Origin of the sequence: Natroniella sulfidigena (assembly GCF_023223645.1) — a bacterium.
Taxonomy (GTDB): domain Bacteria; phylum Bacillota; class Halanaerobiia; order Halobacteroidales; family Halobacteroidaceae; genus Natroniella; species Natroniella sulfidigena.
In genome coordinates, this window is the sequence record NZ_JALKBY010000003.1 from 57,672 (window position 1) to 115,342 (window position 57,671).

General features: G+C 32.2%; 52 protein-coding genes (2 of these 52 cut by a window edge). 2 read left to right on the plus strand and 50 right to left on the minus strand.

Annotation, left to right across the window (positions count from 1 at the left end):
* From MWH28_RS02770 to MWH28_RS02780, 3 genes are all read right to left on the minus strand, one after another.
* Positions 1–116, minus strand: partial view of a hypothetical protein gene (locus MWH28_RS02770; RefSeq protein ID WP_248617746.1) — the start only. It extends 325 nt beyond the left edge of the window; 116 of the gene's 441 nt are visible here — the first part of the coding sequence; it begins with the start codon at positions 114–116; its stop codon lies beyond the left edge, outside the window.
* A 20-nt stretch (positions 117–136) separates the two neighbouring features.
* Positions 137–526, minus strand: a complete 390-nt coding sequence (locus MWH28_RS02775; protein WP_248617747.1) for a DUF6036 family nucleotidyltransferase — start codon at positions 524–526, stop codon at positions 137–139.
* A gap of 445 nt (positions 527–971) precedes the next feature.
* Entirely contained in the window at positions 972–2,534 is a 1,563-nt protein-coding gene (locus tag MWH28_RS02780; RefSeq protein ID WP_248617748.1) for an AAA-like domain-containing protein, read from the minus strand.
* Positions 2,535–2,774: 240 nt separating this feature from the next.
* Here MWH28_RS02780 and MWH28_RS02785 point away from each other — a divergent pair, with 240 nt between their 5' ends.
* Positions 2,775–3,023, plus strand: a complete 249-nt coding sequence (locus MWH28_RS02785) for a DUF6364 family protein (protein ID WP_248617749.1) — start codon at positions 2,775–2,777, stop codon at positions 3,021–3,023.
* An 84-nt stretch (positions 3,024–3,107) separates the two neighbouring features.
* Here MWH28_RS02785 and MWH28_RS02790 read toward each other — a convergent pair whose 3' ends face one another.
* From MWH28_RS02790 to MWH28_RS02920, 27 genes are all read right to left on the minus strand, one after another.
* On the minus strand, positions 3,108–4,373 hold the full coding sequence (locus tag MWH28_RS02790) for an RNA-guided endonuclease InsQ/TnpB family protein (RefSeq protein WP_248617750.1): 1,266 nt from the start codon (positions 4,371–4,373) through the stop codon (positions 3,108–3,110).
* Positions 4,374–4,770: 397 nt separating this feature from the next.
* Entirely contained in the window at positions 4,771–6,651 is a 1,881-nt protein-coding gene (locus MWH28_RS02795) for a polysaccharide biosynthesis protein (RefSeq protein WP_248617751.1), read from the minus strand.
* A gap of 550 nt (positions 6,652–7,201) precedes the next feature.
* Positions 7,202–7,573 (minus strand): GxxExxY protein, encoded by a 372-nt coding sequence (locus MWH28_RS02800; protein WP_248617752.1) that lies wholly within the window; start codon positions 7,571–7,573, stop codon positions 7,202–7,204.
* A gap of 519 nt (positions 7,574–8,092) precedes the next feature.
* Positions 8,093–9,028, minus strand: a complete 936-nt coding sequence (locus MWH28_RS02805) for an IS3 family transposase (RefSeq protein ID WP_248617753.1) — start codon at positions 9,026–9,028, stop codon at positions 8,093–8,095.
* Positions 9,016–9,315, minus strand: coding sequence for a transposase (locus MWH28_RS02810; protein ID WP_248617754.1), 300 nt, complete (start codon positions 9,313–9,315; stop codon positions 9,016–9,018). Before MWH28_RS02810 ends, MWH28_RS02805 begins: the two co-directional genes overlap by 13 nt.
* Before the next feature lie 30 nt (positions 9,316–9,345).
* Entirely contained in the window at positions 9,346–10,482 is a 1,137-nt protein-coding gene (locus tag MWH28_RS02815; protein WP_248617755.1) for a DegT/DnrJ/EryC1/StrS family aminotransferase, read from the minus strand.
* Between the two features lie 2 nt (positions 10,483–10,484).
* Positions 10,485–11,477, minus strand: coding sequence for an ATP-grasp domain-containing protein (locus MWH28_RS02820; protein WP_248617900.1), 993 nt, complete (start codon positions 11,475–11,477; stop codon positions 10,485–10,487).
* Positions 11,478–11,489: 12 nt separating this feature from the next.
* Positions 11,490–12,446, minus strand: a complete 957-nt coding sequence (locus tag MWH28_RS02825; RefSeq protein WP_248617756.1) for a 1-aminocyclopropane-1-carboxylate deaminase/D-cysteine desulfhydrase — start codon at positions 12,444–12,446, stop codon at positions 11,490–11,492.
* Between the two features lie 24 nt (positions 12,447–12,470).
* Positions 12,471–13,223: a formyl transferase gene (locus MWH28_RS02830; protein WP_248617757.1), complete on the minus strand. Its 753-nt coding sequence runs from the start codon at positions 13,221–13,223 to the stop codon at positions 12,471–12,473.
* 19 nt (positions 13,224–13,242) lie between these two features.
* On the minus strand, positions 13,243–13,893 hold the full coding sequence (locus MWH28_RS02835; protein ID WP_345894744.1) for a sugar transferase: 651 nt from the start codon (positions 13,891–13,893) through the stop codon (positions 13,243–13,245).
* A 12-nt stretch (positions 13,894–13,905) separates the two neighbouring features.
* Positions 13,906–15,048, minus strand: a complete 1,143-nt coding sequence (locus MWH28_RS02840) for a glycosyltransferase family 4 protein (protein WP_248617759.1) — start codon at positions 15,046–15,048, stop codon at positions 13,906–13,908.
* Positions 15,049–15,093: 45 nt separating this feature from the next.
* Complete coding sequence (locus MWH28_RS02845; protein WP_248617760.1) at positions 15,094–16,035, minus strand: NAD-dependent epimerase/dehydratase family protein; 942 nt, start codon at positions 16,033–16,035, stop codon at positions 15,094–15,096.
* Positions 16,036–16,071: 36 nt separating this feature from the next.
* A complete protein-coding gene (locus tag MWH28_RS02850; protein ID WP_248617761.1) occupies positions 16,072–16,773 on the minus strand; it encodes an AAA family ATPase in 702 nt (233 codons plus the stop codon).
* Positions 16,763–18,256 carry a hypothetical protein gene (locus MWH28_RS02855; protein WP_248617763.1) on the minus strand — a complete coding sequence of 498 codons (1,494 nt, stop codon included), beginning with the start codon at positions 18,254–18,256 and terminating at the stop codon, positions 16,763–16,765. The genes MWH28_RS02850 and MWH28_RS02855 overlap by 11 nt, the downstream gene beginning before the upstream one ends.
* A gap of 16 nt (positions 18,257–18,272) precedes the next feature.
* On the minus strand, positions 18,273–19,391 hold the full coding sequence (locus MWH28_RS02860) for a glycosyltransferase family 4 protein (RefSeq protein ID WP_248617764.1): 1,119 nt from the start codon (positions 19,389–19,391) through the stop codon (positions 18,273–18,275).
* A gap of 31 nt (positions 19,392–19,422) precedes the next feature.
* A complete protein-coding gene (locus MWH28_RS02865; RefSeq protein WP_248617766.1) occupies positions 19,423–20,736 on the minus strand; it encodes a hypothetical protein in 1,314 nt (437 codons plus the stop codon).
* Positions 20,737–20,772: 36 nt separating this feature from the next.
* A complete protein-coding gene (locus MWH28_RS02870) occupies positions 20,773–21,888 on the minus strand; it encodes a glycosyltransferase (protein ID WP_248617767.1) in 1,116 nt (371 codons plus the stop codon).
* Positions 21,888–23,102: a polysaccharide pyruvyl transferase family protein gene (locus MWH28_RS02875; protein WP_248617769.1), complete on the minus strand. Its 1,215-nt coding sequence runs from the start codon at positions 23,100–23,102 to the stop codon at positions 21,888–21,890. The genes MWH28_RS02870 and MWH28_RS02875 overlap by 1 nt, the downstream gene beginning before the upstream one ends.
* Before the next feature lie 15 nt (positions 23,103–23,117).
* The gene (locus MWH28_RS02880; protein WP_248617771.1) at positions 23,118–24,089 is read right to left on the minus strand and encodes a hypothetical protein; all 972 of its coding nucleotides are present in this window, start codon (positions 24,087–24,089) and stop codon (positions 23,118–23,120) included.
* Between the two features lie 41 nt (positions 24,090–24,130).
* On the minus strand, positions 24,131–25,666 hold the full coding sequence (locus MWH28_RS02885) for a lipopolysaccharide biosynthesis protein (protein WP_248617772.1): 1,536 nt from the start codon (positions 25,664–25,666) through the stop codon (positions 24,131–24,133).
* An 850-nt stretch (positions 25,667–26,516) separates the two neighbouring features.
* A complete protein-coding gene (locus MWH28_RS02890; RefSeq protein ID WP_248617773.1) occupies positions 26,517–26,879 on the minus strand; it encodes a four helix bundle protein in 363 nt (120 codons plus the stop codon).
* Positions 26,880–27,012: 133 nt separating this feature from the next.
* Entirely contained in the window at positions 27,013–27,909 is an 897-nt protein-coding gene (locus tag MWH28_RS02895) for a YveK family protein (protein WP_248617774.1), read from the minus strand.
* Between the two features lie 364 nt (positions 27,910–28,273).
* Positions 28,274–29,125, minus strand: a complete 852-nt coding sequence (locus MWH28_RS02900; protein ID WP_248617775.1) for an Rpn family recombination-promoting nuclease/putative transposase — start codon at positions 29,123–29,125, stop codon at positions 28,274–28,276.
* Positions 29,126–29,621: 496 nt separating this feature from the next.
* On the minus strand, positions 29,622–30,029 hold the full coding sequence (hepT, locus tag MWH28_RS02905; RefSeq protein ID WP_248617776.1) for a type VII toxin-antitoxin system HepT family RNase toxin: 408 nt from the start codon (positions 30,027–30,029) through the stop codon (positions 29,622–29,624).
* The gene (gene mntA, locus MWH28_RS02910) at positions 30,001–30,432 is read right to left on the minus strand and encodes a type VII toxin-antitoxin system MntA family adenylyltransferase antitoxin (protein ID WP_248617777.1); all 432 of its coding nucleotides are present in this window, start codon (positions 30,430–30,432) and stop codon (positions 30,001–30,003) included. The genes hepT and mntA overlap by 29 nt, the downstream gene beginning before the upstream one ends.
* A 223-nt stretch (positions 30,433–30,655) precedes the next feature.
* Positions 30,656–31,666 (minus strand): glycosyltransferase family 9 protein, encoded by a 1,011-nt coding sequence (locus MWH28_RS02915; protein WP_248617778.1) that lies wholly within the window; start codon positions 31,664–31,666, stop codon positions 30,656–30,658.
* 70 nt (positions 31,667–31,736) lie between these two features.
* Positions 31,737–32,513 (minus strand): PIG-L deacetylase family protein, encoded by a 777-nt coding sequence (locus tag MWH28_RS02920; RefSeq protein WP_248617779.1) that lies wholly within the window; start codon positions 32,511–32,513, stop codon positions 31,737–31,739.
* Between the two features lie 154 nt (positions 32,514–32,667).
* On the opposite strand from MWH28_RS02920, the gene MWH28_RS02925 reads away from it, so the two are divergent.
* Entirely contained in the window at positions 32,668–33,885 is a 1,218-nt protein-coding gene (locus tag MWH28_RS02925) for an O-antigen ligase family protein (protein WP_248617780.1), read from the plus strand.
* A 43-nt stretch (positions 33,886–33,928) separates the two neighbouring features.
* Here MWH28_RS02925 and MWH28_RS02930 read toward each other — a convergent pair whose 3' ends face one another.
* The 20 genes from MWH28_RS02930 to MWH28_RS03025 form a co-directional block, all read right to left on the minus strand.
* Complete coding sequence (locus MWH28_RS02930) at positions 33,929–34,762, minus strand: lipopolysaccharide kinase InaA family protein (RefSeq protein WP_248617781.1); 834 nt, start codon at positions 34,760–34,762, stop codon at positions 33,929–33,931.
* Positions 34,763–34,788: 26 nt separating this feature from the next.
* Positions 34,789–35,709 carry a lipopolysaccharide kinase InaA family protein gene (locus tag MWH28_RS02935; protein ID WP_248617782.1) on the minus strand — a complete coding sequence of 307 codons (921 nt, stop codon included), beginning with the start codon at positions 35,707–35,709 and terminating at the stop codon, positions 34,789–34,791.
* A 24-nt stretch (positions 35,710–35,733) separates the two neighbouring features.
* A complete protein-coding gene (locus MWH28_RS02940; protein ID WP_248617784.1) occupies positions 35,734–36,837 on the minus strand; it encodes a glycosyltransferase family 4 protein in 1,104 nt (367 codons plus the stop codon).
* 28 nt (positions 36,838–36,865) lie between these two features.
* The gene (locus MWH28_RS02945; RefSeq protein WP_248617785.1) at positions 36,866–37,957 is read right to left on the minus strand and encodes a mitochondrial fission ELM1 family protein; all 1,092 of its coding nucleotides are present in this window, start codon (positions 37,955–37,957) and stop codon (positions 36,866–36,868) included.
* A 41-nt stretch (positions 37,958–37,998) separates the two neighbouring features.
* Positions 37,999–38,838, minus strand: coding sequence for a lipopolysaccharide kinase InaA family protein (locus MWH28_RS02950; protein WP_248617786.1), 840 nt, complete (start codon positions 38,836–38,838; stop codon positions 37,999–38,001).
* Complete coding sequence (locus MWH28_RS02955; RefSeq protein WP_248617787.1) at positions 38,813–40,162, minus strand: 3-deoxy-D-manno-octulosonic acid transferase; 1,350 nt, start codon at positions 40,160–40,162, stop codon at positions 38,813–38,815. The genes MWH28_RS02950 and MWH28_RS02955 overlap by 26 nt, the downstream gene beginning before the upstream one ends.
* Before the next feature lie 77 nt (positions 40,163–40,239).
* Positions 40,240–40,605 (minus strand): HEPN domain-containing protein, encoded by a 366-nt coding sequence (locus tag MWH28_RS02960; protein WP_248617788.1) that lies wholly within the window; start codon positions 40,603–40,605, stop codon positions 40,240–40,242.
* The gene (locus tag MWH28_RS02965) at positions 40,595–40,939 is read right to left on the minus strand and encodes a nucleotidyltransferase domain-containing protein (protein WP_248617789.1); all 345 of its coding nucleotides are present in this window, start codon (positions 40,937–40,939) and stop codon (positions 40,595–40,597) included. Before MWH28_RS02965 ends, MWH28_RS02960 begins: the two co-directional genes overlap by 11 nt.
* A gap of 429 nt (positions 40,940–41,368) precedes the next feature.
* Positions 41,369–43,264, minus strand: a complete 1,896-nt coding sequence (locus tag MWH28_RS02970) for an LPS-assembly protein LptD (RefSeq protein WP_248617790.1) — start codon at positions 43,262–43,264, stop codon at positions 41,369–41,371.
* Positions 43,265–43,589: 325 nt separating this feature from the next.
* On the minus strand, positions 43,590–43,928 hold the full coding sequence (locus MWH28_RS02975; RefSeq protein ID WP_248617791.1) for a hypothetical protein: 339 nt from the start codon (positions 43,926–43,928) through the stop codon (positions 43,590–43,592).
* Positions 43,929–44,031: 103 nt separating this feature from the next.
* Entirely contained in the window at positions 44,032–45,441 is a 1,410-nt protein-coding gene (locus tag MWH28_RS02980; protein ID WP_248617792.1) for a hypothetical protein, read from the minus strand.
* Positions 45,442–45,459: 18 nt separating this feature from the next.
* Entirely contained in the window at positions 45,460–46,047 is a 588-nt protein-coding gene (locus MWH28_RS02985; protein WP_248617793.1) for a hypothetical protein, read from the minus strand.
* Between the two features lie 16 nt (positions 46,048–46,063).
* The gene (locus tag MWH28_RS02990; protein ID WP_248617794.1) at positions 46,064–49,105 is read right to left on the minus strand and encodes a hypothetical protein; all 3,042 of its coding nucleotides are present in this window, start codon (positions 49,103–49,105) and stop codon (positions 46,064–46,066) included.
* Positions 49,106–49,906: 801 nt separating this feature from the next.
* Positions 49,907–50,479: a TetR/AcrR family transcriptional regulator gene (locus MWH28_RS02995; protein ID WP_248617795.1), complete on the minus strand. Its 573-nt coding sequence runs from the start codon at positions 50,477–50,479 to the stop codon at positions 49,907–49,909.
* A 206-nt stretch (positions 50,480–50,685) separates the two neighbouring features.
* Positions 50,686–52,020 carry a GntP family permease gene (locus tag MWH28_RS03000; protein WP_248617796.1) on the minus strand — a complete coding sequence of 445 codons (1,335 nt, stop codon included), beginning with the start codon at positions 52,018–52,020 and terminating at the stop codon, positions 50,686–50,688.
* 1 nt (position 52,021) lies between these two features.
* The gene (locus tag MWH28_RS03005; protein ID WP_248617901.1) at positions 52,022–53,170 is read right to left on the minus strand and encodes a glycerate kinase; all 1,149 of its coding nucleotides are present in this window, start codon (positions 53,168–53,170) and stop codon (positions 52,022–52,024) included.
* Positions 53,171–53,310: 140 nt separating this feature from the next.
* Entirely contained in the window at positions 53,311–54,501 is a 1,191-nt protein-coding gene (locus tag MWH28_RS03010) for a CdaR family transcriptional regulator (RefSeq protein ID WP_248617797.1), read from the minus strand.
* Between the two features lie 111 nt (positions 54,502–54,612).
* On the minus strand, positions 54,613–54,882 hold the full coding sequence (locus tag MWH28_RS03015; RefSeq protein ID WP_248617798.1) for a hypothetical protein: 270 nt from the start codon (positions 54,880–54,882) through the stop codon (positions 54,613–54,615).
* Between the two features lie 48 nt (positions 54,883–54,930).
* Positions 54,931–55,476 carry a transposase gene (locus tag MWH28_RS03020; RefSeq protein ID WP_248617799.1) on the minus strand — a complete coding sequence of 182 codons (546 nt, stop codon included), beginning with the start codon at positions 55,474–55,476 and terminating at the stop codon, positions 54,931–54,933.
* 505 nt (positions 55,477–55,981) lie between these two features.
* Positions 55,982–57,671: the 3' portion of an S-layer homology domain-containing protein gene (locus MWH28_RS03025; RefSeq protein ID WP_248617800.1), read on the minus strand. Its footprint extends 35 nt past the window's final position; only the last 1,690 of its 1,725 coding nucleotides appear in the window; its start codon lies beyond the right edge, outside the window; the stop codon is at positions 55,982–55,984.

Genomic DNA, 57,671 nt, shown 5'->3' on the forward strand with positions numbered 1-57,671 from the left:
ATAGCAAGCTTTTTTACTCTATAATTTTCCTTGCTTTCTTCCAATAAATTATCAGTTTCAACTAATTTCCTTTTGTAATCATCAAGAAATTTCACAAATTCTTGTTGGTTAAACATTATATTTCAGCCTCCTTTCTCTAAAAATATTGATTTTTAAAGGCTTCCCACTGACTTTGTATTCTTCCTTGACCTATTTGAAAACTTATAGTTTCCCTCATTAGTTTATCCAATTTATTTTTATTTATACTCTCCAATATCCCTGATTGTGCAACATCTTCAAAATCCCTTGAACGACCTCTTCCTATCTTGGTTATAATTAGATCATAATCTCCTAAAATAAAAATATCAAGAAATTTAAAATCATAATCTATAACAAGTTTTTCCAACCTCTCTTCATAATCAGGATGCAACATTATTACGCCATTACAATCATCATTTATCCCAAACAAATCAAATTTAAAATTACTTAAATAATTTCTTAATTCCCTATCCATTTTTAAGGTGTCAATATCTTGTGTCACGTTCATGTCGCAAGGATGCCACCCGATTTATCTGAATGTGAACTTTTTCCTGAATCTCTTGAATTTTGATTCCAGTTTTTTATCTAAAACTACTAATCTTTCTATAATTTTTATTTTATCAGCAAATAAATCTTCTACAAAATACACTCCTTATCTTAATGTGCTTTGATTATATCATATTTTACATAAAATTGAAATATTAAAATCAAAACAACTATTACGGAAAGACTAATAAGCCTTCTTCCGTATTACTTTTTCCTTATATCCCTTGTTTCTCTTCTAGCAAACTTCAAAAGCAATTTCGAGCGGGCCAAAGACCAGCCCTTTCTCGACTAACCTTTTTTTAATTGTAAATTGTACATTCCGTCAATTGTTCATTAGCTTAATTTCTCCCACCACTCTCTATGCTCTAAGTACCAATCTATAGTCTCCTCTACATAGCTAATCAACTTTAAACCCAAACTGCAAATATATCTTTCCCATTCTTTGTTATCTCTTCTTCTTTGTACTCCTTATTTTGATTAAAATTAAAACTGACTAGATAACCTTGCTCTAGACTCTGTTGGTCAAGATAATCTGCTAGTTGTTCCAAACCTTTCTGGTGATACTTCTCACCTCGCCAGATCTTCAACTCTACAACATATTTTTCATCTAAATAAGTAATCACTACATCCAGCCGCTTCTCCTGAGATATCTGAACCTCTTTAAAATCAAATCCTTGTCCGTTGATGATCGGTTTAATAAAAGCCAAAAATATAAGTCGCCCGTTTCTTTCTAGGAACTCTTGATCCTTGTCACTATACTGCTCCTTAATGAACAACTGAAACTTCCTTAATATCTTCTTAAAATCTAGGTAGCCATCTGTTTTAATAAAGTTTTCTCTAAAGTTATAACCTTTCATATCTAAAGTTGTTTCTAACTTAGAACTCATATAATTATAGATTCTTTGCTCATAAACCCTGTTATGAACCTTTAATCTTCCGTTCTTCTTAGCAAATACCCCATATAACTCTCCTAAATTAATAATTGGATTATCTGGATTATAACTTAAATTCTGACCTTCCATTATTAGTTCATAGACAAGTTGATATAACTCCTGATTATTCTCTAAATTCTTGATCAAGCTTTCAAAATTAACGCTACCCTTGTTTAATATTATCTTTACTGCTTCTTCTATATCTTTTAAATCCCAGCTTTTATTCTCTTTTTGAGGAAGTATCTTTTCATCTATCACCTTAGCTAATTTACTAACCAAATAAGGATGACCAGATGTATAGTAATGAATCTTTTTAGCTACCTCCATTACATCTACTTCAACTTCTCTTTCTTCTTTATATTCTTTTAACATTGTAGCTATCTCATTAGGATTAAAGCTTAAATCTACATCAAAATCTACCGCTATATTCCAAGGGCTATTATACTTTCTTTCATCATTTGGTCTTAGCTTTAATTTAAGATTCTTGACATCATGTACCCCTACTAAAATTACACTATGAAATGTCTTATCCTCTTCTCTTTGAGCCAGTAAATATTTACTTCTTAACATTCCTAAAAAATCTAAAAATAATTGATTATTACTACTTTTATCTACTTCATCTATAATCAATACTAGTTCTTTGTTACTTGTTAATATTAAATCAGTTAGTAAATAGCCAAGTTCATCTATATTCTCTATTTCAGCATCTTCTAATACCTTTATCAAGTCAGTCTCATTTCTCAACTTTAAATTTCTTTTAATCTCTCTCAAAAAGCTTTTTATAAAACTCTCTTCGGCACTAAAGACCTTGCTACTCATACCTTCAAAACTTATACTGATTACTAGATAATCCTTCCTTTTAGCTAATCTTTTGCTAAGTAAAAAGATTGTTGTAGTCTTTCCATACTGTCGTGGTCTATTAATCGTAAAATACTTTCCTTTTTCTACTAGGCTCTCTATCTGATCTAATTTATTCTTTATATCAACCATGTAATGCCTCTCTGGAATACAGGTTCCTGTTACATTAAACTCTTTCATTCTTTCACCCCTTTCGTTATTATTATATCCTAATTTTAGGAAGGATAAAAGAGGGAAGTGGTTTTTACTCAGCCTCAACCTTAGACTTGGACTTAGTCCTTTTTACTTCGTTCAGACAAAATTTCTTCGAATAAGAAACCTTTAAAAATAAAAAAATAGAGTAACAATAAAATACTTAGTAGCAAGATATTGAAAATTAATACGTATTCCGGTATAATTATATACGTAAGGAGGGATAGAATGAAGGATAAATTAACTTTAAGTATTGAAAAGGATGTAATTGAATTTGCTCATAAGCTTTCTGAGGAGACAGGTCAATCTATCTCCAGCATAGTGGAAAAGCATTTAATGGATTTAAAGGAAACACGAGAAGAAGATTATCAGGTTAGCAGCAAAGTAAAGAATCTTACTGGTTTTTTTGCAAGAGAAGATTTTCCAGAAGATAAGCAGGAAATGAGGAAGATATTCCATGAAAAAAGTAGTGATTGATATCAATTTGACATACTCCCCGCCCATTCTCTTCAGTCATGAGCGAGGATTCTTGATAGTTCAAGACCATCTTCCAAACTGACATTACGCTGAAACTCCCTGACTACTAAAAGGTCTAGAGTTCCATTCAGTTTGGCAACTAATGGAGTTTGAATCATATCTCACTCCAAAGGGCGATGTCAATTCGCCTTCTAACCTAGAGGACTTATCTAAATTGCCTCTAGTATACTTTTTAACGGATTGTTTCTTTGAAACAAGTAGGTACTTTCTATAAATATTAATAGCACCAATGCTATCTCTATGATATGAAAATCCACATTGACAATTATAATTTCTATTATTAGGTTTATGTCTTTTGTTACACTTAGGACAAGTTTGACTAGTATAAGATTCTTCTTGATAGTCAACTTTGATACCTACTGATTGTGCTTTATACTCTATCATATCTGTTAATTTCTTATATACCCATTGATGCAACTTTTGATTAGTCTTAGTACCAAAATAAATATTCTCTCTAATCCCTTTAATATCACCAATCGCAATAATAGAAACTCTATTCTTAATACAGTAGCTAATAAGATGGCTTGTGTATTTTTGCAACACATCCATAACCTTATTTCTACTTTTAAAAAGTAGTTTCTTCTTACCACGATTGAGTTTGTTCCAGCGATTAGAGTATTTTTGACATTTAGACATTTTGTTTTGCAGTTTAGCTAATTCTTTATTTCTAAATCTAATAAAAGAGTTGAGTTTTCCACCATTATAAATTAAACTCTGTTCTCCATCAAAAGTTACCATAGGGTGTATTTGACCTAAATCAACAGCTAGAGTTTTATTATTATCATAATCAATCTTTTTGTTTTCAATATCTACTACAACATGAAGTTTATATCTATCTTCTTTAGAATGATAAATGATTTCAGCATATTTAGGTCTTTGATTTAAACTAGATGTTTTTACTTTTAATGGAGTAGCACCACGACCATTGGATAACCTTAATATATTATTATCTTTCAGCTTAATGGCAGACTTCTTATAGATTACTTTATTATATTTTCTGGTTCTATAAGGTGGCTTAGGGTTATCTGCTTTATCCATTGACTTAAAGAAAGATTTAAGGTTAGTATAATATTGTTGCACTGCACCTTGTTTAGTTTGAGAGTGCATACCAAATTCTTTAGCATATAGTTTTATCAATTTTTCCATATTATTTTTAGATAGCCAAACATCTTTAGATTCTTTTAGTTTAAAGATAGTAGATACAGTTTTAGAGTATATGCGACCACTTAATCTAGCTAATTTATAAGCTAACTCTTGTTGTTCAATAGGTAGTATATAAGTCTTATTCATTATTTCACCTCCTTAACTACCATTATTAGTATAACCTAATATTGTATCCAATATAAGCAAAAATATTAATAGCCAATTCATCCCCGCCCTAATTCAAGGGCGAGGCTTTCTTGGCTACAATTCGATAAGATACCTGCTGATTACTGAATCATTACTTCATTATTAAATTTTACAAAATAATCAGGATTTTACTGCTTTTTTGCTTCGTTCAGACAGAATTTCTTCGAATTAAGGGCTTAAAAAATCTTGAAATAGAATAAGATCAGGCATGGAGACCTGACCTTATTCAGTGTACAGTTTACGGTTTACAGTTTACAGTTAAAGACCTTAAATCCTTTCGTGATGAAAAAATCTGCTCTTAGATTTTTTCTATCAACTATCAACCGTCAACCGTCAACTATTCTTTTCCCGCTGCTATCTCATCCTTCGCCTGAGAGATCTCTTCAATATTATCCCGGTTCGGCTTATAAGTCCCTACTAGCTCTACTAAACATCTAATAATTGCTGGCGAGCTATTTAAATTAATCAATCGCTCTAGCTTATCAATACTCTGATATAAAAACTCCCGCTCGATTGCTTCTAACTTTGCAATATAGATCCTCTCATGTTCCGTCGCTAGATTATCCTCTTTCTCGGTCAATAGCTCCTCGTACATCTTCTCACCTGGTCGCAAGCCCGTAATCTCAATCTCGATATCCTCTCCAACTATCAAACCAGAAAGTTCAATCAAATCCTTTGCTAAGTCAATGATCTTGACTGGCTCTTCCATATCGAGAATAAAGACCTCTCCACCATCTCCTAATGCCCCTGCCTGAATTACCAATTGAGCTGCTTCAGGAATCGTCATAAAGTACCGTTCTATCTTTTCATGGGTTACAGTTATTGGCCCGCCATTTTTGATCTGCTTTTTAAAAAGTGGAATCACACTACCATGACTACCTAAGACATTACCGAATCTAACTGCCATGAACTTGGTAGCACTCTCTTCATTGATCGCTTGAACTACCATCTCTGCAGTCCGTTTGGTAGCCCCCATCACATTGGTCGGATTGACTGCTTTATCGGTCGAGATCAAGACAAAGCGTTCTACATTGAATTGATCGGCTACTTCAGCGACCTTCTTAGTTCCCAAGATATTATTCTTGACTGCTTCTTCAGGGTTGGCCTCCATCAGTGGAACGTGCTTGTGGGCTGCTGCATGGAAGACGACATCTGGTTGATAGCGAGCAAAGATGGTCTGAAGCTTGTCTCGGTCACGAATACTGGCAATCAAAGGAATGATATTTAAATCATCATACTTCTCCCTCAATTCCAATTCTAAAAAGTAAGTATTATTCTCATAGATATCGAGAATCAATAACTGCTCAGGAGCAAAGCGAGCTATCTGACGACAAAGCTCAGAACCGATCGAGCCACCTCCACCGGTGACTAAGACGGTCTTACCTTCTACATAAGAACAGATCTCATCAAGATTGAGATCGACCTGCTCTCGTCCTAATAAGTCCTCAACTCTGACCTCACGAATCTGACTCAAGCTGACATTTTCAGTCAAGATCTCATCTAAGGCAGGTAGGATATTGACCTTGACCCCCTCTTGATTGCTTAAGTCATAGATCTCTTTGATTGCATCACCTCGGACAGATGGAATTGCAATGATCACTTCTTGAACATTATACTTTTCGATCACCTCTGGAATAACATAGCGGTCTCCTAAGACCTTGCGTTCATGAATCTCTAAGCCTTGTTTGTAAGGAGCATCATCGATCAAGCCGATGATCTCTTTGTTGATTGGATACTTATCGACTTCTCTGATCAATGCTTCGGCAGCATCACCTGCTCCAACGAGCAAGATATTGGTATTATTCTGATCAGAGCTGATATAATCTATGTAGTAGTCCTTGATGATCCGAAATGTAAAGCGAATTCCTCCTAGAAAGCCGACCTGTAAGAAGCCATTAATAATGATGACACTCCGAGAAAACTCCAGCCCTCTAAAGAAGAGTGCTGTGGAAAAGAGGAGATTGATCAGTACTGAAGCTTTGATGATACATTTTAGCTCTGAGATACTGACATATCTCCAGATCTTGTTGTAAACTTTTAAGAAAAAAAGAACAGCAATCCCAATCGCTGATATAAGTCCTAAGTATGTATAGTCAAAATATGTTGTCCAATCACTATCAAAGCGTAAGATAAAGCTAGCTATGAGTGCTAAGTTGATCAAGGATAAGTCGGTTAGGATTAGAATTGGTTTTTTGTAGGTTCTAAGGAAATTTTTCATTAGATTATCACCTCCGTTTTCAAAAATCTTTTAGCTACAGATCAAAAGCATTCTTTGCCACAGATTATCACCGATTTAACACGGATTAAATCAAAATCATTAATCAAATTAACAACTATAATAAATAATATATTATTTTCAGTCATTACATCTTACTATTATAATTCTTTCTTTTTACTATATCTATACTACTCACTAATTAATGAAAATTAAACATTACTTCAACTAGATAAAAGACTTCTTCAACACTTCTTAAATCAAAAGTATTAATTGGATTAACAATTAATTAATAATCAATCTGAAATCCCTCTTCATTAAATTAAATTCTGTCTAATACTCTAGTTTTCCTTCTAAAAATTAAATTTTGGATAATAAGACTACATAAATACAATCAACGCTTTACTATTTTTTATGCTTTAATCCATGTTATTATTTAGTTTCCAGTTTATTAAGAAGCAATTTTAATCAACTAGATTATATATCACAATAATTTATTTTTAATCGAATGATTTTATCTGTGCCTATCTGTGTATATCCGTGGCCACTTGTTTTATAATATAAATCTTTCGTACTCCAATTTCTCTTCAGCAAAGTTAAGGATTATTCCTACTCTCACATTAGTTGCCTTTAAGTAATTTAAGATCTGGCTTTTATGAGCATTACTTATCTGCTTTACAGATTTTAATTCTAAGATAACTTTATCTTCAACAATTATATCTGCTATGTAATTACCTACTGTTTTTCCTTTAAATTCCACTTCTATCGAATGCTGTTGTTCAGCTTTTAAGTCATTCTCTTCAAGTAAGAGCATTAGTGCATTTTCATACACCTTTTCTAAAAATCCATAACCTAGCTCGTTATATACTTCCATAGCTAATCCGATGATTTTATATGTTAGATCTGAGTATAGTAGTTGGCCCATCTTACCCCTCCTAATATAACTTGTTTTACCAATGAATTGTATTTTTATGAGGGGCTTTTTAAAAACTTTTTTGCAACGAATTAAATCAAAATCATTTTCAGCCACAGATTAACACCGATTGGACACTGATTAAGTTCAAAAGCATTAATTAAATTACTCAAATAAAAAATTAACTTGAAATTACTGTTCCTTAAATTAAATTCTATCTAATACTCCAATTCTACTTTTCCAGTTTTCCAGCTTAAATTATAAGTAATAAATATACACATTTAATTTAATTTGATCTAATCTATTTTACATTCAATTTATAGTTTACCGAAAGCAATTTAAGTCAATTAGATCAGATACTATAATTTATAAATAGTTATTTTAATTTAAAGATTTTATCTGTGCTCATCCGTGTCCATCCGTGGCTAACTGTCTTTATTTAGCTAAAGCTTTGACCTTGCCCCTAATATTTTGGACAAGAAAAGACTATGCTTTTCTAACAAAAAATTGCTCTAATTTACTCATTGATTCTTATGCTATCACTTTAACACCATCGATTAAGTCATTAACCAATTGCTTTTGATAATAAGCTGGTGGAACACTTGCTATACTTGAATGTGGACGATTATGGTTGTATTCATTAATAAATTCTTTTATAGAACCTTTACAATGTAAAATATTATGATAGTGCTTTTGATAGACTTCTTCTCGTTTTAAGGTACCATGAAAGCTTTCAATATGAGAGTTTTCCTCAGGGGTATTAACAGCAATTCTTTCATGATCAATACCTAGCTCTGTAATGTATTTTTGAAATTCTCTACTCCTAAACTGGGTACCATTATCAGTTCTTAAAGTTAAGTTAACAATATCGCGTGAATTTACTGCTTCTTTTAAAGCTTTAAGTGCTTCCTTAGTACGACATCTAAGACTTACATGATGACCTACTATTTCTCTAGTATAAACATCGATAATGTCAAACATATAAACCCAGCGTCCACTCTCATCTATATACATCTGAACCATATCCATCTCCCATAATTGGTTTGGTCCAGTTAATTCATGCTTTTGCTTTAATCTATAATTATTTGGTTTAGGAGTAATTCTATCTTGCAGCAAATCAAGAACATCCATTATGCGATAAATACGCTTATAGTTAACCTTTAGACCCTCGCTAAACCTTAAGCGATCTGTTATCATTCTGTATCCTGCAAAAGAATATTTATCACAGTATTCTTTTACAAGTTCAACAACTTCTTTTTCAGGTACTTTATTACCATCTTTATCATAAGCTGGATAGCCTGAATAAAGTGATTTATTTCGAAACCTTTTATCTTCAATTTTATTATTTTGTCTGTAATAATAAGTGCTCCTAGATAAATTAAAAGTCTTACAAAGTTCTGTGATTTTATATTCACTTTTTAAGTAATTAACGAGCTTTATTTTATCTGTAATATTTAATCCTGCCAAGGCTTTTTTTTGAGAATTTCTAGTTGAACTTTTTGTTCACCAATAATCTTTTTCATCTCATCAATTTGTTGCTCTTTTTCTTGGAGTTCAACATCTTTTTGAGATTCAATTTGCTTTTTATTACCAAGGTTTTTAAGTCCACCATCAAGAAATTGATTTTTCCAAGCATAAATTGAATTACGACTTACACCATATTTTTCAGCAACATCAGAAGGTTTATTACCTTTTAGCACTTCAAGTACTACTTCCATTTTGAATTCATTATCATAAGTAGAACCTTTAGGCATAATTATCTCCCCCTATAATTATTATAAGTGTTAACTAACTTCTTGTCCAAAAGCTCTAGGGGGCGTAACAGCTTCTTTAAGAACTTGAACTACCGTCTCAATCTCTTCCTTAGTTAAATCATTATAAAAAGGTAGAGCAATTGTCGAATCAGTTACCTGCTCTGTAATCGGATAATCTCCACGTTGGTAATCAAATTGTTCTTTATAAAAAGGCTGTAAATGAATCGGTGTGAAATAAGGCTTACAGCTGACTCCATTGTCCCTTAGATAATTCATCACACTATCACGATCAATCTTCTCTGCTACTTGGATAACATAAACAAACCAGCTCATCTTGGTTGTACTCTCTTCAATAGTCAAGGTCTTGACTTCATCAACATCTGCTAATAAACGATTGTACTCCTCAGCAACCTCTGCTCGCTTAGCTAAGATCTCTTCAATCCGTTCTAACTGAGCAATCCCAACGGCAGCACTCATCTCATCTAGACGATAATTATAACCTAACCTAACATGGTCAAGCCATAGGTCACTCTGTCCACGACCTTGATTTCTCATACTCCGACATAACTTCGCTACTTCATCATTATCAGTGATAATCATCCCACCTTCGCCGGTCGTCATCTGCTTGTTAGGATAAAAAGCAAAGACGCTGGCATCGGCAAAGGTTCCTACCTTTCGGCCTTTATGCTCTGCTCCGATTGCTTCACAAGAATCCTCGATCACTTTCAAATCATACTCTTCAGCAATCTTCATAATCTCAGTCATATTAGCAGGTTGTCCGAAGACATCGACTGGTAAGATTGCTTTTGTCTTATCAGTAATTGCATCTTTTATCTTAGCTGGATCGATACATAAAGTTTCTGGATCTATATCTACAAAAACAGGTTTAGCTTTTTCAAAAAGAATACAGTTACTGGAAGCAATAAAACTGAAAGGAGTAGTAATTACTTCATCCCCTTCTTCAATTCCTAATGCTCTAATCAATAAATGTAAGCCACTTGTCCCACTATTGACTGCGATAGCGTGTTTTGTTCCTATGTACTCTGCAAAATCTGCTTCAAAACGGTCTATCATCTTACCCATACTTAGCCAACCTGAGTCTAAGACCTCGTTGACTAAATCTTTTTCTCGTTGGCCGATATCTGGCCCGGATAATGAAATTGACATTATTAATTCTCTCCTTTACAATCAATTAATTCTGATTTATGCTTCATTGTTACAACATCATGCCTAATCATATACATATTTTCTTCATAACTTCCTATATTAGGCTTGTTTTCAATACCTTTAAGATTATTAATTATATATTGTGGTGAGTTTTCTCCACATTCATAAGCTATTAAACAACCTCCACCAAAACGTGGGTTGACTTCAGAAATATAAAATTCTCCATCTACTACAAAGACATCTATATCTGCCTGTCCGACAACACCTAACTTTTCAATAAACTCTTTAATTAAATTAAATAATTTTTTATTTTTGATAGAAACTGCTTTATCAGTTTCTCCTGCTCTCATTCTAATTTTTTTCTTAAGGAAAATGGATATTATTTCTTGAGAGATAATATCTACATAAACATCTACACCATACTCTTGACCATCCATATATTCTTGAATTAATAACTCTTCATTATGTTTAAGCAAAAGCTTTAGCTCATCTATATTACTTACTTTATTAATACCTAAGCTAGCACTACCATTTCTAGGTTTAACAAAGACAGGAAAATCAATTTCATTATCTTTTAAATCTTTTTCAAAATTAGCTATATCGATATAGGTTTTAGGCGTCTTAAAATTATGAGCTTTAAGAAAGTTAAACATTTTATATTTATCAAAACAGGTTTCTATAACATTACTTTCTGAAATAATTACTTCTACACCTATTTCTTTAAATTCTTCTTTTTTTGTTGCTAATAAACTCAACTCAGGATCTAACAACGAAATAATAGCCTTAACATTTTCATCTTTACAGATATCTTTTAATTTATCAAGATAATTAGGATCATCTATCCTAGGAACTATATAACTTTTATCTGCTATATAAAGAGCTGGTGCTGTTTGATTACAATCAACTGCTACTATATTTCCTTTTTCTCTTAACTCTTGTTGAAAATATTTGATTAGTTGAGTTCTACGACCTGCACTAGTCATTAATATATTCATATCTTCCACTATTTACTCCTCCCTAAACTTTTCAGCATTAGAAAATAATATTGGAGTGCCCCCTGTATGTATAAACAAAATATTCTTATTACTGATATTATTTTTAGCCAAATAATCCATCATTCCATAAAATGCTTTTCCTGTATAAACAGGGTCTAGTAATATTCCTTCTCGTTTAGCTACTTCGCTTACTGTATCTAAGACCTCAGCATAACTATCCCCATATCCTTGACCTACATATTCATCAGTAAAATTAATTTTCAGCTTAATATTGTTAATTTTAACTTCATTTTCTTGACAATAATTTTTGATATTCTGCTCTATAACCTCGCTACCTCTTTCTTCATTCCTAGCAATGCTGATCCCTATAATTTCTTCATCACCATTATAAATCTCTTTACCGGTAATTAATCCAGCTTGAGTAGTTCCCGTTCCAGAGGCAAAGAATATATAATCAAAATTAACTCCTAATTCCTCTCTTTGAGCTTTAATTTCTTTATAAGCTTCAACATACGCATGAGTTCCTAAATTACCATGACCACCACCATAAATGAAGTATGGATTAATGCCATCTTTTTTCAATTCATCTAGCTCTTGATCAATGGTTTCACTAACTTTATTAGTCGAAGTATATTTTATTTCTGCGTTAAAAAGATCATATAAAAAGAAATTACCTTTATATTTGGGTTCTTCATCAGGTTCAGCTAAGATCAATAAACATGGAAGATCTAGTTTTGAAGCTGCTGCTGCTGTCATTCGACAGTGATTAGAATGAGTTGAACCATAAGTAACTATATAATCTGCACCTTTATTTAAAGCATCCTGCATAAAATATTCTAGTTTTCTTGCTTTATTTCCTCCTAAAGCTAAATCAGTCATATCATCTCTTTTTATATAAAAATTATTTTTCCAATTAATATTTAATCTTTGAAGCGAAGTAGGTAAACAACAGAATTCTATTTTTTTCATTATATCTTCTCCTTTTTTATTCACTTAAAACTTAGTTCTTAAATAAATTTTTTCCCCATTAATATAAGTAAAAGCAGGTTCATGATAAGGAGAATCAAAAGCTTTAATTATTTTTAAAGTTCTAGAAGTATCTAAATTTTGTATTGAAATTTCTTTAAGGTTACTAATATCTTTAGATTTATATAATCCATCCTTACAATTGTTTATCTTAATAAATTCTTCTTGAGTTATTGAATTAATTTCACCTTTTAATAATTCATCTAAGTTTTCTTTTAAAATTTGATAACATAGCTTTTCACTTCTAAGATATAAATCAAATCCAGTATCTTTAGAATTAATTTCACTCTTCTTTATATCTATAATATCCCCTGTATCTATTCCTTCATCTATATAATGTAAAGTTACTCCATATTCATCTTCTTCATTTATTATAGCATGTATATTGGTATAAGTTCCTCGATATTGAGGTAAAATCCCTCCATGAGTATTTACAATACCTTCTTTAAATTTATTTCTAACTTCACTACTAATAATTCTGTGGTATCTTACAGAAATCCCCAAGTCAGGATCCAAATCTAAGATTTCACTATGAGTTAGTATTCTAATTTTATTTTTTTGGCAATATTGATAAACTGGAATATTATCTTGCTTTTTTCTCCAATTAGAATTTAAACTAGTACAACATACTCCTAATAGATCTGCTTCTTTATTTTGAATTAATAATCTTAGACATTTAGTAGCTATAGGAATAGAACCAAAAAATACAATTTTCTTCATCTTTCTCTCTCCTTTTTAATCAACCTTGCAATTTTTTATTTTCTTCCTTTGCTTCCTTAGTTAAATAAATATCATTATTACCACAAAAAACCTTTTTAAATGTAAATAAAATAATTCTTATATCTAAAAAAATAGAATAATTCCGTACATACCATATATCCTTTTCTATTCTACTATCCCAGCTTAAATGATTTCTACCTTTTATTTGAGCATAACCTGTAATTCCAGGTAAAACACAAAATCTCAATTTCTGTTCTTCAGAATACTCATTATATTCATAAGGATGATAAGGAACTGGAGGCCTTGGACCTACTAAACTCATCTCTCCTTTAATCACATTAATAAGCTGAGGTAACTCATCTAAGCTTGTCTTTCTAAGAAACTTTCCTACTTTAGTTATTCGAGGATCACCTTTACTAGTAAAGAGTCCACTACCTTTATCTTCTGCATTTTGAACCATAGTTCTAAATTTATATATTTTGAATACTTGACCGTCTTTTCCTAGTCTATCTTGTTTGAAAAAGATTGGCCCTTTTGAATCTAGCTTAATTGCTACTCCAATCAATATAAATAAAGGAAATAATATAATTAATCCAAACAAACTACCAATAAAATCAACTACTCGTTTAATAATCATCCAACTCCTCCTTACTTTAAACTCCAGCATCATCCAGATTATAATTTAATTTTTATCATCCAATAGTTCTTTGTACAGCTTATCTATTCTTTCAACGACAATCTGTTCTGTAAATTCTTCTTCAATTACTTCCCTAGCTCTTTGACCAAAATCTTTTCTTTTCTCCACATTATTTAATAGATCATTCAAAGCCTCAGCTAAAGAGTCTCTAGCCCCTAACTGAACTAAATAGCCACTTTGATTATCGCTGACCACATCTCTAGTCCCTAATACATCAGTAGCGACAATCGGTTTAGAAAAAGCCATCGATTCCATTATTATTCTAGGAACTCCCTCTTTTTTAGAAGTCAAAGTAACAATATCAGCTAATTTAATATAGGAAAAAATATTAGTCTGATAACCGATGATTTTAACCTGTCCTTCTAAATTATACTCTTTAATCTGAGATTCGATTTCTTCTTTTAAATATCCTTTACCAGCCAAAAGACAGATAAAATCAATATCATAATTAGCTACTAGCTGTTTTAATCCTGCTAACAGAAACTGATGGTTTTTAACCGATTCAAAGCGAGCCGCCATCAAAATAACCTTCTTATCCTCGCTAATATTCCACTTATCTTTTATCTGTTTTAAATCCTGTCCTGAGATACTTGCTAACTTCTGATCTAAAGCAGGCAAATCAACTCCATTTCCTTCATAATATACTTTCTGTCTCGGGGAATAATCTTTAATTTTGGCTAAATCATCTTTATTCTGTGAGCCGATTGCATCACAAAACCACGATCCTACTTTCTCAAATAAGCGATACAAATGATATCTAAAATTAGACTGTCCTTCAAAAAAAGGAAGTCCGTGGGCTGTATGAATTATAATAGGAACATCTGCCAACCAAGCGGCTACCCGACCGATAACCCCGGCTTTAGCCGTATGTGTATGAACAATATCATAATTCTTTCGCTTTAGCAATTTATACATCTTGAATATAGAGATTAAATCAGCAACTGGACTAATGCTTCGACTCATCTCAATAAATTCTTTATTAAAGTCATATTTCTCAAATTCGTCTCTATAGCTACTTTTCGATGATATAGTTTCGATCTCATAGCCTTTTTCTTGTAGTAATTGTAATTTATCTCCTAATATTTTATAACTACCACCAACAGTAAATATATGAGCTACTTTCTTCATCCCTAACCACACCTTTTTATATTTCTTCTATGATTTAATATCACTTTAATAGATTTTCTGTAACCAATCCACTTCTCGTTCTACTCCCTCTCTTAATCCTACTTGAGGCTCATAACCTAACATTTCTCTGATCTTGCTTTCATCAGCTTCGGTATGTCGGACATCGCCTTTGGCTACTGCTTGATGTTCTTTAGCTACCTTCTTACCGATAATATCTTCCATCATCTGAATAGTAGTGTTCAACTTGACTCGCTCACCGCCACCGCCGACATTAAAGACTTCACCTTCGAGATCGCTTTCAGCAGCCAAGACATTGGCTTGGACAACATCACCAACATAAGTGAAGTTGCGAGACTGCTTGCCATCGCCAAAGATAGTAATCTTCCCGTCAGTTAAGATCTCCTTAATGAAGATATGAAAAGCCATATCCGGTCGCTGGCGGGGGCCAAAGACAGTAAAATAACGTAGAGAAATCGTCGGCACACCGAAATTCTTCCAGTATAAATAACATAAGTGCTCTGCTGCTAGTTTGGAGACACCATAAGGTGAGACGGGCTGTAAACGGTTTGTTTCTTTCATTGGTAGATTATCTGTATCTCCATAAACTGATGATGAAGAAGCATAGATAAACTTCTTAATATCACTCTCTTTTGCTACTTCTAATAAACGCTGAGTTGCACGAATATTACAATCAGTATAAATATCAAAGTCCTTACCCCAGCTGGCTCTAACTCCTGCTTGAGCTGCTTGGTGAAAGATATAATCTATATCTGATAATAATTCTTTCAGATCCAGATTAATTATATCTGCTTCAATAAATTTAAAGTTTTTATGGTCTCTAAAAAAGCTTAAGTTTTTCTCTTTTAAATCTCGTGAATAATAATCAGTAAAGCAATCAACACCGATTACTTGATAGCCTTCTTCTAATAATTTTTCTGCTAAGTTAGAACCGATAAATCCTGCTACTCCTGTGACTAATGCTTTCATTTTAAGCTCCTTCCTATCAATTCTTTCATCATATACTTATGCTAATAATTGATCAATTTCATTCTTGATCAAACATTTACTATTCAGTAACTGTTCTTCTGTATTATTTTTAACTTTAATTATACTAACCTGATTTTTTTCTGCTAGACCATTTAATAAATTAAATAGTTTTTCGCTTGCTTTAAAATCACGATTTTCACTAGTTATTTGTCCTAATCTACTTTGATTACTACTTCTTTTTTCAAGTCTATTATTTAATATTTGATGATCAACCTCAACTTTAATTATTAAATCAGGAATAATAAATTCAAATAATTCATATTTAGATAACTCGCCAAAAGTTAGCCTTGAACTTAAAAATACTGACCATAAAGCTTGTAATATTCCTTGATCCAAAATTGTAATACTATTATTATTTTCGCTTTTCCTCATTAGATAAGAAATATAAAATAAATTCAAAGTTACCTTTGAAAAATCTTTAAAGCTTTTTTGTTTAGTAAAAAATATAAATCTCATATAATTAAGTGCAGCTAGTGGATGAAACAATAACTCTAATCCAAAATAAATTAACTTAATCATAACTCTTATTAGACGATTTTTAGAAGCAATATCAGCGGTAGGATTTTCTACATCAAATTCATTCTGTTCTAATGTTTCTTTCACCTTATTATTTAAAGTAGATTTTCCACTTCCAGGCATGCCAATGAATTCAACAATTAAACCGCTACTATTCTTCATATTGATTACCCCAAATAATATTCTTAATTTCCAAAACAGTTTCTTCAATTGATCTACTTGAATCCACATCACAAACTTTAGTCTTTTGATTAAATTTCAAGTTTTCAATGACATTTATTTTCTCTTTTATTCTGTACAATGGTGTATCCTTTTTCCTTTCAATTGCAATTTCTGCAGGAATTTTTAATTTTATAGCAATATCAGGTGTGAATTCTTCTGATAATTTATAAATACTATACTCCCAATCTGAAATTTTTCTCTTTAAAGCTATTTTGCTATCTGCCCAATCTCTTAATAGTGGACCATCGTTAAACCCATAAAATTGAGCTTGAGGATATCTATCACATAGTACTACCATCCCTCTAGTTCTAGCCCTCCACATTTTCTTAATTTTTTTCTTCTTTTCTAAAGCCAAAGTTAAAGCCCATAAAATCTTCATAAACCTAATAAGTAGAGATTTTTTCTTTTCTTTATCTTCTTTCTTACTTCGATTAACACTATTACCCTTAATGTTACTCCTTAGTTTTGCTATCAGTTTTAAAGGCAGTCTTAATAATGAACTTCTTCCATCTCCACTACCGAAATAAATCTGTTGACTATCAAATTTCCAAGAGATCCAATTCTTTATTTTACTAAGCATTGTTGATTTTCCTGCTCCATCAACACCAAAGAAAGCAACCACTACCCCCCCTTCTTTCAGCCCTCTCTTATAAGGAATGGGATGTCTTAAAAATTTAGACCTTATATAATTAACTCCAATTTTAAATTTTCTAATATGATATGTTAAATACCTATTTAAACTTGAGTATAAACTATATTTATCAAATCCTTTTTTTACTTTTTTGGAAATTTTATTAAATTTACTTCCTGAATCTATAAAATCTATAAGTAAAGAACTAAATTCTTTATTTATAATTTCTTCAGCTATTTGAGCTACCTTATCTAAATTAACTCTTTCTAATAACCATAAAAATTCTTTTTTCTCTCCTTTTGGAAAAACACCTTGCCAAAATTTAATTCTATCAAAAAAACTACACTTTAATGCTCGCCTGATTATCAACAAAACAATTTCATAATTCGGCGAGATAATATACACATTATTTTTTTTATCGAGAATTCGTGTATCCAAAATTTCTTTTTCTAAGGGAAGATGATATCCTTTTATAAATTTCTTTCCTATTACTAATTCATAATGTAAATGTATATGAACTAGTTTACCTGTTTTTTGATCAAAGCCTACGAAATCTTCTACTGAATAATAATCCAGATAATCAAGGGTTTTACACCTTTTATAACCTAATTCCAATAATATTTGATTAACTTCAGCAAAACTTTCTCTAGCAATAAGTATATCTAAATCAGTTTTACCATTTAATCCTGGTTCTAAATGTTCATTGCTCTTCCAATGGCAGTATAATATATTATTTTTATTAAACTTAATAAATAACGCTTTAACTATATATAAAATATCAATCCCCTCCAAAAATTCTAATAAAAAATTACTCTAATAATTTATAATATAATTCTTCATATCTTTGAGCAGTTTTTTCTATTGTATAATTTTTTTTTACTGTTTTTTTAGCATTTTTAGCATAATTTAATGCTACTTTGGGATTATTAATAATTTCTTCCATTGTTTCTGCTAAAATTTCTGAATTTTTAATTGGTACAATCCTCCCTGAATACCCATCATTTATTGCTTCTCTAAAAGATGGAATATCTGTTAATATAAGAGGGTTATTAGTTGCCATAGCCTGTAATACTACTGCACTAAACCCCTCCCATAATGAAGTCATTACAAATAAATCCAAAGAATATAAAATTTTGTAGACTTTTTTTCGTTCAATATAACCGGTAAATATAATATCTTCTAAGACTCCTAACTCGGTAGCAAACTGTTTTAAATCTTCTTCTAATCTGCCTTTACCAATAATCACTAGTTTGACTCCAGAATTGCTCTTTTTTACTCGAGCAAAGGCCTCAATAAGAGTTTTCTGGTTCTTTTGGGGTATCAACCTTCCTATACTTCCTATTAGAAATTCATCAGCTTTATTTCTTAGTTTTTTCTTTTCTAATTGCTTATCAACTTTTGTATGCTCAATTTTTTCTATATCTACACCGTTATATACTATATAGGATTTATCTTTTATTAAAAATTCTTCTAACTTATTAAAGGATTTTCTAACTCCTCTAGAAACAGAAATCATCCCGTCTTCAAGCCAAAATGTTAAATTATGAGCTAAACGTGCCAACACAGAAAAACTATCATATCTATTTCCAAAACTGTGAATTTTTATTGAAGACGAACTAAAAAAGTTTAAAACTCTTGCTATCAAACCTGTCAAATGATGATGAGTATGTATAATGTCAAAGCTCTCTTTTTTAATTAGTCTTTTGAGTTTTAACCAAGTTTTTATATCAATTTTTTTCTTAGCGTCTAAAGAAATTATTTTTTTCTTAGTATCTTTAAGTAAAAAATTAATATCATCTTCAATACTGTAATATGAACAAATAGTAACATCAAATTTATCAGAATTTATTGCTAAAGCTCTTTCTCCTGGTCCAGAACTCAAATTAAAAGTATTCAAAACATGTAAAACTTTAGGCTTTTGATTCATTTATTTCACCCCTAAATATAAAATCAATTAACTATAAATTATAACCCAAATCATTTTTTAAACTGTATAAAAAAGCATTACAAGTAATTAACATTGTAAATATTCCTCTTCCTATAAGCCCACTCATAAAATTTTGATTTATAGAGTGTATAATAATTATAAATAAACAAATAATACCTAATATATGAATACTATAAAAATTATTCTTATACTTAATTAATAAATAAAATGAATATAATAAAGTTAATATAAAAATAGGAATTAATAAAATTCCTCCTTGAGAAAGCAAAGTGATATAATACGAATCAATAGTAGATGAATCAAGAACCCAAGAAGGATTAGCTAAAGTACCAAATACAGAAGAATATTCAGTAAATGCTTCTTCAATTGCATTTAGCCATCTTCCAGTCCTACCTGAAGCTTCTTGAAAAGTAATTTGACCAATTAAAGAATAATACATTTGTACATAACGTTCAGAAGAAGAACCTAATCTTCCTAAATTAAAATTTCTTATATTAATAATAAATAATATAATAATAGTTCCAAAAATCTTAATAATATTGCTTAAAACATATCTATTGATCATATTATCTTTAAAAACTTTGCTTTGAATAATTAAAATAATAATAATAATAGCTATTATAGATGTTCTAGTACCGGAGGCAAATAAAAGTATAATTGAAATTATTAAATATAAATAATCCGATCTTTTATTTACTTTTCTTTTGTTCAAAATTTCATAAAAATAAAATCCAGTAGATAATGTAGAAATAATTCCTAATCCAGAAGGACCATTAAATGCACCACTAAACCTACCAATATGATATCCATAACTATACCATCCTGTTGTCTGTCTACGGAACCAAAAGTCTAATATAGCTGAATTAGATATTATACCAGAATAATGAGCAAATTGAAAAATAAAAATAAATAAGTTTAGTAAAATTGAAACTTTTAATGCTTTATCAACATCTTCAAAAAAAAGTTTCTTTTTACTATCGCTATTATAAATTACTAATGAAGTAAAAAATAATATAATAAATTGAAACCATCTAATAGATTCATAAATATAATAAATTGGATAATTATATACTATCACTCCTAACAATGGTAGCAATATCAATAATATTATATATATTAAACTAAGTAAAATTGAGTTTAATGATATTTTCGATATAATAATTTTAGGATTAAACATAATTTTTATAATTAATAGAAAAATTAATACTACTGATATTAAATCAAAAACATTTATTCCTAAATTTCTAACTCCTTGTAAAGATTTTCCACCTATAAAAATAATAATTAAAGCTAATATATATGCATACCTTAATATTTTATTCATAAATTATCATCACCTAACATTACTAGGGAATTTTATTTAAATTATTTCATCAAAAAGATTTTTATATTTATTTGTAATCTTTCTTACTTTAAAATCTTTTGCTCTTTTTAATCCGTTCATACGAATATTTATTCTTAAATCTTCATTTGTTAGTAATAATATTATTTTCTCTGCTATTTCTTTTTCATTTCCAACAGAAGTTAATATACCATTCTCACCATTATCAATTATTTCATTAGGCCCATAAGGACAGTCAGTTGATATAACCGGACAACCACAAGCCATTGCTTCAACAATTACATTTCCAAATCCTTCCCACTGTGAAGAAAGAACAAAAAGATCTGCTTTCGACATATATGCAAAAGGATTATCTACAAAACCTATTAGCTCAATATCATCATTTAATTCTAACTCACTAATTAATTTCTCTAACTCTTTTCTTTTTTTTCCTTCTCCCAAAACAATTAATTTTAAATTATTAACTTTTTTCTTTGCAATTGAAAAAGATTTAATTAAAGTAGGATAATCCTTTGCTTCTCTTAGATTGCCTACTGCTATTATTACTTTAATATCAGGGTTATTTATCCAACTATGTTTTACTTCATTATTTTTCTTTTCAAATAATTCCGTAGTTACAATTGGATTATATATGGTTTTAAAATCATATTTTTCCCCTTCAAATCCTGCTAGTTTTAAACTCTTTGCTACTCCATCAGAAACAGTTACTATTTTATCTGTAAGTTTATAAGTCATCTTTAATAAAAAATCAAAAAATTTTTTTCTAATTTTATTTTTTTTCTTTCCAGCTAAATAATTGCTATGTTCAGTTACGATAATTTTAGACTTAACTCTAGCCAATTTAGCTGCCATAACTGCTATTATATTGGCATAATTCAAATGAGAAAATATTATATCTGGATTCTGTTCTTTAAAAATTTTAGCTAATTCAAATACTGAAGTCAAAACCCTGTCCTTTTCAAGTTCAATAAATTGTACTTCTTCTGAAATTTGAAATGAAAATAGACCTTCTTTATCTACTACTATTAAAGTTAAATCAAATTCTAACTTATCAAAACCTTTTAATAAATTAATTACAACTCTTTGTGCTCCACCACATATTAAATATGGAATAAAAATTATTATCTTTTTCATTATTTTGTCACCTTATCAATATTATTCTGATCATCTAACAAATAAGTTTTCATTTTCTTTACTGAATTAGTAGCATTATTCCTTGAATCAATCAATTCATTTTCCATTTTATTGCATATAGTATCTTTAAAATTAATTGCCTTTAAAATTTTTTTAGTCGCTTTTGAAATAGAATTTTCAACTTCACTAAAATATAAAATCCACTCTTCTAAATCAATACTTTTCATATAAGCTTCTGTTTTAGGATGATACGCTAAATTTATAGTTGGAATTCCTAAATTAGTAGATATGATACATGCATGCATCCTAGATCCAATAAATAGATCTAAAGGAGGGATTTTTTTTAATTCCTTATATGGATCTGAACTTTTTAATAATAAAGAACCTACACAATAATTTTCATTTTTTTCTTTTATTTTTTTGTGTATTTTATCATCAGATTTAGTCGTTGCAATAAAAAATATTTTTTTACCTGTTTTTCTTGAAATCTCACTTAAAAAATTACTCATTAAATTAATATACTTATTTCCAATTATCAAATTACCAACCTTATTATTATATTTGTTTCCAGTTTTAGCTAAATTGACTCCAATATAGTTACTTTTCTTGTTATTCTGTTTTAATTTATTATTTTTAAAAAAACTATGTGCTATATCACAAATTTGATCCGAAACAGTATTTATACTAAGTTGCTTAGATACATTTAATGAATATTTATCTCGCAAAGCTAAATAATCATGCTCATTTAAAATTTTTTTCAAAACTTTAGAACCTAAAAAACCATTAGGAGCAGTTACTCCTACCCCTAAACCAAACACCTTTTTTCCTAGCATTTGTGCTAGCATTAATACAGGTGTTAGTGATAATATAAAATTATATCTAGGATCAAATAATTTATAATCAAAAAAAATACCTGCAGTCGTTATTATGGCATCTACATTCTTTATTTCAGACAAAACTTTTGAACCAAAAAATCTATATGTTAAATTACATTTCATATTTATATCAATATATTTAATATTAGTATCAAAAGAAGATAAAATTTTTGAACATTCATTTGGCCTGCTTGATGGAACAACAAAGGAAACTTTAGCATCAAACTCATTTTTAACTGCATTAATCATAGAATATAAAACTAGACTATCACCAAAATTACTTCCTGAAAAAGATCCAATAATCATAAATTTATATTCTTTCTTTTTCTCAACATTCATCATCTCACCTCAATTTTATTTACTAACTGATTCATATATTTCTTTCTTAAACCAGTTATTATATTTCCTCTCATTTAATAAGATATTATTTAAAAAATCAGTTGCTATTTTTATTTGTTCAGGATCTTGTTTTTTAGAGGCTATTATTTGAATAATTCTCCTTAAAAGTGCTATTCTAATTTGACATTTTAATTGTAATGGAACATTTATAATTTTGTTTTTCTTTAATTCAAATAAATATTTAGCTATTAAATCTGCATTAATTTTTATTTTCTCTTCTATATCTAAAGCTAAATCAATTATATCTATCAAAAACCACTTTTTTTCCTTAACAATACTTTCAAAATCACAATAATAAATTTTATCTTTACACTCGAACATATTATTAGAAAAAAAATTAGAACCAAATAAGTCATTATGAATTAATAAATAATCTTTATTTTTATCTTGAAGCAAATTACACATTAATACTACATAAATCATCTTCAAAATGGTAAATAAGTTAAATTGTGACTCAGTCTTAAACAAACCAAATTGGATAATCTTCCAACTTGGTTTTCTTGTTAAATTAACCATCTTATTTTCCAAAAAAGAATAATTTAATTGTAAATCAAAAGTTTGAAACTCTAATAAGGATAAAATCAAATTATCTGATGATATATCACTTATATCAGATATATAAGAACTATTAGAAATATATTGAGTTAAAATATAGCTTTCAGGATCTGTCTCTAATAAAGATGGGTAATTAAAATATTTAAATTTATTTTTAATTAATTCTTTATAAGTCATAACCTCAGATTTAAAAGATAAACTATTTCCTATAAAAAAACGTGAAATAGTTTGCAATATACCTTTTTTAGGTGCTACATATTTTAACAAAAACTTCTCTTCTTTAGTTTCTAGTATATAACTAGCCTTACTAACTTTAGTTTTATTAATCACCTCTAGATCTAATTTCTCTAAAATATCATCTAGTTTATACATAAATTGATAAGTCCTTTCTTAAGTAAATTATACTTTAAATTCTAAGTAATACTTTTTAAAACCTTATTAGCTATAATAAACTTATCAGGCAAATAATCACCTAATGTTTTTATTAACCATAATCCATCTTCACCTAAAATATAATTAGAAGTAAATTTAATCAATAATAATATACTTAACATAACTACAATACCAACAGACAAAATAACACCCAAATCAAAAGACAATATACTTCTAAATAATAAAACTAAAAACCATGACTCTACCCCCACAAATATAGCTAACTTAACTCCAGGAAAATGAATTCTAAAAAAAGTATTCCAATCTATATCAACTAACTTTAAGCTTAGCTGAGCCATATACATAAAGTTTATAAATAAAGCTATTACTACTCCAAAAGCTACTCCATTAATCCCCCAATAATGACCAATAAAAGTCCCCACAACTATTAAAATGCCATAAACAGCCTGTCTAAAGGCTTTACCATAAACTGCACCAGCTGCTTGAGCAAGAGAGTAGCTTAATCTATAACTTGTCCTAAATAACATTCCAATTGAAAAAAACCTAAATGGAATAATGGCTCCACTCCAGTTTTCTCCTAAAACAACTCTGATTATTTCTGGAGCTAAAACAAACATAACTAAGCTTATTGGTAATACAAATAATGATACTAAAGCAACTGTACGTCTATATACTAATAATAATCGTTTAGGATCATCTTTCAATTTAGACATTGTAGGGAATAAAATTCTATTCAATACCTGTGCAAAAGCTTCCGCACCAGAAGCCATTAATTGATAAGCACGTTCATATAATCCTAAAGCTCCTGAACCAAGCAAACGACCAATTACAAAATAGTCACCTTTAAGAGCAAAATATTCAAAAACTCGTCCTAATGTAAAACCTGTCCCAAAATATAATAAATCTTTAAGGGCTTTAAAATTAAACTTAGGTATTAAAGAATATGGAACTGACATGAAAAGTAATAAAACTTTTAGACTTGTTTTAGCAAGATCTGCACCTACTAAAGCCCATACTCCAAAATCTAATAATCCAAGGACTACTCCAACTAAGCAATAACCAATAGCATAAGCAATAGCATCTATCTGAGCAAGTCTATCAAATTTTAGCCTTCTATTTAAAAGTGATGAAGATACTACCGAAAAACTACGAATAATAAAAGAAATAGATAAAATTCTTAAAATAGAAATAAGCCTTTCTTCCTGAAAGAATTGAGCTATCAACGGAGCAGATATTACTATAATACCACTTATTAATAAAGATAATATAAATGAAAAAATAAATCCAGTTCTTAAATGTTTTTCAGTGACTTCAGAACGTTGAACTAAAGCTGGTCCAATTCCTATTTGATAAAATATTTTAGAAAAACCTATTACTACACCTGCAATCCCAACCAATCCAAAATCTTCTGGAGTTAATAATCTAGCTAATACAACTGTCACTAAAAATTTAAATATCTTTTTTACTCCTGCACCAGATACCATCCATAACAATCCATCTAGAGTACTATGAGTTAAACTTTTCTTATCACTTTGACTATTCTTATTATTATTCATACAAGTATCTCCTTGAAATATAATTTTTCTTTCAAATGTAATTGTCCTCAACTAAATTACTATTCAAATCTTGACCTCAGCATCTATGTAAGTTATCAGGATCGATAATCGTAACTCCTCTATCCAGATTATAATTACAGATTCTCTTTCTTAAGGTCTTTTCTGCCTTAGCCAAATGCCTTCTACTATTTAACCCCAATCGTCTCTTGCTGATCAGGTGTCAATAAAGCACTGACTCGCTCTCCCTTTTCAACCAAAATACCGACCAAATCGGTCAAATAATACTCCCCTTGAGCATTATCAGCTTCAAGTTCAGTCAGATTTTCAAGTAATACTGACTATCAAAAGCACAAATTCCAGTATTGATCTCATTTATCTTAGCCTCTTGAGAGCTTGTATCCTTCTCTTCAACTATCCTTGCAAGCTAACCATTATCATCCCTAACTATCCTACCATAACCTGTCGGATCAGCAACCTCCGTCGTTAAGACTGTCATTGCAGAATTGCTGCTATATTATGTACAAGCTCCAAAGCAGAAACTGTATCAACCATATGCTGTACCATACCCTTACTTCTCACAAACTTCCATAAGTCTTAAAATAGCTAAAAAAGATACTTATCATTGCTCAAGCAAACTCTCTTAAAAGCTTGGCCAAAGATAAACATCCTTTCCCCCAAAAAAACATCTATCAGCCATCCACCTTCGATTATAACTTCTCTCAAGTTAAATTTATGTAATCGCCATCACCCTTTTCGTTAGTTGACAGTTGACCGTTTACGGTTGACGGTTAAAAACATAAAATCATTACAAACCATTCCTTTTCTTTGAAATTTCAACTATAAACTATCATCACTTTATTGATTCCTTAGTAGTCTTTAATATATTATTGAGCATCTTAATTAATATTTCTACATCAGTTAACATCGAATCAGTAAATTTCTCTTCTAAAATCTCAGTAGCATTAAATAATTCTAACCAATACTCTGTTTCAGCTGCTTCTTTTAAAGAAATAGATAGTTTAGCAATAAAATCTTTCCTGCTCTGCCCTTCAATCCCTTCTCTAATATTTGCAGCAATACTGGTTCCAGAACGTAATATCTGCTTAGCTAAATCATACTCCCTCTTTTCATCACATAAATACTTATATAATTTCACTATCCTAACTGAAAAGTCAAAAGCTCTATTATAGACAATGCTATTCTCTTTAGCCACTAAACTCACTCCTTAGAAATTTATTTATTGTTTATTATTTCTAAAAAGTGTTGAATTATACATTTAAGACTTTGATCTTAAGGACTTGATCTTTAACTGTCAACTGTAAACTGTCAACCGTCAACTACTAATATTAAATGCTGTCATCCCAAAACTCCTTCGCAAACGCCACAAAAACCCCAAGCATCAACCCTAACACTCCCGCAATCGCTAGATTGAGCTTCTTATTTGGCGCTACAGGATCGTCCGGAACAAACGGTTGATTAAGCACTCGCATCTCTTCCATATCACCTAACTCTTCTTGAATTTCATACTTTTGTTCAAACAAAGAGAGCTTCACTTCCTCTAAATCTCTCATCCGGCCACTAAAATCATTACTCAAAATAACCTTTTCAGTCGTAGAAAGATCCTCAGCCTCCAACAACATCCCTATTCTCTCTTCTCGTTCCTGGATCTCTCTTTCTAACTCAGCAATTCTTCCCTCAACCTCTTGTAAATTGCTCTCTATCCTATCTTGATTCTCTTCAAAACGCTGCTTACTCTCCATCTCAAATAACTCAATTAAGCCATCGAAAATCGACTTAGCCTGCTGTGGTTCCTTACTCTGCAAACTAAGATCTAAAATTCCTCCTCTAAACATATATAATGACAGATTATCTCCTTCTAACTTCTGAGCATTATTTAAACCTACCTCAGTTATATCTATCTCTAGATTATTTCTCAAACTATTAAGCTGATTTTGAGTCAGTCCTAATTCAAACTTCCTATTTATTCTATCAAAATATTCCAAACTTCTCAACATTTGTCGAGCATTATCCGACTCTGAATAACTCCCTGCTTGATTACTCAAACTGATCGTCGCCTCTGTCTGATAGATTGGCTCTAGCATAAAAAAACTAATAACCGCACTGATCAGCACTGCTACTAGAAAAACCCCTAAAATCATTTTCTTCCTCTGTAACAAAACTTCAATATACTCCCGTAAATCAATCTCTACCATATCAGCTTCATACTCATGTCTACTATCCATCCTCTTTTCCCTCCAACTCGACTATTTTATTGAAAAAAGTACCATTTATTCCTTGAAATTTGATTATCTTCACTATAACTAATTCAAGTTTATAATTCAAAATCCTCCCTCTAATTCATCTTTTTGATTTTTAAAATATCAACATTAAAGGTTGAATAATCCTTCTCATCTTTAAGTCGATATATATATGCTTAAAAAAGGGCCAACACAAAGTTGACCGCTACAATGATTACCTTACTATTTTTGATCTTAAGCTCTTGCTCTTTTAGTTATTAACTATTTTTAAGGTTTTGACTCTAATTATTCAATATTAAATATTCAGTATTCAATGCTCTTCCCACTATTCAATATTCAGTATTCAATATTAAATGTTTTTTAACTCCTCCACTTCCTCCCTAGCTAAATCAGTATATCTAACTATCTTCTCTATACTTTCATTATCCTTTAACATCTCCCTTGCTACCTTAATTGCTTTCTTTCTTTCTCCTTCTTTCAGACTTCTTTCCTGTGCCGTTCTGATCTCCTCTTTCTTATCCATAACCCACTTTCTCTCCGCCTCATAGACTTCCTGTTCCTTCTCATCAAAATACATTCTCTCTAAACGCTTAATTGCTTCCTCAATCTCCCTTTCCTCTCTTAACTCCGCAGGGATATTATTCTCATCATACTCATAAGCCTTATTCAAAAAAGTAATCCAGCGATCCAACACAGTCCTTGCTTCCTTTAAATCCTTATCGAACTTACTCATCTCTATAAAAAATAACTCCTGATAATCAAGCTCTTGATAGCATTGATCAGTCTCATTATCTTTTAAAGTCACCTGTCTGATATACCTCTCATCAGCAAAATAATCAAAATCTAACAGATGAATCCCAATCGTCTTTCGTAACTCCCGATAATCTTCAGCCCTTTGAATTTGATTACTATAGACCTTACTCCAATAATATAACGCCCTCTTACCATAAGCACCCTGCTCAGCAAGCTGCATCTCTATATCATACCAGACCCCTTTCTCATCAACAGCCTTAATATCGAGAATACTCATCTTACCCTTTAAATAATCTGCTATATTATAGGGATTTTTAAGCTCTAAATCTTTAATCCTAGGTTCTCGATCAAGCACAGCATTAATAAATGATAACAGTAAGTCTTTATTATCCTCACTGCCAAACAACTTCCTAAAGACCAGATCTGTCTTAGGATTATACTTACACATTCAATCCCCCCCTTAAAAGCAGTTAATATTTAACAACTAATAATTAATAGTTTAAAACCAAAACCATATAGCATTCCTGCTAGCTTCTTTATTAGTATCAATTGCTCTTGATCTCTTAACTGTAAACTACTATTTAAGCTCTCCTCCGTGATAAAAAAATCAGCTCTTAGATTTTTTCTATCCACTATCAATTGTTTGTATGCTCTTGCTCTTTAATTGTATATTGTAAATTGTCAGTGATTAACTATCTTTAAGCTCTTGATCTGAACTATTCACTATTCACTATTCATTATTAACTATTAATTGCTTTTTGATTAGTGTCAATTAGTGGTTCCATGGCTTTAATCTTTTGAATTTGATCTTTAACTGTAAACTGTCAACCGTTAACCGTCAACTAATTTTAAATATTCTCTATTCACTACCTCCGAGTTTTTATAAACCAAAAAACTCTCCGTGAGCCACTGATAAATCATCGCTTTAAAATTGCAATTTCCTACTAGTGGCTCTTCAAAAACTCTATAATCTCCCTATTATAATCCAAAAAATCATCCAGATTATTCTCAATAATACTCCGCAAAATATCTAAATCCAACTCCTGATACTCATGGATCGCTATATTTCTAAAACCAACCATTCGCTGTAATCTATCAGCTACCTCTTCAGAGATTATCCCTTCCTCTTCTAATAATTCAAAAGCCTCTCTACTCTTTTTAGGAACACCCAGCCCTAACTTCGATACCAGATACATCCCTAGATCTATAGCCTGCTGGCAAGCTCGTTGTAGATTCAAAACAATCGCATCTTGGTACAGATAATCATCCAAACTACCTTCAGAATAAACTTCTTCTATCCTATTAATACACCGCTCAATCGACTCAATCTTGTTTAAGATTACTCTTTCCATAAACAGAACCCCTTTTATAAATCTCTTCTATTACAATCCTTCTATCTTCCTCTAAAGTCAGATACTTAGCTAAAATCTTCATCTCATAATCCTCTTTAACCTCTTGGGCTACAGCATAGATGTTTTGACCACTTGCTATAATCTCAGTAGCAAAATTGACATCTACCTCTGTTAGATTAACCAGATCAACCTTCCTATCTACAAGCCCCTCCAAATCAGACATCATATCTATTCTTTGTTCAAAACCAAGCCCTTCTACAAAGATCGCAATGTCTATATCACTCTCATCAGTGAAATTAGAAGTCAAGATAGATCCAAATAGATAAATCAACTTAACATCATAATTCTCCAGCAAATACGATTTTATTTTATCGGTTATCTTTTCTAAATCATCTCCAAACATACTTAACACCCATTTTCTTTCTAGATAATAAATTAATCATCTCAAGGTGAACACACGAGTTCACCTCTACTTGTTAGCCAGCATTTTTTGATCTTTATTTCTAAGCTTTTGATTTTTAACTATTCCTATTAATTATTCATTGCTTTTATTATTCCCTGTTGGCCGCTTTTCATTATTCAATGCTTTTCTCATTATTCAATATTCAGTATTCAATATTCATTATTCAATGCTTTTCAAGTAGGTTCATCTCCACAAACCCCGTAATCGTCTCCACCTCAATATCTTCTAAATCATCACTAGAGCTTTTAAGTACCAAATTATTCCCTCGATACGGGCCAACCCTCCCAGGCTCTCCCGAGCCAAATAAAGATATAACAGCACTCTCTTGCACTACAGCCAAATGGCTTAAGATTCCATTAGGAGTGATCAAGAGATCAAGCTCTTGTAGTAATGCCCCCAGCTCCAAAATAGTCAGATTGCCGACTAGATTAAGAGCTTGTTCTTTCATCTTATTGACAACCTTAGTCACCTGTTCTCGTTGCTCCTTAGTCCCCAATAATAAGACCCGCTCATACCTCTCAGCTAACCAATCCCCTAGCTGAACTGCTTGTAATGTCTTTAACTGCCCCTCTTGATCAGCTAAATTGATCGCTACTAGACTCTCTTGCTCACCAATCCGATACCGCTCCAACAACCGCTCGATATACTCCTCTTCCTTAGCAGTAATCGGCACCCTAAACTCTGTCTGATACTTAGCTAGCTCAATTCCTAGCTCACTCAAAAGCTGTAAGTACTGGTCTACCAAAAACTGATTGGGATCAGCAGCTAATTTATTATTATAACAGATGCTAGGCAAACCACTAGTTAACCCAACCTTCCTTCCTCCTGCTACCACTGCTGTTAACGCAGTAGATAACTTCCCAGTAAAGTCGATTACAAGATCAAATTTCCTTCCCTTTAATTCTTTGAGCAATCCTTTAAAGGAGTTAACAATCGTAGTCTTACCTTGTTTATGTACTTCTAAGACTTCTTCTTGATCTTTGATGATTACTTCATCAAGATCAGAGTTGGTACCGATTATTTCTTGAGCTTCACTCTCAGCTACAAAGACTAACTGGCTATCACTAGCAATCTGTCTTAAGATCCTAAGAGCAGGGGTTGTTAATAAAACTTCACTAGCTGAGCCTAAGTTAATCAATAAAATTCGGGACATCTTTTCTGTATTATAAATCATTCATCACTCACTCCTAACAACCATTTATTTCTAGCCATTATTTCAATATTTAATTAAACAATTTTTTAATTTAGCTAAAACTTGATTCTTCTACTACATTGATAAAAGCTTCCTTATCTAACTTCAAAAAACCTTCGCAAAACTTTACCTCTTTATCTAATTTTATCGAACGATAAGCATTTAAACCAACAATTTTTTCTACATAATCTACAAGTTCTAATTGTGATTCATGAAAAGATATCGCTCTCTTTTTCTGCTCAATACTATCAGTTATATCTATTAATGAATTTGGAATAGTCGGTGACCAAACTTCATAATTCCAAATTTTTATATTTTCTATCTTTAACCCCTGTAATACTTGATACAGAGCTAGAGTAGTAAATTGATGATCCTTATGACCATCTTCAATAAAAGGAGTGAAAATATGTTTATAATTTGGCAAGATCGATTCCAATCTCCTCTTGATCTCAATTATATTTTTATAGACTTTACCATCTTTGATATCAAAAAACTCAAAGTCATTAACCCCTAAACTATTCAAAGCTGCTTCTGCCTCAGACTTTCTTTTAGTAATCAACCTTTCAACCGAATCAGCTTCTCCTGCTTTTCTACCATCAGTTATATAAATAACTTTGAGATTCAAATCTTGATTCAAGTTGATATACTTAGCCATTGTCCCTCCACATCCAATCACTCCATCATCAGGGTGTGGAGCTAAAACCAATATATCATCTATTTCATCAGTAACTACTTTAGGAGAATGATTAGTCCCTATATATTTTCTGATAAAATTGTATTTCTTCCACTTCAACTTCCACTTTAAATTCTTCCTTATTTCTTTCAGCATCTATCTTCCCTCCTTTTACAAGTTACAAGTTAAAATAATTATTTCTATATAAAAAAATAATTCCCTTCTAAAAAAGAGCAGGAAATTAATCAACTATCTAGAATTAATAAGAGATAGTTACATTTAATTAAAGTAAATGGAGGGAATAAACTTAATGAATTTATTAACAATTACAAAAAAAAATCTAACTCACAAAAAAGATTCTAAAGCGAAATTAACAGTAAAAATAGGATTACTATTAGCATTAATCTTTTACCCTGCTTTTAATGGACTGCATTATCTAGGACTCTTTATTTCCCTAATTGGTTGGTCTATAGAACTAAAAAGGAAAGAAGATAAGCTTAATTACCTGCTCAATATCCCTTTTATTAAACAATTAAGTGCTATATTAATTTTTAGTACTTTTTCCTTACTCTATGCTACACACTTTGATTATGGGATTAGATATTGGAGCATGATCTTTCAAGCATTAATATCATATATTATGTTATATGAAATATTGGATACAAAAAAAACTCTGATGCTCTTTCATAAAATAACTCTATTTGCATCTTTTATAATTTCAGCAATTGCACTTTATGAATATATAGCTGGAATAACAACCAGAAGAGCGTTATCAGTCTTTTCTAATCCAAATCATTTAGCAACTTATCTTTTACTCTTAGCTCCACTAGCTTTAGGTTTAGCTACTGACAAGAAATTATCTAACTTTGCTAGAAGCTTCTTCTTGCTTGCTTCTATTACAGGATTTATTACACTTATTTTAACCATGACCAGAGGTGCTTGGGTCGGTATAGCAGCGGGCTCAATTATCTTTGCCTTTTTAAAAGACAAACGTTCTTTACTCTTGATATTAATTGTCGTTATAGCTATTACTTCTTTTGCTTCTGAAGATATTATTACCAGAGCAACATCAATAATCAGTCTAGAATCAAATACAAACCGACTGGAAATTTGGCAAGGAACATTCGATATAGGCCGTGAACAACCAATTTTAGGACAAGGCATTGGCAGCTTCAGACCATTATATCCCGATTATGCACCAAAGGGAGCTACAGAGTTTAGACACCACAGTCATAATTTATTATTACAGACCTTTGCTGAATTAGGTTTAATAGGCTTATCCTTAATCTTTTGGTTTGGTTTTTCCTTACTACAAGGAATTTTTCGGCTAATAAAAAAGGATGTTTTTAAGAATAATGGCCTATTATTAGGTAGTATTTTCTCTCTTACTGCATTAAGCTTACATCTCCAATTTGACTTAACAATTCACCACCGCGGTATAGCCCTAACAACGACATTTTTATTAGCAACAATAGGTTTCTTTGTCTCTAAGATTAGGGGAACAGAAGTAGATATATCTTCTAACTAAAACTTAATTCCTTTATCAATAAAAAAGTAGAAGGTGTTGCTGCTTAAACTACAATACCCTCTACTTTTAATTTTCGATGAATTGAATAATTTAAGAGTTTCTCTTCCAAAAAATTAACTGATAAATTATTTATTACTTTATTCCTATAATAATTTAATTCATCTTTAGCCAATTTATTATTTAGAGAAGAAGAGTTCACAAGCATATTAATCCAATTTGCAATAAACTTCCCCCAACCTTTTATCTTAAGCAGTTTTGATTGGCAATTAATTTTGGCTCGTTCCTTATCGATTAAGACCAGCTTAAATTGTTCAGCTTCTAATTCAACAAATAATAAATTTCTGAATTTATAATCGCTATCAACAATATCAAAACTATGCAACCTAAATAAATAATCACAAGCCTGCTCCATGATTTTTCTTTTGAAATCGAAATCATATTCTTCAGAAGCAATAACCTCTCTAGCTTCAATCCCAGGACAACCTAAAGTAACTATTATACTCTCCTTAACTAAAGGTATGACTTCCCTTTCTACTACTATTAATGGTTTTACAACCGGTAATTGTAGCTCTTCTAACCGTAATAAGATTTCAAACTCCTTCAGTGCTGTACTCTTAAATAAGGTTATATTCTTTAACTTATCACCAAAATTATCTGTATGGGTTGGAGAATAACTCTTGATATAAACTTCTTCATCCTGTAATTCTGTTTTAATTACCTTTCTATGCCGCCTTTGAGTGTGAAATTGGCTACCCTGAAGAAATTCTAACCTAGCAAATAATTCATCCCTTATCTCCTGAAACTGATAATTAGCATTTTGATTGATAAAAATATTGGTCTTCGAATCATACTTGATCTTATCATATTTCTCTTCCATAAAAACCTCCAAAACAAATCATTAGATTATAAATTACTCTTAAACTGATCAATGAAATCTCGATAAAATAAAGCTAGATCTTCCTGTTTTTCATCATTAATGATTTTTTTAGTTGCGCCTTTAAAAATATACCTTAATTCCTTGGAGCTAAAATCCATCTTTTCAACTAGAAAATCAGATACAAAAATGGAAAACTGCTCAAACACCTCTTCCTTTTGTTGAAAAGAAAATTTAGGGTGCATTAAATTTCTAAATAAATATCGGTTTAACTTTGAAAAATCCTTTAATAATATCAACTGACTTCTACAATTAACTACTGCCCGATCCAGATCGATTAAAAATAGTTGCTCCTGCTCTGTATCAAAAATAAAATTTCTGGGATAAAAATCACCATGAAAAATTCTATGTTGATATAATTTATTACCCATATTATATATCATATTTATAATCTTTTCCTTATCAGAATAATCATAATCAGGAGCAGTTAAGATCTGTTCTGTATTCTCTCCTTTGATTTCTGGAATAACTAAAATACTATCTTTACTTAAAAGTCCTCTGTGATAATTAATTGCTAAAATAGGATTGCACGTTGAAAGATCTATTTTATCTAAAATTAACATCACCTTAAAATTCTTAACTGCTTTAGTTGCCAAACTTAAAGACAATGGATTAAACAGATCACGTGACTTAATGTTTTTAAAAGCAATAAATTTCTTAAAATAAAATCTTTTCCCATCAACCTTTACAAAAAAAACAGCTCTACCTTCTTCTTGCCGTACAACATTGGGATAATCATCAATATGTATAAACTTGATAGCCAACTCCATTAATCTCTTTACTGAATAAACTTCATTATCCGTATGGTACAAGGTTAGATCATTATATTCTTCTCTGTGATATGAAATTGATATCTCTTTCTGCCCAACCCTAAAATCATCTGTAACCACAACCAACCCTCACTTAATTTTATATTATTTGTTAATCAAACTTTGATAAAGATCACAAGTTTGATTAACCATCCTATTAATTGAGAATTCTCTAGTTACAAATCTATTTCCTTCATCTGCTATCTTTTTTCTTAATTTTTTTTGCTGATAGAGTTGATATATTTTTTCAGCTAAATCTGTTTCATCCTTTATTTCTGCTAATAATGCTTCTTTACCATCAGTTATCTCTTCTGCTAAGCCACCACTTTTAGTCATAACTACTGGCTTATGAGCAGCCATTGCTTCCAGAACAGACAAGCCCAACCCTTCAGAAATAGAACTCAGTACAAACAAATCCATAGCTGATAAAACTTTAGAAACATCCTCGCTCGCTCCAGTAAAGATAACATTTTCTTCAACACCTAATTCTCTAACAAGTTCCTCAAGTTCTTCTCTTTTGGAGCCATCCCCTACAATTAATAAGCAAACTTTTGAGACCAACTCAGCTTCTAACTTATCAAGTAGAATAGCTAGTGCTTTAAGTAAATACTGATGCCCTTTAACTTCAGTCAATCGAGCAACATTACCTATAACCAATTCATCTTCACTGATATCCAATTCGTTTCTGATTTCTGCTCTATAACTATCTGCTTTTTTAAACATCTTAATATCTATTCCTGGGGAAATTTGTACTATCCTTTCAGATGATAAATCAAAGCCTTCTTGCAAATGTTGAGCCACACCATCACTGACTACAATCACCTTCTCACCTTTAGCCATAATGCTACTACCAAGGTGAATACTATACTGACTATGTGCTGTTGTAATGAAAGGAACATCTATTTTTTTAGTTGCAAAATAACTTATCCAAGCAGGAACCCGAGAATGGGCATGAACAACTTGGATACCTTCCTCTCTGATAATTTCTTTCAGCTTCCAAATAGCAGGAATAGCTGTCAGCAATGATTTACGCTTGACTTCTCTTTGATAGTGAACAACTCCTGCCTCCTGCAACTTAGCAACCTTTTCTCCACCAGCAGAAACAACAACCACATGGTGACCTGCCTTCTTTAAAGCTCGAGATAAATCAAAAATATGGCTTTCTACCCCACCACTGTTCAATGCAGGAAGTGTCAATAAGATTCTCATCTAATTACTCCTTCTTTGATAGTTTTATTTAATAAAATCTCTTCTCTATTTCTCTTGCTGCTACATAAGTATCCTGTAATAATCTCTCTTCTCCATCGCTCAAATAAACTTGTTTCATTAATTCAGTCAACTGACCAGCTCTTAAATTCGCTAACTCACAATATTTAATATAATTTTGTTCTTCTAAAGACTGAAGTGTCTGATGTGAGCGAGGTAGATTATTCTTTTTCTTATTAAGTCCGGCAACAAGTACTCGACTATTACCACTAACCGCCTCCGAAACCATAGAAACACTATCTTCAGTCACAACAACTAAATCACTAACCCCTAACATCATCGGCACTGGATTTATTCCCCATTCATCAGCAATAATTAATAATCGACATCTATTATGATTTGCTAATCGTTCTTTTAGTACTTGCTCAACTGCTTTAGGTGTCCTGCGAGAAGTAGTTAGAATGATTTCTCCATTTTTTGTAGCGATAAAGTCCATTATCTGATCTAATAATAAAGAAATCGTCTCTACTGTAATATCAAAATAGGAATTGCTCCCTCCTACCATTAAACCAATCAATGGTGATTTAAGCTCTGTTAAATTAACTTTTTTTATTTCATTCCATCTTCTTACTTCTTGGTTAATAAAATCAGATGTAATACGATTAGGAGCGCCATAAGTTTGAATAATATTCTTCCTTTTAGGAGGTTGGTCATGCTTAGGCACAATAGCTAAATCAAAAGATCTTGTTCCAATTAAGCTTGGTGTCATGCAAACAATTGCCTTTGCTTGTTTTACTTTGCTTAATATTAGATTAAGAGCAGCTACTGAAGAACCTGCTGAAAGAATTAAATCAGCCTCTACAGCAATAATTTCCTTATACTTTTGCTCTGGTAAAGCTAACTTTAATATTTGCTCAGCCAGCTTAACATTAAATCTTAAGAAATTATTAATAACTCCACTTAACCGTGTTAACAAATCGACCCATTTTGCTTTATATTCTATTTCAATTACTTCCACTTCTGTATTCTTAAGCTGTTCTGCTATACCAAGTGATTGATTAAGATGACCTGGTTTACCATCACTTAAAACTACAGCTTTTTTTAAATCTCTATCCGCCTTCATTATTTTGATTCCTCCTAAAGTATACAGAAAAATTATGTACTTTAAACTTCTATGTAATTAACTAGATCTTCTCTATTCCATTTTATTAATTTTTTTATAGTTCCTTGATTGATTCTACTCAATATAGTTTTATAATCCGACTTAAACTCATAACCCTCAATTAATTCTGTTAAAAATAATACTCTCTCTTTTCTACTTAAGAACCTACTATTAGTTTTATCAAAGTAAATACAACTTTCTGCATTAAATCTAACTAATGCATCAATAATCAAGCTTTCAAATAAAACTGGCAAATGATACAGATGGTCTATATCTACTAAACTTAACCTTAAATCCTTATTAATTAAAAAATTTTCTAATGTAGGGTCACGATGTAAGAAATTATTGTTCAAAAGCTTGGCCCATAACTTTGCCATTCTTTTAATTAAAATCTTTCTATTTTTATAATTATAATTATAATTCTTAAGATAATTATACAGATCAATTCCCTTAGATTCTTTAGTAACAAAAATATTATCAGTAGTAAATAAATTTCGTTTAAACGTTACAGTTAACACAGGATTAATAGTTGAAATATCAAAGTCTAATAACTTATTAGCCGTCTTAAAATGTCTAATTGCTTCAACCTCTCTAAACAAGTTCTTTACCCTTTTAATTGTCTTTCTATAAAAATATTTTTTTAAATAATAAGTTTCTCCCTTAAAATCTAATTTAAAAACTTCAGTTCCTTTTCTATCATTTTTAATTAATGTAAACTCTTCACCTCTATCCTCTTCTCCATAAAACAGATAGTTAATTATCTTCTCTGCTAACTCTAAATCCAATTTCTGATTAGAATACAGTTTAATTTTTGAATTATAATCCTTCTTTGTTAATTGCATTAGCACTCCCACTTTCAAATCTCACTTTACTATCAATTATCTTCTTTACCAACTTTGCATTCCGCTCAGCTGCTCCTTGATTATCCTCGATCATCTGAACAGCTTGTCTACCCTTCTTCTTTAATTCATCCTCATTCTTAAGATAATAGAGCATCTCTTCTGTCAACTCAGCTACATCCTCTATTTGAATCCCTACTCCATAATCAAGTACCAAACGAGTATTGGCCTTAAAGTTGAACATATACGGGCCAAAAAATACCAGCTTCCCATGAACTGCTGGCTCTAAAATATTATGTCCACCCTTTTCGATCAAGCTACCTCCAACAAAGACCAGATCAGCTATCCCATAAATCTGGGCCAACTCCCCAATCGTATCAAGGATGATCACGCTATCTTGACTGGGATCTCTAGTCTCAATCTCAGTTCGTAAAACCGTCTTAATTCCTGCTTGCTGATATAAGCTCTCTACTTCACTTGCTCGTTTGATATGGCGTGGAGCTAAAATCATCACTAACTCAGGAAACTCATCCTTTAATTTCTGATAGAGAGGAAGTAACTGCTCCTCTTCATTAGGATGGGTACTACCAACTACCAAAATTGGTTGTTCTTTATTTAACTTGAAGACCTGATAAAGCTCCTCTTCCTTACTGGAATCAGGTTGGGCATAATCCTGATCAAATTTGGTATTGCCATTATTATAAACCTTAGTCTGTTCAGCACCTAAGCTCTGGATATACTCCAAATCCTGCTCGGACTGCATACTGAATAGATCGACATTAGCCAGCATATCCTTTAGGATTGGCCCTAGATATTTATAACCAGCAAAGCTACTATCACTGATTCGACCATTAGCCAACATAATCTTAGCTTCATTCTCCTTAGCCAATCTAATAAAGTTTGGCCATAGTTCAGTCTCAGTCAAGATCACCACTTCGGGGTTGATCTTGCTCAAAGCTCTACCAACCACCCAAGAAAAATCCAACGGAAAATAGATCGTCTCATCTGCCTCTTTAACTATCTGGCGTGCCATCCCTTGGCCAGTATCAGTCACCGTCGAAAATAAGATTTTATGTTCAGGATAACGCTCCTTGACCTCGGTTACTACCGCACTCGCTGCCACCGTCTCCCCGACTGAAACAGCATGAACCCAGATTGTAGGTTGACCTTCAAACTGCTCTATCTTTTCAGCAGCCAAAAACCCAAACCGCTCTAAGATCCCCTCTCGATACTTGCCCTTGACAATCATCTTATATAATAATACCGGTAGGTAGAGCATGAATAATATCAGTAATAATATATCGTAAATTATGTAAATAAGCTTCATAAATAATCATCCTTTGTATAGTTCTCCACTTTTAAAATTGGAGAACAGTGACTAGTAATTAGTGAAAATCAAAAGTATTAATTTCTTTCTTCAACAAATTTAAATATCTCTTCTGCCATTTCAATTGCTTCTAATACATCTTCTTTATCTGGTTCTAACCATTCTGTAGGGTATCTAAATTCCACAGCATAAGGAGTTAATTCTTCTGCTAAATTCCGCAAATCATTAAAATCTTCATCTATCTCGACACAGATATCAATTAACAATCTCAAATCATGCGTACGTTTAATCGATTGCTTTTGATAAACTAAAAATCCCTTTAAAGCCTTTTCAGCACATTGTTGAGTATGATAAATAGCTGTATCTAATAGATCATTTTCCACAAGTGCTTGAGCAGATTTCAAATCATTTAGAGCCTTTTTCAGCCAAGCTTTATGATCCATATACCTTCACCCCTTCATTAATAATCTTATAGCAAAGAGTATGTTCATTGTTCTTTTCCACATCAAATTCTTCTGCAGTATAAACTAAAATATCAACTGCAACCATTACCCCTCTTAAGGCTCTATGTCCTTTTACAGCTCTTTTATAAGGTTTTTTATCTGAATCTTCAACTACTATTAATAAATCCAAATCGCTATCTGCTGTTGGGCTTCCCCAAGCATAAGAACCAAATAAATAAATATTTTTAACTTCAGGACTATAGGCATCAACTAGTTTATTAATAATTTCATCTATTTTATCTTGATTGATTGTCCTATCAATTAATAATTCCATCCCCACACCCCTTTCCAATTAAAAATACTCAACTAGCTTTACTTTTATTTTACCCTATCTAATCTATTCAATCAACCAATCAACTGTCAAGCACTGGTTATTTATTATTTTCTATTTTTTGAATTTCCCTTTAACTATTAATTATTCAATGCTTTTTACTATTTCAGGGTGAACAAAATGTTCACCCTTACTTTATTTATTTTCTCTTTTTCTAATTCGTGCTTATTAATTATTTTAAGGTTTTATTGATCGATTTTTTATTTATTCTTTACTCAATCTTTTAATTCATGCTTTAGCTTTCTTGATCTTTAACTATTAATTATTAGATATTAACTGTTTTATTAGTGTTGATTCGCGTCCATTAGTGGTTCCAAATTTTAAGATTTTGACCTTTAACTGTCAACCGTAAACTGTACACTGTAAACTGCACTAATACTTAAGTTCCATCCCAAAGTTAACCTCTCGCTCAACCTGATCAAACCCTACATGAGCACTAAAGCAATCAAACTCCCTAATCAAAGAAGTTTGCAACCTAGAAAATTCCCCTTCTTTCAAATCATAACCAGCATCTATCTCTACATCATTATAAGGGTAGACCCGCTCATTGGTCTGAAAGCGATAACTTCCTTCCAGATGACTTGTATAATCTACTTCATCATCCTCTAGAGGCGTACTCCCTGAATACTGCTGATAACGATAACCCAAGCTTACCTGCTGATAATCATTGAGTTCATAATCAAAACCGGTGCGATAACCATAACTGTTATATTCTTGCTCTTCTCGCCCCTTCTCTTCATCACCTTCATAAATCCTCTTCGTTCCTTGTACTTGCCAATCAAAGTCTAAACTATCAGTCATCTCATGCTGAGCACCCCAGCTTCCGCTGAGATAATCCCTGCGACCAATACTCTCTTCAGTCAAGCGATCAAATTCAAAAGGACTCTCTCCTAGTTCATCATAATAACGATAATCGATATTTAGATCTGTTGGCCCTAATCTCTGGTTGGCCCCTAGATTGAAGGCATAATTACGATAGTCATCTTCAGTATCATAATAACTATCCTCTACACGCCCTGCCCAATAAAGCTCAGTCGAATCAGTGATCTCCTTACCTCGATTCTCAAGTCCTAAACTGAACTGCTCTCGCCTCGCTTCAACTCCATCTTCTTCGATCTCTCCTACCTTCATTCCAGCAGATAATAAATTACCATCTCCTAGATCACGATTATTAATCCCTAATGAGAGTTGAGGTTGGCGATTGACATCTCGATTACGATTAGCTTCTAATTCCCAATAGTAATCATCCCAACTATCCCCATAAGTAATCGTCTCTTTCATCGCTTCATCATCTTGATCTTGTTCTAGCTGTAAGTTCAGGTCATTATTCAACAGCTTAGTCTGCAAATCCCAACGACCTGACCACATTCGATCTTGATACTCATCCTCTTCATCATCACGTTCGATATAATACCTTCCCTCAAAATTACTGACTGTATCTGATCCAATCTTATTTTCTAAATTGAGATAAGTCTCTAAGCCATAATCTTGATGATAATAAACTCTAGGATCAACTTTTAACCTATCATCCGGTTGATAAAGATAATCCAAATCAATCCGACTGGTCTCATTAGTAGTTGCTGTCGCTGAAATATCACCACCAAAATCTTGATTAATAAAGTGATAATAATCAACCCCAACATAGAGACCATCTGCTTCACTATAACCGACCTGTGGTTGAGGGATCGCATGCTTCTCCTCTTCACCTTCTACTAAGCTTTGCTTATAAGTCGGTAGCGGCATCACCCGCCGCTCATTGATCCATAAATGAACCCCTTCAGCAATCAACTTATCCTCTGGATAGACTGTAATCTTCTCTGCTGATAGTCTGTAATGTGGCTCATCAGTGTCTTCACACGGAATTAAGGTAGTCTCTTCTAAGACAATATCATCCTCTCCAAAATTGACTACTTCTCCAAAGAAAGTAATCTGCCCTTCTTCAGTCTCACTATCAAAGACTTGTCCTTCTTCCTTACGATAGTCATACTCCAAAGCTGAACCTGTCATCTCTCGTTCCTCAGTCTTAAGTATAATATTTCCTTTGGCCTTAATCACTTCTTGATTTAAATCAATCTGGATCCGATCTGCTCTGATTGAATCTGCTTCCATTTCGATAATTACATTTCCTGCTGCTTCGATAATCTCCTTTTCTTCATCAAAGATAATATAATCATTAGCATCGATAGTAAATGGTGCGTCTTCTGCTGCATAACTTGGTTGAATAACTACGACTAGTGCTAAGATTATCAATAGCAATAACTTCTTCATCAATTCCCACCTCTTCCTAACTGAGCAGAATCAGTCCACTTCAACTTAATCAATTCCTGATTCGATCCCTAATTCCTCTAAGTAATCATTAGTTAAACAGGTCAATTTATAATTTATAGTTTATAGTTGGTAATCTTAAAAGTTGAACTATATTGATAAATAGCTTAAGTTTAAGGCTGAGTCTAAGTTTAAGTAAAACCTAAACCCTTAGGCTTTTAACGATTGGCTTAGCCTCAAAGTCAACCTTAGACTTAAGCTATTTTGTAATAAAGCTTCACTTCAAACATCTATATTGACAAAAGCTTGCTTAAATTAACGTGTACGATTATTCACTCACAGTTTGATTCTTTTCAGCTTTAGCCGCTACATCTGTTGTCAAGGTAATATTATGATGGTGATTCTTTAATTTGTCGATTTCAATCTCTAATTTATTCAACTTTATCTTTCTGACTTTCTTATCTTCTTCCCAGCCTTTTAAAAGATGATACATCTCATCTTGGCGCTGCTTCATACCATTAAATTCTTTTCTTAACTCTACTTGGCCCTCTTTTAAATTATTTACTTCCCCTTTTAGATTACTTACTTCTCCTTTTACATTAACCACTTCTTCTTTTACACTCTTCATTTCTGATAATATCTGTTGTAGTATTTGTTGGTTATCCATTTGCATCAACTCCTTAAATTTAATTATACATTATTCTTCCCCGAGCCACAAGGATTTATAGTTACTCGAGAATAAAAAAAGACCAACGGAATGTTGGCCTTTTTTAAAAATTATAACGATAATTCATTCTTAAACTCCTAGTTAAATCTGAAGAAGCATGATTATAGCCTAAATTCAAGTTGGCCCTTAAATTATGATTATCTTTAAATGGATAAGATAATCCCTGACTCAAGTTAACCCTAGTAGCACTTTGACTATTCAAATTAAACCTTAAGTTCGAATCATAATCAAGCTTTTCTCTCAACTGACGCCGATAGCTTGTCTCAAAGATAAAGTCATGCTCTAGTCCATCATCTTGAATCACTTGGTAATTACCTGTTAACCTCCATGGTTCAGGATCAAAACCAGCATTGAGCAATAATCTATTACTCTTTGCCTTATTGTTTTCACGATTATGAGTTAAACGTAAATTATATCTAGCTATCTGCCGATTATAACCTAAACCTAACTGGTACCTTTCTTCCTTATCCTCTCTAATACCATCTTTATAATCATTATTTCTCCTATAATCGAAATCTAACTGATAAACATGATCAGTATAATAATTGATTTGAAAGTTTTGCCCCCAGTTTTTATTAGTCACTTCAGCTTCTCCACTTAAATTATTTCGACTATAATTACTTCTACTTTTGACTAAAAAATCACCTACCTGCTCATGCCCTCTCAAATCAATTCTATATCTACCATAGCCCCGATTCAGGTTGCTCTTTACAGCTTGAAAGTCTGGAGATTCATAATTTCCTGCTAGGTTATAACTAACCCCTCTCAATCGAGAAGCAAAATTAAGATCAACTGCTTCTCCAACCAACTCAGTCTCTTGATTATAAGCTACTGCTGTGTCAAGATTTAAAACTGAATCAAAAAATCGATAGCGATCTTGATAGCTTAAATAATGATTATGATCTATTCTATCATCTTCATCTCCAGTTGTGATTACCTCATTTCTATCTAACTGATACCCCAATACACGACTATTCCCTAAATCATATTTGGCTCCTAACCTTCTATTTTCCTCAGTACCAAAAGCAGGTCTTCCATACCAAAATTCAGTTTTCTCTCCTGAAAAATAAGTTCCTTCGAGGGTACCACTCGAAATAAAACTAGAAAGATTACTGCTAGAAGTAATTCCTAAATTTAAATACCGCTTCTCTCGCCTAATCTGTAAAGAATAATTACGATAATGAAAATCGTCCCATAATAACTCATAAATAGAATTATCCTCTAGATCACTTCGAGCAATTGGAAAATCATTCTCAAATGATAAGTTAACTCGACCACGCAAAGTATAATCTCCAAAAACTTGCTGATAATCGATATTAAATATATTCCTAAGATCCATACTATCTTCTCGTGCTACAACATTCAAATTATAAGTACTATTATTACCTGCTAAAGCAGTTCCATTGATTAAAATCATAAACAACAATAACAATAATAATCTCTTTTTCGGCATCATTCCCCACCTTAATTGCTAGCTAGTCCCATCATTTTCTACTGCTTCTATTTCAACCACACCCAAACGTTGAAAGTTAATCTCCAGATCATCAATCAACCAGTTATCACCTTCTCTAGTCAAATCAAAATCTATATAGCCATTATCAGTTAAAATCCATCTTTCTTGATCATCTATAGTTTCAAAAACTTTAAACCAAACTATATAGGAGACAGAAGAATGAGTCATTTCTTCATCACGAAAATTATAATCTCCATATCTAAAGGTCAAGCTATATCCTTCTTTTAAGTTACTATTATTATCTTCATCAGTAACGAAAAAATGATCTCTTAGTTCACTGCGCAACTCGTTAAATCCTTTACTATACCTTGAACCTCTCATCGGGTCTATTGTCAGCGAACCATCTCCACTCAATAAATCAATAAGTTTATCTTCATCAAAACCAGGATATTCATTATATTCAAAAAAGTCAACAGTTGCTTCATGAGCATCTTGTCTTACTTGTTCTTCTTCTTCTCGACTCAACTCAAATTCACTCCGATCATAGACCAAACATCCTGAAAGAAGAAAACTAAATATTAATACTATAACTAATTTCTTCTTCATTCTCCTCCCTCCTTTCTCAATCTTTAAGTATCAATCTGCCAAATCCAAAACCTTCTCGATAATTCTCAACTGTAAATGTAACACTATTGCTAGCTTCTTCTTCAGCCTCAGTTCCTACTCTAACAACTACTTCATTATAACTACCAAAAGGCATTCTAGAAAAAATCACAATTCTCCCTTTAGAATTCCCATTATAGTCATAGAAGAATATATCAAAATCACTAGCATCAAAATCATCATCGAAATAATAGTCATCATCATAATAACCATCATCCCAATCTTTCCTATATCTATTCTCATTATCTTCTGCTCCACTATCCTCTACTATCTCACCTTCTTCTACTATTCTCCGACCATTAATAATAACTTCCAATTTATCCTCAGTTCGATAACTCTCCTCATCAATCATAATTTCTAATGCAGAGGACTCATTGACATTACTGAAATATTCTCCATCAGTAATACTGAAATGTATAGCATCTGTTCCAAGTTCACCAATACTAAAGATATCATCTAGCTCTATCTCATCCCTATTTCCAACCTCATCTTCAATTTCAATTTCAATACTATATCTATCTTCCTCAAAATCTTCTCGTGGCTCAAAATATATAACACCATCATCATCAATATCAAGTATTCGAGCATCATTAGGATAAATACCTCTCCGATAAAAAATAATATCAATTTCTTCTATAGCAGAAACACTTTCAAACTCTACTGCAAAAACTGGACGTCTGCGATAAATTGTTTTATCATCATCGTCGTCAGGTATTGCATCATCTTCATTATACAACTCATAGCCATCGAGATTATCGATATTACCATCACGCTGATGATAGTCATCAATATAATATATTCTTTCTTCTCCATCTTTCAATCTAGGTGCACTATCATCAACAACAGCTGTAAACTCTACATAATCTAGTGTTGCATCATCACTATCAAATTCTGTATCTATTATACTGTTCCCGAATCCATCTTCATCTTCAATAACAATATTACCATCTTCATCTTTTTCTATCCCGTTAAAATCATTAGGATCAATACTACTTTCATCACCAAGAATAAAGACTTGATATGAACCACCTTTAATATCATCATCTTTACCTGAAAAATCATTCTCTACAAATTGAGTTATATGCCTTAATTCTAAATCTTTCTCTATTTGCCATTCACCATCTTCCCATAAATCTCCATTATCCTCACCATCTATATGCCTAATACCATAGACCATATCTTGAATTCCAAATGCTTCAAAATAAAGCTCTAATTCGCCAGCAGAAACATTTATTTCATCTTCCCCACTAATTAATTGACCATTAAATCTAGGATTATGAATCCGAGGATCTGAGGCATCTATTTCAAGATGAAATAATTCTTCAAATTCATTCCCTGCTCTATCTTCTACCTGAATCTTCACAGCATAATGTCCCTCACCTAACTCATCAAAAGGAACAAACCTAGCGGTTTGATAAGTATTACCATCTTCATCTTCATCTAGATCTTCTTCCACCCGACGAACTTCCATTTCATTATCAAAATCAAGATCTTCTTCATTATAAGTTTCTGAATCAACTTCTGCATACTCTACCGTAATATCGTCTCTACTTCCAACTCCAGAAATAGAATTCTCTATTCTCGTTCGCAATTGAGGTCTACGACTTCCAAAAACCCCAAGCTCATCCTCTCTCTCTCCATCTTCATCTTCTACACTTATGTGAGTATCTTCTCCCTCATCTAATACAAAATAATAAGTTGCCCAAGCAGTTCCTGTAGTCCCTCGTGTTTCAGCTCCAATTCTAATCGCCTGTATTATATCATTCTCATATCCTTCTAACACTCCCTGCTCTATCTCCCAATCAGATACATCATACCAATCTCTATCTTCTACATTCCAATCTTCATCATCATCATCCCAGATAGGTTCGATAGGAAAACCAAAAGCATCTGTTTCCCTACTTCCAACTATAGAAGTACTGAGACTATCATTGTGCAACATTCTATAACGCAGTCGCGTAATCTCATCAGTAGGAGAAGCATCCGTAATATCTAATCTTACACCTTCCAAATCAATTGAATCTGAATAATATATATCTCCTCTTGATAAAACTTCTCCTGTATCAATAAAACTTGCTTCTATTTCCGGAGTTCCAAAGTCATCTATATATTCTATAGTTAAAAATCTTGTCTGTGTATCATTATTAAAATATACATTCTCTGTTTCCCCAGGATTATTCAAGTCCAAATAGTTAGAGTTTGTTATAATATTAGAAACTGGATTATTAACTTTAACTTCCATATCATCAGTAATACTTACATCCTCCTCACTGATATCAGGTGCTCTTTCAGGCCATAATGTTCCATCACCTGACGGAGGAAAAGTATCATCATGTCCAAGTCTATTTGCTATTTGACCTTCTATGTCACTTTCATCAATACCTTCCTCTTCTAAAAAACTAGCTAATCCATCCAATCTAAAAAAAAGTTGAATATCACTTCTATTTCCTGGTTCAGGAGCAATAACAGAAAAATGTCTATCTCCTCGGTCTAAGACATTGTGGTCACTCCATTCATTACCATCTTCCTCAACCTTAATTCTAACACTATCCCAATCAAGAGCATCTATAAAAGCAGACAAACTAGAATAATAATCTTCCAGTATTTCATCTACATCAATATAATCTATAATATCAAAATTAATATCAACCTTAATTGCTTCATCTCCTTCAAAATATTCTTCCTTTGAAATATCAAATTTTTCACTTTCATAATTCTCAATATCGTCCTCATCAATAGTTAATTCATAACTCTCTCCATTATCCTCATAATATATTATATAATATTGTTTATCTTCATCCTTATTAAATACTTCATCTCTTAATATATTCCCATCATCATCAGAATTAACTCTAACCTTTTCTTCAAATATATTCTCCCCATCCATATCAACAGTTAATAAACCTCGATAATATGGAGCTTCTATTGCTAAAGCTGATATTGAAAAATTAATAATAAATAAACTCGCCAATATAAAAACTAACAACCATCTATTCTTCATATAATGTCCCTCCTCTCTTTTTAGCTAATAGTTATTATCTTTCAACCATCGGCTAAAACCTAAAACAATTTTTTAAAATCAACTTATCTAAAACATTCTAGCTCAAACATAAATCTCCTCTTTTCATCATAATACTAATTTTTTGACCAATTATATAATAACCTCTCCTTTCAATATCATTTTTCTGTTTAGTTCATCAATAATTCTATCATAATAACTAGAAAATATATGTATCCAAGCACACATCTGCACTAAGTTTAAGGTTAAGTTTGAATCTAAGTAAAAACATTAATCACTTGATTTTTTGAATTCAATCAAGCTCACCTTAAACTTAGACTCTATGCTAATAATACCGCCTCGCCTCTTTTAATACAATGAAAATTGAAATCAGTTACTAGTAACTAGTGACAAATAACTAGTTTAATAAAGCAGATTAAAAACTAACACCTTCATGTTTTTAAATAAGTTTATGGCTCACGATATCTAAAAAGCTTTATAAAAATTTCAATTATTAATAATTACTAGTTATTATTTCTATCATTAGTATATTTTCACTTTAAAATTAGATGGTTATAATATACTTATCGAAACTTCATAAAAAAGACTTAAACCTCCTCTAACTAAATTTAAACTACTATACTAACTATAACTCCCATTATCAACCATTAACTAGCTTATTTTGTTTCATGCTTTAATTCTCCTGTCTTTATCTTTTTTTGTATATTGGTGCACTGATTTAATTATTCATTATTCAGTATTCAATATTAAATGTACAAAAAGCATCTGCTCAACTGCAGATGCTCACTCCTCTAATACCCCAGCAAAAAAAAGCTCAATAATATCATTCTTCAACTCTTCCATCGGAAACTCCTGATTAAACATCATCCAATGCAAAGCATTGATATTGATCATCCCCATCAGACTGACTGCCGCTGTCTCGACATTAACTTCTTTAAACTTGCCAACTGCAATCCCTTCTTCAATAATCTCTTCCAAGATTACAGTATGATTCTCCCTAATCTGCTGGATATGATCCTCAAACTGATCTTTATGACCCCAGACTTCTCGCATCAAGAACCTACCAAAGTCATAATTTTGATTATAAAACTCCAACTTAGCAATGATCACCGCTTCCAACTTCTCGACTGGATCATCTAAGCCAATTAACTTCTCTTTAATTGCTTTGGTCACCTTATCGATACCAAATTCAATCAACGAAGAGATTAATCCTTCCTTATTATCAAAATAACGATAAATTGTTCCCTTACCTACTCCAGCAGTTGTAGCAACCTCCTGGATTGTGGTAGTGTTGGCCCCTTGTTGTGAAAACTTTTCAATTGCTGCTTCTATTATTCTCTCTTCTTTTGGGTGCATTGGATTCACTCCTTTGTGAACTAGTGATTGGTAATTAGTACTTAGTGATTAGAAAAAATTCTATTACGAATAGTTCAAAGAACTCGGATGATTTATAGCTTGTTATTATTATATAACATTTTTACCTGAATTCCAATATTCTACTAGGGATTAAACTAAATTGTAAAAAAGCACTACCAACCCAAAAGGTTGACAGTGCTTTAACTTTAAATAAACATAACTGATAAGATAAAGACAACAGTTAGAGCTGTTAGTCCTTGAACTAAGGTTCCTATTGAATGTGTTTTATAAGCTGTTGAAGTATCAAGATTAGAGAACTGACTTACCACCCAGAAATAACTATCATTAGCATGTGAAATCGTCATTGCTCCAGCACCGATAGACATTACAACTAAAGCTTTAGCTATTTCAGAATCCAATCCTAACTGCGATAACATCGGGCCAACCAATGAAGCAGTAGCTACCAATGCTACTGTTGAAGAACCTTGTGCCGTCTTCAAAGCAGCTGCAATAATAAAAGGTAAGAAGATTCCTAATTGATATTCAGATAAAGTAGCTCCTAAATAATCTCCAATTGGAGTAGCCTGTAAGATCGAACCAAAAGCTCCACCAGCTCCAGTAATCATAATAATAGAAGCGGCATTCTTTAATCCTTCTCCAACCCAACCATTGATATACTCCTTATCCCAGCTTGGTAGCAATCTAAAGGATAAAAAGATACCTAATATTAAAGCAACAGTTGGATCACCAAAGAAATCAAAGAAGGTCTTAATACTTCCAGTCCCAAATGGATGGCTTGGAAAGTTTGCTATTGAACTTAAAGTAATTAAAATAATTGGAATCACAATTGGAGCAAAAGCACTAAATACTGTAGGTAACTCCTTCTTCTCATCTTCAGCCTTTAATTCAATATCAGCTTCGATATAATAATTAGATGCAAATTTAGTAGCCCACAGATAACCAGCAAAGATCGTTGGAATAGCAGTAACCACACCAAATATAATTACCAGTCCTAAATCAGCATCAACAGTTCCTGCAGCTGCTATAGGACCAGGTGTCGGCGGAATCAAGGTATGAGTCGCATATAGCCCAGCCGATAAGGCAACTGCCATTGTAGCCATAGATATCTTTGCTTTTTTAGCCAATGACTTATTTAAAGAAGATAGGATTACAAATCCACTATCACAAAAAACAGGAATCGAAACTATCGCTCCTGTAATAGACATTGCTAACGCTGATTTTGACTTACCAATCAAACCTAAAACTGTATCAGCCATCGTCAAGGTTCCCTGTGATTTTTCCAAAATAGTTCCGATTATCGTTCCTGCAATAATCACAATTCCAATATAGCTTAAAATCCCCCCAAAACCATCAGTTACAGTCTCAACTACCTTCGTAGCCTCCATGCCTGAAGAAAGTCCTACCCCAAAAGCTGCTAACAACAGGACTAAAAAAGCATGCATCCTCAACTTAGCAGTCATAAAGACAATAAATGCAACTGAAACTGCCAAAATAACAAGCAATAATGGTCCTTCTACCATATTAAATCTCCTCCTTAGATAATTTAAATTTTAAAATTCGTCCTATATTCTCTCCCAACCCCTCTAATAACCTAGCTGCCTCTTTTGATGCTTGATCCAAATCCATTGGTCGATTAACAATAGAAAATAACGTGTCAATCCCATGTTCATAAACCTTTCTTGCCTCAGAACCTAAACTACCTGCCACCCCAATTACAGGACAAGAGTACTCTTTAGCAACTTTTGCTACTCCAATTGGTGTTTTACCACAGATAGTCTGAGCATCTATCTGTCCTTCTCCAGTTATCACTAGATCAACATCTTTGATTATTTCCCTAATCTTACTAGCTTCAATTACAATCTCAATCCCTGGCTTCAATTCAGCTTCTAAAAAAGCCAATAATCCTGCCCCTAATCCTCCAGCAGCACCAGCCCCTGGAATCTGAGCAACTTCTTTACCCAACTCTTCTGCAATCACTGTAGCAAACTCTCTTAAGCCCTCATCTAGCTCTTTGACCACCTCAGCTGAAGCACCTTTTTGGGGCCCATAGATATAAGCTGCTCCATTCTCGCCATACAGGGGATTATCTACATCACAAGCTACTTCAATCTGAGCCTCTTCTAATCTAGGATCTAAGTTGCTCAGATCAATCTCTTCAATTTCTGTTAATGCTCCACCACCATAAGCAACATCATCTCCTGCTACATTCAAAAACTTGGCCCCTAATGCCTGAGCCATCCCTACACCACAGTCATTAGTAGCACTACCACCAATTCCAATAATCAACTTTCGACAGCCTTCCTCTAAAGCCGCTTTAATTAACTCTCCTGTCCCATAAGTAGTCGTCTGTAACGGATCCCGCTTTTCTTCAGGAACCAGCGGCAAACCAGAAGCTGCTGCCATTTCAATTACAGCCGTCCTTTCATCACCCAATACCCCAAAAAATGCTTCTACTTCCTCTCCTAACGGGCCAACAACCTCTCTATATACTATTCTTCCACCTGTAGCATCAACTAAAGACTGAACCGTCCCTTCTCCACCATCAGCCATCGGCAATTTCTCAATTTCAAAATTAGCATCTGCTCTTTTTAAACCTCGTTCCAAACTATCTGCTACCTCAAGAGCAGTTAAACTCCCTTTAAATGAATCAGGTGCCAACAACAGATTAATAATTTTACTCACCTCCACAAAACTGAAGTACTATTTAAAATTTTCTTACTTTTATTTTATATTTTATATTGCACAAATTCAATTCGCATAAAATAAAAATAATCGGCTAAAAAACCATTATTTTTAGGCACTTGCACAAATTAACCCTCTTTTTCAAGTTCATCACATAGTAGGCCTAACTTCAGCTTAATAAGATCTGTAAACTTTTTAGGATCAAGCCCTGTCTGCTCCTTAATCTGATTCAGCCTATATAGAATAGAATTACGGTGTAAAAAGAGCTGATTTGCTGTCTGACTGACATTTAAATCATTAGCAAAATAAACTTGCAAAGTCTCTGCTAGTGGCTCTGCCAAGGGAAGATCACTAGTCAACTTAGATCTTAAATCAATAGATAGACTACTAGCTAAATCTTCAATCAATAGATCATCATAATAATAAACCTCTTCTTTATTATAAAATTTCTTCCCTAACTCTAAAGCAGTTAAGGCCTCCTCAAAGGATTCTCTAACTGAATCCAACCCTTTCTTGTCATCACCAACCCCAATTTTGCACCTAAAATCGGTAGTACTACTTAAATACTCCACCAACCTCTCAGCTTCTTGCTCAGAAAATCTACTTCTTTGACCATCAATCATCTCAATCCTTAAGATCACAAACTGTTCCCCTTCCCAGTGAGCTACTTTAACCTTTTCTGACTGATCATAGAAGGTTTGAACCTTATCTTGTATCTCCTGTTTAATCTTCTGCAATTTAGTATCTATATTCTGTTGTAGATTCTTCAATAAACCTTCCCACAGATTGCTCAACTCTAAAAGCAATATTATATATTCCCCATCTAACCGATAACCCATAGATTCTGCTCTATTCTTCAAAATTTGATCTGTCAAATCGACCTTTTTATCCAACAACTTCTTGATAAATTCTTCTTCAGCTTGTTCTTTAAACTGTAATCTTTTCAGATAAAAATTCTGTTGTAACATCAACTCTGCTGTCATCTTGACTAGACCAGCATATTTTTCAACATCTTGAGGAGCTCCAGTAACTCCTACCACTCCTATAATCTGATCATCAAAATAGATCGGCCAATTAACTCCAGGTTTAACCCCTTTTAACCTTTCTTCATCCTCTTCATAGATTTCAAATACCTCTTGCTTCTCAATTACAAATTTGGCCCCTTCATGAAGTGTTCCTACTCTAGCTGAATTACCACTCCCAATAATAACTCCATCTTGATTCATAATGTTTATATTTTCTCCTACAATCTCTATAGTCTGATCAACAATTGTCTGGGCCAACTTCGCTGTTAGAACTACTGCTTTATCCTGTTCCATCTTACTATTCCCCCTTGTCTAACTTTAGCAGTAATTATATCATACCATTAAATAATCTTCGAAATTAAAAAGCACTGCCAACCCAAAAGGTCAACAGTGCTTTAAAATAATTTAATTCAATTGATAATAAATCTTCAACTGATCATCTTCAATATAGCCAAAGTCAATCACCTTAACTTCCTCTTCCTCCTCAATCTCCTCTGCTAGATTGAGATAGACCAACTTTTCTATCATCTCAGTTAACGTCTCAAATTTCTGTTGGCCGGCTAATTGGATCAGCTCAGACTCAGCTACTTCTAATGTATCAGTCGCTGCTAACGCCAGTGGCATCTGCAACATTAAGAGCATGACTATTAAACATGTTATTGCTAATTTCTTCACTCTCATCGACCTCCTAGTTAGAAATTTCTACATTTCCACAATCATCTCCTACTTTAATTCCCACTTTCTTGGGTTGTTAATAATATATTTTCGCGTTTGATTCAGCTCATCTTCACTTCTAATAACTCGATCATAAAATGAACGTTGCCATAACTTCTTGTTAAACGGTTGCCAATCATCTTCTCGTACTTTACGAATATATTCATTTGTTGTCATTGTTTTAAACCACTGCATTATTTTAGATAAACTAGGTAGAGGTAGACCAGGGTGTCTACCTGCTTTTTCTATACAAATATCATCTTCTTCTGAAATTGAATCAGCACATGAGTTAGTTTTCAGTTGAATAATTCCATGAAAGTGGTTAGGCATTATAATATATTTATCTAACCTTAGATTAAATTTATCTTCTAATTTAATCCACCATTTTTCAATCATTTGCCCTGCTTCATTCAAACTAGATTCATTATTAATTATTTCTCCAAATAAAGATTCTTTATTTTTTGTACATAACGTTACAAAATAATATCCATTTTGAGAGTAATCATATTCCTCTAACCTCAACCTTTTTCTTTGAAATTCATTTGCTTTTTTCATAACCTAACCCCCTAAGCCTTATCTTTCCATTAAGGGCTCAGATTATGCTCTTTAGGCCTTTAGGCTCCTTTATACTGGGGTCGACACATGGGTCGACCCCTACTTTTATATAATCAATATAAATGTCTAACTCTAAATTGAAGCTGATTTGATTTTTGGTGGAAATTTTAATTTGTAAAATAATATACCTTGTAGGGGCGAACCCATGTGTTCGCCCTCTGTGAGTTTTACAAAGAGTCCGAAAGGACTTGTAGGGTTACCCTTGTTTTAGAAGAATGATTACTTAAGGTGACACAGAATTGTAATTAAACTTCATCTTAAAATCCAATAATTATTTATAGCTATGCAACTCTAGAATAAAATTTGAGTCTTTTTACTAGTCACTAATTACTAGTCACTGCCATCTAACTTATCGTTAATATTTCTTCCAGTTTAAAGTTGGATGACTATAGTAAGAAAAAAGCCCTTGGAAAAAATCCAAGGACTTTAATCTATCAAGATTCAATTAAAAGTTAACACTTACTTCACCAGTAATGCTTTGTGCATCAAAGCTATCAGTATCTACAGCACCTGTGAAGTCAATAGTTTCGTAATTGATTGATGCAGTAGCATCATCACTTACTCTATAATCTGCTCCTAATTGAGAAGTTACCTTCTCACCTAATAAACCATCAACTCGAGCTTCTTTGTCAGCCCAAGCATAACTTCCAGTTAAAGTTACTCTATCATTTGCTTCATAAGCTGCATCTACACCAGCTTCAGTGTTTAAGTGTCGTTCATTATCGATATTGTCATAAATACTTGCTAATTCAGCATATGGTGCAATACTAGTATTAGCAAATTCAAACTCCGGTGCATAAGCTACACTCATTACTGTATCAGCTAAGTCTTCAGTATTATCATAGTCATAGATTGCAGCTAAAGAGATATCATTGAAATCTTTGTTAGCTTCAACATATCTTACTTCCTCTTCAGAATCTAATCCATACTCATAGTTACCGAATACATCTACACCATATAGAGTATATGGATTCTCATCAGTAACCTCAGCAGTCAAGATAGTATCTTGACCTTCTACATCATAATCTTCGTAAACAGCTCCTAACTCAAACTTATCTAAGTCAGTAAATAATCCAATGTCATACCCTTGCTCATTTGCTTCAAAGTCATCATCAGCTTGAATTCCTTCAAAGTCATTAGTATACTTATAGTTACCTTCAACTGTGAACATTCCTAAGTCTTGTTCAGCACCTACTCTAGCTAACTTGCTATCTAATTTAGAATCATTAGTAGCAACCTCACCAGTAAAGTCAACACCTACTAAGTTGAATGCAGTATCTAACCCTGCAACTGTAGTTCTTCCTTCTGTATCATCATCTTCAATACCTGCAAATACATTCAATGGTAAATCAAATAAGTTATCTTGTCTTAAAGCAATATCTCTAACATTTCTTGCTTCATCATCTTCTCCTACTTCATCTTGTCCTACTGCAACAGTAGAATCATTTGCTTTAAAGATGATACCGTGAATATTCTCTTCATCGTCATACAAGTAATCCTTCCAGTCTAAATCTTGATCTTCACCAACAGTCGCTACAAAATCTTCAGTTGCAATTTCACCAGAAATGCTGTCTAATTCAAAAGCATTAGTAGCTTCATCTTCAGCTGTAAATTCACCAAAGTAATTTCCAACTACTGCTAAGTCAAGATCAGCAGTCACACCATCCTTCTCAACATTTACATTAAAGTCTGCATACTGCTTGAAGAAATCTTCTGCATCAATATCATCCCAGTCATCTTCATCCTCAAATGGATTTTCAACTGCATCTCCATCAGTCTTAACATTTGTATACTCTACTCCAGTCTCACCAGAGATAGTTACTACTTCTACATCAGTTAATCGGCTATCAATTGCAGCTAACTCTTGGTCAAACTCAGTAGCCAATTGATTGATTGCCTCTACAACTTCTGCTTCTAACTCATTGTTATCAGCTTCAACTTCGTCTAACATTCTAGCTGTCAAAACTGCAACTTGGTATCGAGTTAATTCTTCTTCACCTCGATAAGTTCCATCTTCATATCCTTCAATAATTCCTGTCTCTGCTACTTGATTCAATGCGTCATATGCCCAGTGATGTCCTTCTACGTCTGCGAACGGATTAGCAAGTGCTGGTACAGTTAATGTTACTAGCATT

Excerpts from the sequence above, each read along its gene's own strand:
- MWH28_RS02775 (WP_248617747.1), bottom strand. The coding sequence starts at position 526 with ATGAACGTGACACAAGATATTGACACCTTAAAAATGGATAGGGAATTA.
- MWH28_RS02780 (WP_248617748.1), bottom strand. The coding sequence starts at position 2,534 with ATGAAAGAGTTTAATGTAACAGGAACCTGTATTCCAGAGAGGCATTAC.
- MWH28_RS02785 (WP_248617749.1), top strand. The coding sequence starts at position 2,775 with ATGAAGGATAAATTAACTTTAAGTATTGAAAAGGATGTAATTGAATTT.
- MWH28_RS02790 (WP_248617750.1), bottom strand. The coding sequence starts at position 4,373 with ATGAATAAGACTTATATACTACCTATTGAACAACAAGAGTTAGCTTAT.
- MWH28_RS02795 (WP_248617751.1), bottom strand. The coding sequence starts at position 6,651 with ATGAAAAATTTCCTTAGAACCTACAAAAAACCAATTCTAATCCTAACC.
- MWH28_RS02800 (WP_248617752.1), bottom strand. The coding sequence starts at position 7,573 with ATGGGCCAACTACTATACTCAGATCTAACATATAAAATCATCGGATTA.
- MWH28_RS02810 (WP_248617754.1), bottom strand. The coding sequence starts at position 9,315 with ATGCCTAAAGGTTCTACTTATGATAATGAATTCAAAATGGAAGTAGTA.
- MWH28_RS02815 (WP_248617755.1), bottom strand. The coding sequence starts at position 10,482 with ATGTCAATTTCATTATCCGGGCCAGATATCGGCCAACGAGAAAAAGAT.
- MWH28_RS02820 (WP_248617900.1), bottom strand. The coding sequence starts at position 11,477 with ATGAATATATTAATGACTAGTGCAGGTCGTAGAACTCAACTAATCAAA.
- MWH28_RS02825 (WP_248617756.1), bottom strand. The coding sequence starts at position 12,446 with ATGAAAAAAATAGAATTCTGTTGTTTACCTACTTCGCTTCAAAGATTA.
- MWH28_RS02830 (WP_248617757.1), bottom strand. The coding sequence starts at position 13,223 with ATGAAGAAAATTGTATTTTTTGGTTCTATTCCTATAGCTACTAAATGT.
- MWH28_RS02835 (WP_345894744.1), bottom strand. The coding sequence starts at position 13,893 with ATGATGCTGGAGTTTAAAGTAAGGAGGAGTTGGATGATTATTAAACGA.
- MWH28_RS02840 (WP_248617759.1), bottom strand. The coding sequence starts at position 15,048 with ATGAAGAAAGTAGCTCATATATTTACTGTTGGTGGTAGTTATAAAATA.
- MWH28_RS02845 (WP_248617760.1), bottom strand. The coding sequence starts at position 16,035 with ATGAAAGCATTAGTCACAGGAGTAGCAGGATTTATCGGTTCTAACTTA.
- MWH28_RS02850 (WP_248617761.1), bottom strand. The coding sequence starts at position 16,773 with ATGAAGAATAGTAGCGGTTTAATTGTTGAATTCATTGGCATGCCTGGA.
- MWH28_RS02860 (WP_248617764.1), bottom strand. The coding sequence starts at position 19,391 with ATGAATCAAAAGCCTAAAGTTTTACATGTTTTGAATACTTTTAATTTG.
- MWH28_RS02865 (WP_248617766.1), bottom strand. The coding sequence starts at position 20,736 with ATGAATAAAATATTAAGGTATGCATATATATTAGCTTTAATTATTATT.
- MWH28_RS02870 (WP_248617767.1), bottom strand. The coding sequence starts at position 21,888 with ATGAAAAAGATAATAATTTTTATTCCATATTTAATATGTGGTGGAGCA.
- MWH28_RS02875 (WP_248617769.1), bottom strand. The coding sequence starts at position 23,102 with ATGAATGTTGAGAAAAAGAAAGAATATAAATTTATGATTATTGGATCT.
- MWH28_RS02880 (WP_248617771.1), bottom strand. The coding sequence starts at position 24,089 with ATGTATAAACTAGATGATATTTTAGAGAAATTAGATCTAGAGGTGATT.
- MWH28_RS02885 (WP_248617772.1), bottom strand. The coding sequence starts at position 25,666 with ATGAATAATAATAAGAATAGTCAAAGTGATAAGAAAAGTTTAACTCAT.
- MWH28_RS02895 (WP_248617774.1), bottom strand. The coding sequence starts at position 27,909 with ATGGATAGTAGACATGAGTATGAAGCTGATATGGTAGAGATTGATTTA.
- MWH28_RS02900 (WP_248617775.1), bottom strand. The coding sequence starts at position 29,125 with ATGTGTAAGTATAATCCTAAGACAGATCTGGTCTTTAGGAAGTTGTTT.
- hepT (WP_248617776.1), bottom strand. The coding sequence starts at position 30,029 with ATGGAAAGAGTAATCTTAAACAAGATTGAGTCGATTGAGCGGTGTATT.
- mntA (WP_248617777.1), bottom strand. The coding sequence starts at position 30,432 with ATGTTTGGAGATGATTTAGAAAAGATAACCGATAAAATAAAATCGTAT.
- MWH28_RS02915 (WP_248617778.1), bottom strand. The coding sequence starts at position 31,666 with ATGATTTATAATACAGAAAAGATGTCCCGAATTTTATTGATTAACTTA.
- MWH28_RS02920 (WP_248617779.1), bottom strand. The coding sequence starts at position 32,513 with ATGCTGAAAGAAATAAGGAAGAATTTAAAGTGGAAGTTGAAGTGGAAG.
- MWH28_RS02925 (WP_248617780.1), top strand. The coding sequence starts at position 32,668 with ATGAATTTATTAACAATTACAAAAAAAAATCTAACTCACAAAAAAGAT.
- MWH28_RS02930 (WP_248617781.1), bottom strand. The coding sequence starts at position 34,762 with ATGGAAGAGAAATATGATAAGATCAAGTATGATTCGAAGACCAATATT.
- MWH28_RS02940 (WP_248617784.1), bottom strand. The coding sequence starts at position 36,837 with ATGAGAATCTTATTGACACTTCCTGCATTGAACAGTGGTGGGGTAGAA.
- MWH28_RS02945 (WP_248617785.1), bottom strand. The coding sequence starts at position 37,957 with ATGAAGGCGGATAGAGATTTAAAAAAAGCTGTAGTTTTAAGTGATGGT.
- MWH28_RS02950 (WP_248617786.1), bottom strand. The coding sequence starts at position 38,838 with ATGCAATTAACAAAGAAGGATTATAATTCAAAAATTAAACTGTATTCT.
- MWH28_RS02955 (WP_248617787.1), bottom strand. The coding sequence starts at position 40,162 with ATGAAGCTTATTTACATAATTTACGATATATTATTACTGATATTATTC.
- MWH28_RS02960 (WP_248617788.1), bottom strand. The coding sequence starts at position 40,605 with ATGGATCATAAAGCTTGGCTGAAAAAGGCTCTAAATGATTTGAAATCT.
- MWH28_RS02965 (WP_248617789.1), bottom strand. The coding sequence starts at position 40,939 with ATGGAATTATTAATTGATAGGACAATCAATCAAGATAAAATAGATGAA.
- MWH28_RS02970 (WP_248617790.1), bottom strand. The coding sequence starts at position 43,264 with ATGAAGAAGTTATTGCTATTGATAATCTTAGCACTAGTCGTAGTTATT.
- MWH28_RS02975 (WP_248617791.1), bottom strand. The coding sequence starts at position 43,928 with ATGGATAACCAACAAATACTACAACAGATATTATCAGAAATGAAGAGT.
- MWH28_RS02980 (WP_248617792.1), bottom strand. The coding sequence starts at position 45,441 with ATGCCGAAAAAGAGATTATTATTGTTATTGTTGTTTATGATTTTAATC.
- MWH28_RS02985 (WP_248617793.1), bottom strand. The coding sequence starts at position 46,047 with ATGAAGAAGAAATTAGTTATAGTATTAATATTTAGTTTTCTTCTTTCA.
- MWH28_RS02990 (WP_248617794.1), bottom strand. The coding sequence starts at position 49,105 with ATGAAGAATAGATGGTTGTTAGTTTTTATATTGGCGAGTTTATTTATT.
- MWH28_RS02995 (WP_248617795.1), bottom strand. The coding sequence starts at position 50,479 with ATGCACCCAAAAGAAGAGAGAATAATAGAAGCAGCAATTGAAAAGTTT.
- MWH28_RS03000 (WP_248617796.1), bottom strand. The coding sequence starts at position 52,020 with ATGGTAGAAGGACCATTATTGCTTGTTATTTTGGCAGTTTCAGTTGCA.
- MWH28_RS03010 (WP_248617797.1), bottom strand. The coding sequence starts at position 54,501 with ATGGAACAGGATAAAGCAGTAGTTCTAACAGCGAAGTTGGCCCAGACA.
- MWH28_RS03020 (WP_248617799.1), bottom strand. The coding sequence starts at position 55,476 with ATGAAAAAAGCAAATGAATTTCAAAGAAAAAGGTTGAGGTTAGAGGAA.